The following is a 57,671-nucleotide window of genomic DNA, read 5'->3' on the forward strand; positions in this document are numbered from 1 at the left end:
GACTCCTTGCTCATAAATTCCTCCTAAGAAGATTCTGAAGTATTCTTCAGGAGTCCGCCAGTCTTGGGCCATCGCACAACACTTCAAAAAGTGAAAGCTACCTGTGTTGCATTGGGTCTAAAGGAGACTCAATGGTGAACAACGTGAGCTTAGACTTCTCGATGTGTTTGACCTGACCAGAAATCTTGAGCATCCACAATGATATTACTGCCAAATTTAAAGTAGGGTATCCTGGTCTCTTTTAAGAGTTCCTTGAAATTCTTCTCCGTCATTCCAAAAAGCTGAGCCCAGATCTTACTGCTGTATTTTCCAGTTTGTGGAAAAGCTCCTGGAGACTTGGCAAGGTTAGCCACTAGTTCGAATGCAAATCTATCAGACTCAATGTATGTGCTTGATTCCGTCATGAGATCAAAACCTACCAGTGATTTATCTCGCTTTCTATCAGTTGCAGCAGCGCGTACCTCTGACGCAAACCGTATGCTTCAAAAGAATGAAGGAGCGTTTCCTAAGAGTCAGGAAGGACGCATGATGGATAGAATGACGCGATAAATATTTAGTGACACCTACAGCGGTCACTCCGCGGCTGCCCCCAGGCAGAAATGGAAATGTGGCTAAAAACCACTCCCAGACAACGGAATTGATTGTACCAGGAAACCCTGAACAAATCAATATACAAGTTGTTTTTTTGTTGGCCCCCCGGAAACGAAATATCACAGAATGATGCCTGTTTTATAGCTCTATATTATATTAGAAATTTACAATTCTACCCATCGTGTAAAATCCTGATGAAACATTTATTTTCTGTTATATAATCGGGCGTCTGTACTGACAAATACGAACTTACTGATCAGCTCAGGACTCATGATGGACTTTCAAAATCGTTTAAAAACAGATTTCAATTTCTCACTATCACGTCGCTCTTTCTTGAGCTCAGTTATTGCCAGCACTCTTGGAGTTCAGAACTACAATTCAAGGGCCTCTGAATCTCATGTTACCCCGAAAGCACAAATCGCAATTACCTTTGACCTGGAAATGAGTCGCCAGTATCCGCAACGTGAAATGATGGAATGGGATTTTCAAAAAGGGAACTTGAACCAGGAAACGAAAACCTATTCATTAAAGGCGGCTGAAATAGCATCCGGATTGAATGGAATCATCCATTACTTTTGTGTAGGACGCGTTCTGGAACAGGAAGATGTCAAATGGTTGAAAACGATCTCTGAGTTGGGACACCCGATTGGCAATCACACTTATGATCATGTTAATGTCTGGGCAACGGAGGCTGAGAAAACACAGTTTCGTTTCCAGCGTTCTCCCTGGCTTTTGGGTGGAAAGACAGCTGATCAAGTCATTCGTCAGAATATTCGCCTGACAACGGAGGCAATGAAACAGCGACTGAATATTTCACCTGATGGATTCCGGACCCCGGGAGGATCCACTACAGCATTGAATGATCGCGCAGACTTACAAAATATGCTATTAGCAGAAGGCTTCTCCTGGGTCAGTTCCAAATATCCCAGACACAAATACAGTCCTCCCAAGACGGAACCGGACAACGATATTTATCAGTCTATTCTCTCTGCACAGAAAGAAGCTCAACCTTATATTTATCCATCTGGTCTGGTTGAAATTCCCATGAGCCCCATCAGCGATGTCGGGGCATTTCGTACCAGTTTCTGGAAGTTGGAATATTTTCTGAAGTCGGTCGAACTCTGTATTCAACAGGTGATCGAGCAGGGAGGTGTCTTCGATTTCTTATGTCATCCATCAATCATGTATGTCGAAGACCCACATTTCGAAACCATCAAATTAATCTGCAAACTGGTCGATCAGTCACGCGGCAGGGCAGAGCTGGTTGGTTTAAGTGACATCGCAAAACGAGTGTCTCGGAACCAGTCTTGAGTTCCCTCTGAAAATCAGTCCTGGCAGGCTGAATTTCACCCCAGCTTACGACATCGCTCGTTTCCTGTCTTTTTGCTGGTGACATACGAGTTGAGTGGCGAACCTGTACCAATCTGCTTAGAATTAAAAACCTTCTGAATCCCGCTCGCCGTTCACGAAAGACACTCCCATGTCCGATCATAGCCAACCTGATCTTGAAGAAGAACTGGTACCCGATGAGGTCATACCACATCAGTCTCTACCTCCTCTGAAATATCAGGACCTTCCTCCGGCGATCTCCTGGCGAAAAATGATTGGCCCCAGCATTATGCTGGCAGGTCTCTCACTGGGATCGGGAGAATTCGTGCTCTGGCCTTATATCACCTATAAAACTGGCTTCGTCTTCTTCTGGGCCTGTCTACTGGGTGTACTCACACAATTTTTCATGAATATGGAAATTGAGCGCTGGACGCTGGCAACGGGGGAAAGTGCCATCACCGGATTCTGTCGACTGAATAAACACTGGGCCTGGATCATGCTGCTGTTGAACATCATACCCTGGGCGTGGCCGGGCTGGGCCACCGGTGCAGGTACGATGCTCAGCTGGACTTTTTTCGGGCCTGAGACGATTGCCAGTGTTCAAATCGATCCAACGCCTACTCAGTTTTCCCAGGATCGTCTGCCATCTGAAAAAATTGAGTACTCGACTGAAACTGGAGTTTTGAAATGGCGCGGAAAAATGAGTGCCCAAGAACGCGAGACACTTGGCAATACATTCACACAGAATCAAATTCATAATCATGCGCCGGAACTATATGAAAAAATCAACCAGGGGCAAGATTTGCAGTACGAGGCTAAATACAGCTCTTTCCTGGGAATCGCTGGTCTGCTACTGGTTGGCATTGTATTAACGACTGGACCCGTCGTTTATAACACGGTTGAAAAAATTCAAATCTTTCTGGTAGGCATGATCTTTGTCATTGCAGTGATCCTGGGCATTTATCTGATTGAGCCCTACGCAGTCACTTCCATGATGAAAGGTGCTGTCAATTTCGGTCAGATGCCCGATGAATCGAGTGGCTTGAAAACGATGGCATTACTCGGGGCACTGGCTTTTGCCGGCGCAGGTGGCACGATGAATCTCGGACAGAGTAATTTCATCAAAGACAAAGGTTACGGCATGGGCAAATTTATCGGACGCATAACCAGTCCGATTACCGGGCAGGAAGAAGCAGTCAGCGAAGTTGGCTACCATTTCAAACACACTCCTGAAAATCAGACTCGCTGGAAGCAGTGGTGGCGGGCTGCCAATATTGAGCACTTTTTCAGTTTCTTCCTGACTTGTCTGGCATGCCTGATTTTATTATCTCTGATTTCTTATTCTTTGTTCTATAACGCCGACGGACAATTAAAAGAAGGAGTCTCCCAGTTTGGGACCGGTCTCAATTTCATCTGGGGACAGGCTATCTTGCTGGAAGGACGTCTCGGCGGTACCTTCAAGTTAATGTTTCTTCTGATGGGAGCAGCCATCTTACTGACTACCGAACTGGGTGTGCTGGATGCGACCGCGCGTATTTCAGCTGATATCCTGAAAGTCAATTATCTCAGAAATAATGCAAACTGGTCACTGAGTAAGTTATACTACTGCTTTCTCTGGGGCGAGATTCTGTTGGGTTCTGCAATCCTGCTTTACGGTTCTGTCAATCCACACTTCAAACAACCTCTGTTTCTGATCGAAACATCAGCGGCTATGAACGGAGGCGTGATGTTTTTGTATTCGATGATCCTGTTATATATGAACTCGAAAATTCTCAGTCGCAGTATCAGTACCAGCCCGATTCGATTTATAGCGATGGTTTGGGCCGCAGCATTCTTTGGATACTTCAGTCTGCAGGCTTTTCGCGTGCAGATTATTCCTTATTTTTCTTCTTTCTTCTAAGTTTAATCCTCCACTACCCTACTGCCCTCAGGTAATTTCCAGGCCCATCACATGCACTCCTCAGCTCTCTTCTCTTTATTTAAGCAGCCATCCCTCTCTATACGACTTTATAGTTGCCTGCTAATTGTCTGGCTACTGGCAGGTTCACCAGCTATTTCATCCGCAGATGCTGCAACCTGGTTTGTGAATAATCAGACTGGTAATGATAATCATGATGGAATCACACAAGCGACTGCAGTTGCCACGATCTCCAAAGCGATCTCTTTTGCAGAAACCAGTGATACTCTGGAACTCGCTAACACAGGGATCCCCTACCAGGAAACCATGCTGTTCCGCAATTTGGGAGGGCGGCCTGATCGTCCATTTATCGTCGAAGGGAATGGGGCCGTATTATCTGGATTGAGAACTATCGACGCACCCAAATGGGAAAACGTCTCTGAAAACCTGTATGTGTTCCCACTTGAAAAAACCCCTTATGGGAATCCCTTTCTTGTATCGCGAGGTAAACGCGTACCTCAAGTCAAAAGGCAGGAACTCCTCCAGACAGGTCAGCATTACTGGGACCGCAGTGGAAATAAAATCTATTTTCTTTGCGCTCCCGGAAAGCAACCGGCTGACTATGAACTGGAAGCAACATTACGAGTCAGCGGTTTCACACTCACCAGCGCCAGCTATATCGTCTGTCGCAATCTGTCAGCTGAATTTTTCTCAAATGACGGATTTAATATCCACGGCGACTGTCGCGGCATTCGACTTGAAAATGTGATCGCCCGCCATAACGGTGACGATGGAATTTCGATTCATGAATCAGGTGGATTGATCGTTCAAAATGCTTATGTCCATGATAACTTTTTTGGCATTCAAGACGTGAACGCTTCGCGGTCAGTTTATAACGGCGTACTGGCAGAGCGAAACCAGATTGGAGTCAGCCTGGTAGGAGGCTATCATTCCCTTGTTGATTGCCAGATCAGAGACAGCGTTCAAAAAGAAATCGATATTGCAGGCTCAGTTCCAAGACACTTAATTGGTTCAGAACACAATCCTCTCTGCAAGACAATACTATTTGGACAAAATGTATCGCTATTTGGAAACGGAAATCAGACGGGATTGAGTGTTCGCAATGGCGCAACCGTTATCTTAGAACGTTCGGTCATCTCTGATTCGCAGACTGGCCTGACTATAGATTCTACCAGCTTCTGCCATATGACGCAGACAGCAATTATTGATTGCAAAACCACCCTGAAATCGAATTCAAAGCGTTCCTATTTTGACTACAATTATTATACACCAGGTCAGATCAGCTGGCAGAATACACTTTTTCAGGTCGGGCAGTTTTCAGATTATGTGGCGACATCAAAAGAGGATTCCAACTCCCATGTCGGTCCTCTGAAAGTGGAACCAGAGGGTCTCGTTGTGTTACCATCTGGACGAGAAAATACGACAACGAAATTGAAACTCGGTCCATCAGCTCCCTTCACATCAACATTTCCGGATGTCGAACCATAAAGATATCCACTTCCGCGACGGTTTTGAGTCCTTTCTCAGCCTTTAATACTTCTCAATCGCATCACTTTTTACCGTGAGATCTCTCGTATTTGGATAGCCAGTCCAGATACCCCGGAGCTGCTCCAGTAAACCTGGACACAGTCTAATATCCCTGTTGCGTCGGTCCTAATACCTTCAGATCAGGCTTTCATCAGCTATTTTGTAATGAGTTGGACTTCCATTACTGAGTCTGTCGAAAAGGGATTGCCTCAAATTCCGTGATTTTACATAATACAGGCGATCTGGCGAGGACTGTCAAATCTCAGTCCCGTCACTGTTTACGTGACAAAAATATCTAATGCGGTGCCTGCTCCGCTATTGTAAATCGTCTGGAAGTTCCTCTGATCGAAAGAAATAGACATGTCCATATTCAATGATAATTCTGAAACAATCGGCCGAACTCCGCTGGTTAAAATCAATCACCTGACTGAAGGACTTAAGGCGACGGTACTGGCAAAAATTGAAGGACGAAATCCTGCCTACAGTGTGAAATGCCGGATTGGAGCCAACATGATCTGGGACGCGGAAAAAAGCGGAAAGTTGAAGCCGGGCATGCAGGTCGTTGAGCCAACCAGTGGTAATACAGGAATTGCTCTTGCCTTTGTTTGTGCGGCACGGGGATATCAATTAACACTCACCATGCCAGATTCCATGTCGGTGGAGCGTCGACTGATGCTGAAAGGCTTTGGCGCGAATCTGGTCCTCACTCCTGGCGCAGATGGAATGAAGGGCGCCATCCAAAAAGCAGAGGAACTGGCAGCCAGCCCTGAATTTTTCATGCCACAGCAATTTGAAAATCCAGCCAACCCGGAAATTCACTTCAAGACAACCGGCCCCGAAATTCTGAAAGACACCGAAGGTCAGATTGATTACTTCGTTGCAGGTGTCGGCACGGGGGGAACGATCACAGGCGTCTCCCAATTTCTAAAACAGGAGCAGGGATTGAAAGTAAAATCTATTGCTGTTGAACCTACCAGCAGCCCAGTCCTCTCCGGCGGTGAGCCTGGAAAACATAAAATCCAGGGGATCGGAGCAGGTTTTATTCCCGGTAACTGTGATACATCGCTGATTGATGAAGTCATTCAAGTCACTGATGACGAAGCGTTTGATATGGCCAGTCAACTTGCCCGACGCGAAGGGATCACTTGTGGAATCAGTTGTGGTGCCGCGATGCATGCAGCTCTGGAGATCGCAAAGCGTCCGGAAGCGGAAGGTAAAACCATTGTCGTCATTTTGCCCGACTCTGGTGAACGTTATCTTTCCACATCACTGTTTGATGATGCACGTTGAACGTTTCTGCTGCTACAAGAAATTGAAGAGAATCAGTTCCGGACAGGTTTCCAGCAAAGAACTGCTGTACAAAGATCTTTACATCCAGTTCTCCTGCCGGAACGGTAGCCACCAGCGGTCAGCGGCTGTATTCTTCTTTAAAACAGAAATCACATAGAACCCCCAGACTAGATCGGTGTCTTTCGTCACAGCACGTCAGTCAGCAATAGTTACGGGGATTTTTTCAGATATTCACACAGATTTGGATAGTTAACCATGCGTTTTGAAACCAAGTGCGTACATACCGGAGTTGATAAGGACAGTACTTTTAACAGCTGTACAACGCCAATCTATACCTCATCAACTTTCTACTGGGACAGCCTGGAAAGCCACAAGGGATTTGATTACACCCGAAGTGGCAACCCGACCCGCAGCGCCATGGAAGAGAATATTGCTGCTTTAGAAGGGGGAGTTTCCTGCCGGGCCACAGCGACCGGGATGGCTGCCATTACTCTGGCGATGCATCTGTTTAAGCCTGGCGACCATATCATTGCCGGTGATGATATTTATGGTGGCACCTATCGACTGTTTGCGGATGTTTTCACCAAGTGGGGGATTACATTTTCGTTTGTAAAAATGAGTGACGCGGAAAATGTTCAGTCAGCTATCACGCCAGAAACCAAAGCGATCTGGATTGAGACTCCCAGTAACCCTCTGTTGAACCTGGTTGATATTAAAGCTGTGACTCAGATTGCCGCCAATTCCGATTCAGATATTTTGACTATCGCTGACAATACTTTTTGTTCTCCTTATCTGCAGCGACCTATTGAATTCGGTGTTGATCTCGTTTTGCATTCGACAACAAAATACTTAAATGGTCATTCCGATGTTGTAGGAGGTTGTGTTGTCTCGCGTACTGAAGAACTGGCCGAACGCGTTGCTTATGTATCGAATGCCCTGGGTCTGGGTTGTGCTCCCTTTGATGCCTGGCTGGTATTAAGGGGAATTAAAACCCTGGGACCACGCATGGAAGCACACCAGCGTGGAGCAATGACCTTAGCACGAATGCTGGAATCCCATCCTAAAGTAGAGCGGGTCTATTATCCGGGCCTGGAATCTCATCCTCACCATGAGTTGGCAAAACGACAACAGGATGGGTTTGGAGGCATGCTGAGTTTCGATGTGCAGGACGGCCGCCCTGTTGCTGAAAAAGTCATGCTCAATTCCAAGTTGTTCCTGCTGGCAGAATCACTGGGTGGTGTAGAATCCTTAATTGAATACCCCGAAAGCATGAGCCATGCATCAATGACGCTGGAAGCACGCCGTGCTGCCGGCATCACAGAAAAAACAGTACGAGTTTCAGTGGGGATCGAAAGCCCTGAAGACCTTGTCGCCGATCTGAAACAGGCTTTAGACAGTTGATCTGAGCGTCGCTTGTGACTTCCTGATTACAAAAGCAGTGAAATGAAGTCGAACTTCGTTCCACTGCTGCAGGGAGTCAGTGAATTCTCATAGAAGTAAGCACTGAGCGCGTGCAATATGCGTTTCCATTGTGATATGATGTTCTATTGGGTTAAAAATTTGATTCCAATGAAACTCTACTTCGATCCTGTATCGATCAGACTGTTTTCCGATCAAGATACTTTTTCCACAGTTTAACCTTCAGGAAGCTAAGAAGGCCGAGGTTATGAGTATAGATTCCTACGATCCCTGTCCATGTAACAGTGGTAAAAAATATAAATTCTGCTGTCATTCTGTCGGCGATGAAATCAGTAAGATTTCGCATCTGCATGAAACTCATCAGACAGCAACTGCGTTACAACTACTGGATCGGCTCAAAAAGAATCATCCAGATCAGCCTTTAAGCTTCATCACTGAAGCTCAGATCCTGATGGCAGAACGACGGTTTGAAGACGCGATTGCCCCGTTAACTCAATGCCTTGAGCATGACCCGGATCACCCGGCTGCCCATTCGCTACTGGCAACTTCTTCTTTCCTGGCTTATGGTTATAAGCATTCACAAAAAACGATTTATACCGCGTTTCAGAAATGTGCAGCCGTAGATGTCAGCCTGGCAACTCCATTGGCCATCAGCATTGCCATCGCACTGCAGATGCGAGGATACTACCTGGCTGCTCGCGAACATTTTGCCTTGGCGATGCGAGTTGCCTCTCAGGAATATCAGCAGAACCTGTTCATGAATCTGCTGGAGTTTGACGGAGATGATCAAATTCCCTACCAGTTTCGGGGTGTCCATATTCTGGAACGATGTACTCTGGAAGACACAGAGCAACAAGCCACATTTGAAAAAGCCCAACGCCTGGCGAATTTTGGCTGCTATCGATCTGCGGCAGGGCTTTTTAAACAACTGGCGGAAACTGCTGGACTGGTCACACTCTGGAAAAATACAGCCTTTTGCTATGCCTGGGCTACAGATGAAGTCAAAGCTGCTGAACTGTTTCACCAGGCAGCCAGCCTCGAAACGGATTTTGCTGAAGCGGTTGAACTGGAAACGCTGGCGCAGTTACTCGACCTCAATAATACTGCGGACGTGATCAATTCCATTGAAAATATATTCGAAGTGGAATCCATTTCACGCTTTCTGACTCTGCTGGAACAGCATCCACAAATATTACGCGGCAACGTACCTCCTCCGCAGGAGCAGAATCCGGAAGAAAACAGCCCCATTGCCTACTTCCAGATCACCAACACTCCCGTCGATGCCGAATCGAAGGGGGAAAATATTACACTTGAAAATGTTCCAACGGTCATTGGCGATATTGATGTCTTCGATGCAGATCGACAAATCGGTCAACCAGCGCTGATTCATCTGTATGCGTATGAAGGCGATCAACGGACGCTTGCAGAGAATCTCTTTGACGAAGCGCTAGGCGATCAGGGCAAATCAGACTGTGGTTTAAAAGTCGTAGAACGTGACAGCGAAGAAAACGGGAATCCACTTTCCCCCATCCCGATAGAGCAATGGCCGCTCTTTTTTCGCTGGAGCTTCCCTCAAAAAATGCCGATTATCAAACGGCGAGAACTGGAGGCCCTACAGTGGAAAAAACTTCTTTCTGAAACCTGGCCCCATACAAAACTGGCCGGTCTGAATGGAAAAACTCCCAAAGAAGCTGCCTCCGATGAAGACTTGAAAATGGCTTTGACAGCGGCTGCGTATGTTCTTGATGCACAAACCCTGTCTCTGGGACATTTTCTGGACTTTTCAGAACTCGACCCAGAGCTTGGTCTGACCGAGTTGCCCAGCCTGGAAGTAAATGAGTCTTCCCATTTCAATACCTGCTCTTCGATGACGCAAAACCGGATTCCTCCAAAAGTACTCAGCGATTCACAGTTGATGTATATATTCAATCGCGCTCTGCTGATTCGGCATCCCCGCTTTCTCTATGATGTTTTGATCGAAGTACTCAATCGTGACGAATGCAAAAAAGAAGTGGATCTGGATCGAGTCTACACGACACTGACAGAGATCTGCCATAAAAAAAATCAACGAGGGGAAATGCTGACCTGGATCAAAAAAGGACAGGAGAATTCGCAGTCACAACCCGATAAAGCATTTGAAAATGAAATGCAGTGGAAAATGCGCGAACTTTCCTTCCGACTGGAAGACACCTCTGATCCTGGGCTTTCTGACTTTATGAAAGAAATCTGGGATAAATATGGTAAAAAAACACCTCAAATCAAAGAATACCTCATGGCCTTTGCCCAAGCCTTTGAATTGGATGTTCCATGGATGAAAGAGGCTTCACTGTTAGATACAGGCAAGCCCGGCGGAAATGCCTCTGGTGAGGGGATCTGGTCACCCGGTGATGCTGCTCCCGATACAGACTCCGGACAGAAACTCTGGATCCCGGGGCAATCCTGAGTAGAACCGAGTCCGATTTAAGTTAATCATTTCGAGTACCATTTTTTCAAATCGGTCCCTGCAGGAAAGTATATCAGACTGTGGATCCTATCAGAGTGTTTTCCAGTCCCGAAGACGTCATGCAGCGTGCCTTGGAGCTGGCTCGTCTGGGTGCAGGCTCCGTTGAACCCAACCCTGCTGTTGGATCGGTAATTGTGGATGACAATCTGCGTTTGATTGGTGAAGGATATCATCAAGAGTGTGGAGGCCCCCATGCAGAAATCCACGCACTTAACATGGCTGGCAATCAGTCTCGGGGCAAAACCATTTATGTCACGCTCGAACCCTGTTGTCATCAGGGCAAAACCGGTCCCTGTTCTCAGGCCCTGATCCGGGCGGGGATAAAAAAAGCCGTGATTGCGATGCGCGATCCGGCACCTCACGTTGACGGTGGTGGTATTCAAGAACTGAAACAAGCAGGCATCGAAGTGGATGTTGGTCTGCTGGAACCAGAGGCGCTAGCTCTGGTCCGCCCGTTTGTGAAACGAGTGACGCAAGGCTTGCCCTGGATCCATGCCAAGTGGGCGATGACACTGGATGGGAAAATTGCAACACGGACGGGCCATTCACAGTGGATCTCTAATCAACGCTCACGGGAACGGGTGCATGAATTACGAGGCCGTATGGATGGAATCATTGTCGGCCAAAAAACAGCAGTTGCCGATGATCCACTACTCACAGCCCGACCACCCGGTAAACGAATACCGGCCCGTATTATCATCGATTCGCAGGCCAGCCTTTCGATTCAATCCCGACTGATTCAGACCGTTGCCGAGGCGCCTGTAATTGTTGTCGCGCACCCCTCAGCTTCTCAAGAAAAGATCAACCTACTGGAACAAGCAGGAGTTGAAGTATTGCAGATTCCCGGTTCCGCCAGCGAAATGGAGAGTCAACCAAACCTGCAACAATGCATGCAGGAACTGTCTCGACGGGAAATGACAAATATTCTGGTAGAAGGGGGAGGCAGTTTACTGGGCTCCTGCTTTGATCAAAGACTCATTGATGAAGTCCATGTCTTTATCGCACCGAAGATTATTGGTGGGGCAAAGGCAGTGACCCCCATTGCCGGTAAAGGTCTGGAGATGATTCCTGAACTACATAACATTCGTGAGAATCAGATCCAACAGCTGGATTCAGACCTATATGTGAATGGTCTGCTTGAGTACCCCGCATGAGCGAGTCCAACTGGTTAATGCAGCGAGCGTGAGAGTGTATCGAGCAAAGTGCGCAACTCAGGGCGTTGTCTGATTACTCCTACTAACGCATACTTACTCAGATTGCTGCCATACATCTGGCGATTCAGAGTAGGGCGGACTTCGTGTTTGAAATAGCGGTCCTGGCGCAACCGAATGGCGGCGTAACTGGCGGCCATCGCCACCAGTCCCAATCCCAGATCGATATACCAGCCCCCCCATCCCAGACCAAGCGACTCATGGATCACGACACAGGTCCAGAACCAGGCCAGAATCGAGATCCACACAGGGCGGGCTACCAGTGCGTTCAGACGCTCATTGGCGTGTACGAGATGGCCATAAAATTCGGGACTTGCCATTTCGTCGAGAGGACGCTCCTTCTGAAAATTCTCGCAGATCAGTTCACCGTGATTGCGTGAAACAATCACAGACTCTCCCTCCTCCGGGAGAAAATCAGCTAGATATTCCAATTCCTCAAAGGGTGAACTCATCCCGTGCCCCTTACACTTTTTCCCACCAGCAGTGGAATTTTAATTAATATTTATCTCAACCTGAGCCACAATCTAATGTGTCAGGAAAAAGAATCCAAATTCAGTTTTATTTACCTTCTGTGTATCATCTTAAAATGATCGAATGACATCTATTATTTTATCTAAATCATTTTCAACGACAATAGGTCCGTTGGAAAAAGGAGCTGTATTCACTCCATGGCTCGATAGTTTCTCATCCATATGTTCATCAGTTGCTGAATGATAGGCAACGGTGGCATTCGGGTCTTTCAGCTGATGTCCTGTTAAAACACAGACGACGCGATCACCGGCAGCTATCACACCTTCACTTTTCAGCAGTTTTGCTCCGGCGACGCTGGCTGCACTTGCTGGCTCACATCCGAATCCACCTGCACCCACTTGTGCTTTCGCATCCAGAATCTGTTGATCATCCACTTCTCGAACAACCCCATCACAGACATCCAGAGCACGTAAAGCCTTGGAGAAATTCACAGGCCTGTTAATTTCTATTGCACTGGCTAATGTAGAAGCCCGGCGGTTTTCTGCATCCATCTGTGTAAAAAAATCAGTTGATTGACTAAGGTCATAATTACCACCATTCCAGCGCAGACCGTGTTGTTCATAGAGTTGATATAGAGTATTGGCTCCCTGAGCATTGATAATCGCCAGTCGCGGGATGCGGTCGATCAACCCCAGTTGTTTCAGCTCCATAAATGCTTTGCCGAAGGCACTGGAATTGCCGAGATTTCCACCAGGTACCACGATCCAATCTGGGACTTCCCAATTCAGACTTTCGAGAACACGAAACATGATCGACTTCTGGCCTTCCAGTCGAAATGGATTCACGCTGTTACAGAGGTAAATTCCTTCCTGAGTACAAACTTCACGCACCCGGGCCAGCGCGTCATCAAAGTCTCCCTGAATCTGTACTGTTTTGGCACCATAGTCGAGCGCCTGTGATAATTTTCCAAACGCAATTTTACCACTGCCGACAAATACAACGACTTTGAACTTCTGAGCGACACTGGAATAGATCGCCAGTGAAGCACTGGTATTTCCTGTTGAAGCACATGCGGCAACTTTCGCTCCTACCATGACTGCGTGTGTGGAAGCGGCTGTCATCCCGTTATCTTTAAAGCTGCCTGAGGGATTCAGCCCTTCGTATTGCAGGTATAAGCTATCTTCATTCAGTCCCGCGTAACGTGCGACGGGAGCCGATGCTTTCAGCATGGTCTGGCCTTCGCCGATCGTGATGATCTGGTCGTCCTGTGCGAATGGCAGTAATTCCCGGAATCTCCAGACGCCACTGAAATCAATGGGATTGTTTCGCGTACTCCAGCGTTTCTCAAACTCCCGCAGTGACTGAGGCACCGGAACCTGATCCCAGTGATAGTTCACATCCAGCAATTCGCCACACTTGGGACAGCTGGTTAAGACTTCGTCCAGGGAATAAGTCGCCTCGCAGGCAGGCGAAATGCATTTCTGGTAAGCAAGCTCAGTCGATACAGTGGAAATCGTCTTCTCTCCTCAGTTTCAAGACAGGTTCGATAATTGGTATTAAAACAGACTTTGGTCTGCTGGCGATATTGTCCTGACCACAACTACGATTGGCAACAGAAAGCGTCTCGATTCAAACCGTTTTTCCGGGAAGTTCGCCTGATCATAAAGAATGTACCGTATCTCCCATCTTGAAATAATACTTCTAACGTCTTACATTGATTTGATTAACAACCTTTTCTATTGATCCGTTCATTAAAACCTCATTCAGCAGGCAGTAGATCCATGTTCGAACTTTCTAAGGTACAAGCCGCGTTGGAACAGTTTTCTCTGGATGGCTGGCTGTTATACGATTTTCGCGGAAATAATATTCTGGCCCGCAGAATTCTTGATATCCCCAATGATGCGATGGGGTCACGCCGCTTTTTTTACTTTATTCCCCGTTCTGGTGAACCTGTCAAACTGGTTCATCGTATCGAATCCGAGGCCCTCGATCATTTACCGGGCAAGAAAATTATCTACCTGAAATGGCAGGAGTTGGAAGCGGGAATCAAAACAATACTGAAGGAGACCGAACGGGTCGCAATGGAATACTCGCCACGGAATGCGAATCCGTATATTTCCCGTGTCGACGCAGGTACGGTTGAACTTGTAAGTGAATCGGTTGAGTCCGTTGTTCCCTCAGGTGATCTGGTACAATTATTCGAAGCTGTCTGGGATCAGGAACAGTGGGAACTGCATCAACGAGCGGGAGTCCACACTGACAAAGCGTTCGAAGTTGCCTGGAAATTTATAGCGACCCAAATCCGAGAGCAGGGGAGTGTAGAGGAACAGGCGGTGTGTGATGTCATCATGCAGCATTTTCAAGAGACCGGATTGACGACTTACCACCCTCCCATCGTCGCGCGCGAAGCACACAGTGGCGACCCGCATTACGAAACCGGAACTGGTGAGGAAACATTAATCCGGGAAGATGAATTCGTTCTGATCGACCTATGGGCCAAACTGGATGTGCCACGCGGCGTTTATAGTGATATGACCCGTGTCGGATTCACTGGCACAGAAGTCCCGGAAAAGTACTCGCGAATTTTTCAGATTGTAGCAGCTGCACGCGATGCAGGAATCACACTGGTGGAGCAGTCGTTTCAATCAAACAATCCCCTGCAAGGCTGGGAAGTTGATCAGGCATGCCGAGATGTGATTGAAGCGGCCGGCTACGGAGAATATTTTGTGCATCGAACCGGGCATAGCATCGGGCAGGAAACGCACGGCAATGGGGCGAACATGGACAACCTGGAAACGCATGAAGAGCGACTGGTATTACCTCAAACGTGCTTCTCGATCGAACCGGGAATCTATCTCCCGGAATTTGGTGTGCGCAGTGAAGTCAATGTTTTCATCGATGAGGAACACCTGGTGCATGTAACAGCAGGAAAACGCCAGGCAGAGATCCTGCCGATAATGGCAGAGTTTTAAACTGTGTCCCGTTTTACTGTAGCGTCTCCAATTCTATCCGAACCAGATCTGATAGTGTTGGAGACGCTATTGTCTGCGTGAATGTTCTTTTGACTGGAGTCCCGCGCAACTGGGATTACTCCTGATCGATACGTAGCATCTCATCCAGAATGACGGGGTGCCAGAGATCGTCGCGCTGCGTTACATCAATGTAGTTCTTTCTTGCCCAGGTGCGCAGCCTCATCTCCTCTATAGCATCGACTGATAGTCTGTCTGCTTCTTCTGCTGAAAAAGGAATTGTAGCTGAAATACCCAACGGTCTTCTCCTCACGCTAAAAGTTTTGAGAATGAAACTCGGCGAACCAGCTTCCTGCAGCCGCGCGACCCAATTTGTTAAAGAACTCCCTGAACTCTCTGTGGCTAATTCCGGTTAAGGAATTTGAAGCAGGTGAGAGAGCCGTTTCAGGTCTCCGGTGAAAAAACCACTCCTGATATTAATCACCAGAATTGACAAATATTGTATCTAATACGGTGTAAATTCAAGTCGAAAATAGACCTGTAAAGCGATAAACGACGGAAGAGCAGGGCCTGCTTAGAGTTAGAATTTTGCTCATTTCACCGACCGGAACCGGATATCTGCCAATATCAGCCTTATTTCTCTAGCGTGACATCGACGGTAGCCCCCATAGGGAATTCAGGCCAGAGAGGTCCGGCGGGTTCAACATACACCAGAATAATACTTTCTGTCGAACCAGGTTGTTGAATTGCCTGCTCTGAAATTCTCTGGATGGTTCCTTTCCCTTTCAAATTTCCGGAAAACATGATTTTGACATTTTTCCCTTCGTTAAACAGGGAAATTTTCCGGGAGGGCACTTCCACGACAAGAAACGGGTGCTCTTTATCAAAGAGTTCCACAATCGGAGCACCTTTCTTGACAGGGTCCCCTTTTTCATTGGCAAAGATACCGACGGTTCCATACCTACCGGCTTTCAATTGCAAAGCATCTCGCTGTGATTCCAGTTGTTTCAACTCCTGTCTCACTCGATCCAGGCGGTTTTTAATGACTTCGACTCCCATGGCAACACGAATTTGAGCTGGTAGTTTCCGCTGGATTGACTTCAATTCTTCCATCTGATCTTCACAGAGCTTGACGCGTGCAGCAAATACTTCGGCTGAATTTCGGGCAGATTCCTGTCGCAACATGGCTGTGATTCGATTTTCGTCCGGTAACCTGCTTTCATAGACCAGCGAGCGAAAAACATCCTCATTGGATCCGTTACTCGAAATAGAATCATAGTCTTGTAGAAAGTCCTGCCAGGCCAGATTGGTTATCTGATGTATATACTTTTCTTTAAGATACTGAGATGATTTCAATTTGGCATTAAAGACTTCTGATTCGATTTCTTTATTGCGTAAAGCCAGTTCGACTTCACTCTTCGCTTTAGACTGCTCCAGTTCAGACTCAAGCATCACCAGTTCCTGCTGTTTAGACTTCCAGCTCTTCTCAAGGCTTCGGTCATACAGCGTCAAAATTGTTTCTCCGCTGGAAACCGTTTGACCTTCATGGACATGAACGTCCTGAATGATGGCATCATTTTTCGCTGTGATGATGGTCTTAGGGGCCTGTAATGATCCCACATACGTCTCCACGCGAACGCCACGTATCCACTGGGCACAAAATATTCCCCCTGCTAAGGCTATGAATAATATGACAATCGCCCGAACTCCAAACGTCGACTGGTGCTCGTGAAGATGGTCTTGTACCTGATAGTCATCTAATAATTCAGAAGGCATTTCTGGCTGTCCTACAATCATCCAGTCTCATTCAATCATCCCGCATGCGTGACACAACACGCCTCTTATCGAATCGGATCCTGAACGACCAGAATTTACCTCAAAACCAGCAAAACCCACACGACCGCACAGTTCGCTGTTAAACTTTAACGTTTACGGAGACTGACTCTTTCTACCACCCAAGAAACATGCCCTTGTGTCCACTTATTTATTTTCTACTCTACTCCTCTTCAAGCATTCGCATTTCACATTTTCTTCCGATAGGATGGTACTTAACATGAGCTTCTCAGCCAGCAGATTTCCTTCATGCGGGAAGCATCTAATGTGTGAACATATTGCTGTCCACCGATTTCTATAGTGATAGAAAGTGATACTATTTTCATGAAGCCGATCGTACAAATCTCGTTAGATCTGACTAATATTGAAGAGGCTCTGGAGACAGCGGCAATGGCAATGAGAGCCGGGGTTGACTGGCTGGAAGCAGGCACACCACTGATCCTCGCTGAAGGCTTAAATTGTGTGAAAGAACTACGCAAAAACTTTCCAGAAACGCCAATCGTCGCAGATCTCAAAACAATGGATGGTGGCTATCTGGAAGCGGAAATGATGGCCAAAGCTGGTGCAACGCACGTTGTAGTCATGTCAAGAGCACACGAAGAAACCATCCACTGCGTAGTCCAGGCGGGCAAAGACCATGGCGTCAAAGTCATGGGAGATAACCTGGCTGATGACATGGTTCCCGCTGCAAGAAGATTAGAAGACCTGGGCTGTGATTATGTGATTCACCACGTCGGCTATGATGAACGCCGCGGGATTGCAGCTCGTGGCGAACGGATGCCAAGCCCCCTGGATCAACTGAAAGAAGTTGTGGCAGCCGTCAGCGTTCCTGTGCAGGCGGTGGGGGGACTTTCCCTGGAACAAGCTATCCAGACACCCGAGTACGGTGCCCCACTTGTCGTACTGGGAGCCCCGCTGACCATTGACGCGGATTCATTCAAAACAGCAAGCGGGAACCTGGAAGACTCGCTAAGGCTGATTTGTGAAAAAGTACATGCATATGGTGATGTCGCCATCGGAGGTCAAAAATGAGCCAGGCTGAATTAATACAAACCGCTGTCGTCAACTACGCCCCTGAAGCAAACTCTGTCGAACTACAGGAGATTCCGGTACCGGAAATCGGACCAGACGAAGTGCTGCTGGAAGTGGCAGCGGTCGGCGTCTGCGGTAGCGACCTGCATCAATGGACGGCAGATCATAGCTGGCCCGTGAATTATCCCGTAGTACTCGGACATGAATTTGCCGGCAAGATTTTTCAAACCGGAAATCTCGTTCAGAACTGGTCAGAGGGAGACCGTGTTGTCAGTGAAACGGCAGCCATCATTGATCCTGACAACCCGATGTCACGCGAAGGCCGCTACAATCTCGATCCAACCCGTAAGGGATTCGGTTATGGTGTGAACGGCGCCATGACCAGTTTTGTGCGTGTTCCCGCGCGTTGCCTGCATCGCGTCCCTGACAGTTTACCACTGGAAAAAGCAGCTCTCACTGAACCCTGCTGCGTCGCATTCAATGCCGTTGTGATGAATGGAGAAATCCAACCCGGAGATCGCATCGTAGTCTTCGGGCCGGGACCGATCGGCTTACTCTGTGCTGCTATGGCGCGACTTCAGGGAGCAGAAGTCGCCGTGGTAGGATTGGAACGAGACAAGGGGCGCCTGGAAATTGCTGAACAGTATTATGGGTGTCAGCCGATCATCGCGGGACTTGACGACTGGGCCTACGAAGTTGACGGACTGGGAGTCAATGGAGTCGTGGATGCTGCCGGTGTATCTGTGACATTGAAAAAGTCGCTGGAAATAGTCCGTCCGGGTGGCTGGATCAGCAAGGTCGGCTGGGGACCACAACCATTGGGATTCTCTCTCGACCCTCTCGTACAGAAGAATATTCGACTGCAAGGCAGTTTCAGCCATAACTGGCCGATCTGGGAGCGAGTGATTCGCCTGTTGACCACAGGACAGTTGAATATCGAACCCATTATCGGTGGAACCTGGTCCCTGAGTGAATGGCATACCGCATTTGAAACCATGCACTCAGGTGAGATCGTGAAAGCTGTTTTAACGCCATAAGGTTGGTCTCTGCAGCTGCTGAAGATCATTCTCGATTTAAATATTACTGCAAACTGATGGAACTATTGATGCCAAAGCTCGCCGCATTTCCTAAAGCCTTTATGGATGAACTATGCCTGACCGGAAAGATGACTCTTCGCCAGTGGATTGATCTGGCTGCCACCCTGGATATTGACGGTCTGGAATTTTATGCCGGCTTTCTGGAAATGAAAGACAAGAATTTCTGGCCGGAAGCCAAAAAGATGGCCAGCGATCAAGGGCTGGAAATCCCCATGATGTGCTGCTCACCCGATTTCACACATCCTGACGCTGCATTTCGCAACGAGCAGATCGAACACGAAAAATTCTGGATGGAAATGACGGCAGCCCTTGGAGGAAAATATTGTCGAGTCCTGTCTGGACAACGCAGGCCTGAAGTTTCCCGGGAAGAGGGAATTCAATATGCAGTCTCGTCGATTGAGGCCTGTCTTCCACTGGCGGAAGAACTGGGACTGACACTGATTATCGAAAACCACTACAAAGATAATTACTGGGATTATCCGGAATTCGCGCAGATGGCAGATGTGTTCTGTGATCTTGTGTCTCGAATTGATTCACCCAATTTCGGAGTCAATTATGATCCGAGTAATACAATCCTGGCTGGTGAAGATCCTCTGGAACTTCTGGAACGAATCAAACACCGAGTGGTCACCATGCACGCCAGTGACCGCTACCTGACTGAGGGTACGATTGAAGACTTGCGTATGGAAGAAAACAGTCTGGGTTATGCCAGTCGACTTAGCCATGGAGTGATTGGAAAAGGACTCAATGATTATGACACCATCTTCTCCCAGCTGAAACAGGTCGGCTTCGACAGCTGGATCAGTATCGAAGATGGAGTGAATGGAATGGAAGAGTTACAGGAAAGTGTTGCTTTCCTCAGGGCAAAAATATCTCAGTATTGGCCGTAAATTGGTTAAAACAGCTTAAAACGAAGATCTTTAAAATAGATAAGCTGACTGGTCTTGCAGAGGCAGGAACGCGCAGATAGCATATATACATATGAATGCCACCTGAACCCTGCCAGACTTTTCATGTCTATCTGACCAGATATCAAATTTTGTTTGATCCTGATCGCCTGAGAGAACGTAGAATTTATATCAAGCAGTTACTGTGTCTGTTTGCCTTCAACATTCCAAAAGAGTCGTATTCCCATGCTGGCCAACATTAAAAACAACATTCCGACAATCCTTCTGATTTCTTCAATTTTAATTACATCAGGCTGTGGCGGATCTGATACCAGTCAGCAACGCGCAAATTCTAACCCGTTTACGCCTGCTAATAATAGTGCCGCCCCCGCGCGACCTGCGCCTGTTACCCCACGGTTATCTCAGTCCCGACCGGCGACAGCACCTGCCACTTCATCAGAAAAAAAACCTGTCACATCTGAAATGCGAACGGTAACAGAAACACCAGTCACATTGACACCGGAGACAGACCTGCTGAGCGAAATTCGCAAAAGAACTCTGGACGTAGAACAACCTGGTGTCGCGGTCATTGTGAAAGGGATTAACGGGAACGAAACACAGGCAATCCCGATTCTCCAGAATAATTTGAAGTCTGCTTTTCTGAATTCCTCTGACCAGAAAGATCAAGGCACAGAGATTCCCACAGAAAACGGGAAGGTCGATTTTTTCAGCAAGGACCAGCAACTGGTCCTGGTATTACATCAGGTTCCGAAAGATCTGTTTGCATTTGCCCAGAATCTTAATTGCGGAAAAACAAAAGAGATTGATGTCCAAAACCGGATCATTACGATCGAGGTCCAGCCTGAGGAGTTGAATGCACTCGCACTCCAACAGAAATCGAATTCTCTGACTCCTGATCCTTCAGTAAAAGTTTCTGCAAACTCCAGCTCTCTGAAAAACATGCCCAATTCTACTACTCCCAAACCGGAGATGAAACCGAAAGACACTGCTGACCCGAATAGAAATGATCGGGATTTAAAACCGCGCCCAGATGAAGATACGATCGACTGGGCACTGCGTGTGATATCTGGAACCAGTTCTTTTGCCCATGACACGGCTTGTAAAAAACTGGTCACGATGAAACCGGACACGGAAAATCTTGCCAGAGTATCTACTGTATTGGCAGAGACACTCCCGCAGGCCAAAGAAGGTTTTCGCATGAAAGAACATATCAACGCTATGTCCGTCTGGTATACCGACGAAGCAACACTTGCTTTTGCCACGTTACTGGAAGAAGAAAATTCAGCCCTGGTTCGAGAAGATATCATCCAGTTGATGCCGACGATTCACTCTGCCACAATGGCTGAAATCCTGGTCGGTCGTCTCCCCAATCGGGCAGACATGAAAGATGCGCGCACAGCTCTTAAAATCATGGGAACGATCGCGGAAAAACCGGTTCTGCGATTACTGGATGATCCTGACAAAGATATGAGAATCGAAGCCAGCAATATTTTACAGGCGATCGGAACCCAGGAATCGATTGATGCGTTGAAAAAACGAATCGAAGTAGAAGAATCGAAAGTCGTCAAACGACAGCTGGAAAAAACACAGGAAGAGATCCAAAAGAAGCTGGATGCAGCACAGCAATAATTTGCTCCTTTAGAAGCTCAGACCGTACTCAATATCCGGCTGCAGCACCATGTTTGCGCGTATCGCTGTGTCCCCTCAATCCGTCTGACTGACGTGAAACCGCCTGTGTTGCTGCCAGACTGGAGCTTTTCCTGATCGCATGGCCAAACTGTTTCAGTTGATCTCCAACCTGCTCATACAGTTCCTGTTCCAGCAGCAGGTCTTCTGGTACCCATTGATGGTGAATTCGGGGAGACTCAACCGCCTGTTTCGGCGTCATTCCAAATACGATCATATTCAACAGCACCTGCAGAGTGCTGGAAATGATGCGCGGGCCTCCTGAGGCGCCTGCAGAAAAGACTGCTTTACCCTCTTTGACTGCAATCGTAGGTGACATGCTGGAGAGTGGTTTCTTGCCCGGTTCGATCTCGTTGGCTTTACTCTGAAGCAAGCCGAAGGCATTAGGCTTGCCGGGGATGGCTGCAAAATCATCCATTTCGTTATTCATGACAATCCCGTATTGCGGGATCACGATGTAACTTCCAAATGTCAAATTAATTGTCTCGGTACATGCCACGGCATTTCCCGCCGCATCCATGACAGATAAGTGACTGGTTCCACCGTCTTTTGGAGAAACATACCGTCCATAGTCTTTCAGGTCTTTTGTCTGCTTTGTATCGATGCGAGCCGCCAGGCGCGAGGCGTATTTCGCGTCTGTTAATCGCTCCAGAGGAACAGGCACAAAGTCTGCGTCACCCAGGTATTCTGCCCGGTCTGCAAACGCGTGCTTCATGACCTCTGTCAGGAAGTGGAGTTCCTGAGCTGAATGATATTTCAGTTCAGCAAAAGAGTGCTCCAGGACCTGCTTTTCTAAAGCATTGATCATATTAAAAGATTCAATAATTGCGACACCTCCGCTGGACGGGGGAGGCATCGTCAGAATCTGATATCCATCAAAAGCAGTGGTGAGCGGTTTGCGGATGATCGGCTCTGTATCCTTTAAATCCTGATGTGTTAAAATCCCCCCCCCCTGCTTGCCACATGTCGCAACAATTGCATCAGCCACAGGTCCTTCATAAAATCCGGCACGACCATTTTCTGCGATCAGTTCCAGCGCCTGCAACTGGGGGCTGAAAAAACGCGCATTCTCTTTCCACGGTTCGCCATGATTCAGATATTCATCTATGAGTGGCTGGAATTCTTTCTGGTCCAGCACACCTTTCTTCATTCGAGCCAGCATAGACTTCTGTACGGATCGCATGTGGTCATTAATCGGAACACCACGACGGGCCATCTGAATCGCCGGCTGCATCACCGTCTTCAGATCCAGCTTTCCATACTCTTTGACAGCGTAGCACAGACCGGCGACATTGCAGGGTACCGCCACCGCCAGTGGCCCCTGTCGACTGGCTAGTTGACGTTGTTTCTCAGAACCAGACAAACGCGAATACATATCAGGTGTGGCTGCGGCCGGTGCGCGTTCACGATAATCGATGACCGTAGATTTCTGTTGCTCAGCGTCCCAGATCACCATGAATCCACCGCCTCCCAGACCACAACTGGCGGGTCTCAGAACAGAGAGCGCAAATGAAGTCGCGACAGCCGCATCAACGACATTCCCACCGGCTTTCAGAATGGCAATTCCTGCTGCACTCGCCAGCGGATGATCTGCGGCGACCACAGCGTTAGGATATATTTTAGAATCAATGTTCTCTGAATACTCTGCAGCAGACCCGGGAAGAGCTTTCCCTGACACTGCAATCATCAGAATAAGACTTAACATTTGATTCATAAATGATTTATGATGTATCAGTCGAAACGCCATAACTTTGCTTTCAATCGAAGAGATCTCGTGAAACGCCTATTCCTGTAAACGGATCAGACAATTGGTTTCTGCCGCTCGAAGTCTGGTTTGACTCTGATTATACTATGCGACCTGGCATGATGAATTTCCACATGGAATATAATAAATTCCGGTAAGCCCAGATTTCCGAGCTATTTTCCTGTTTGGCTCGTTAACAATATACAAGATCGCCACTGTGCAGCAGAGACGGTCACAGTACAAAATATCTGTTTAAATACAGCTGCATTATTATGACACTCACCCAACTTCATACTCCCGGTAAAGATAAGACCTGCCAGCTGGTGACACTCGGCTGTAAGGTGAATCAGTACGAAACGCAACTGGTCAAAGAAGCACTTGAGAAGAATGGCTATCGCGAGGCTGGAGAAGCGGAAACAGCTGATCTCTGTGTCGTTAATACCTGCACAGTGACTGCCACGGGTGATTCCAAGGGACGTAAACTGATTCGGAATCTTGCGAAGAATAATCCAGGAACAAAAATTCTGGTAATGGGCTGTTACGCCACTCGCGATCCTAAAACAGTTTCTGAGTTACCTGGTGTATTCGAAGTCGTCACTGACAAACGGGAACTGCCTGACATTCTGGAACGGCATGGCATCGTCGATATGCCCACCGGGATTTCTGAATTTGAAGGACGAAAACGAGCATACGTGAAAGTGCAGGATGGTTGCATCCTGCGATGTACCTACTGCATTATCCCCTCCGTTCGACCAGGCCTGCAGAGTCGTTCCCCGCAGGACATTGAAGCTGAAGTGCGGCGGCTGGTCGACAACGGTTTCAAAGAAATCGTGCTGACAGGAATCCACGTCGGTCATTTTGGGGTCGACACAACACGAGGCAAATCAGGCAAGCCTCCGTTTCGGCTCTGGCATCTGTTTCGCAAACTGGATCAGATCCCAGGTGACTGGAGAATGCGTCTCTCCAGTGTGGAAACGGCAGAGATTAACGACGATTTTATCTCCGCCGCTGCCGATTGCGAACATCTGTGTCCACAGTTCCACCCTTCACTCCAGAGTGGTTCCGATACCGTCCTGCGACGGATGAAACGTCGCTACCATGTCAGCCGTTTTCTCGAAAAACTGCAACGCATGCGTGAACGACTGAATCACCCATCCTTTACAACAGACGTAATCGTCGGATTCCCTGGCGAGACAGATGAAGAATTTGCAGAGACTATGCGGGCCTGTGAAGAAGCAGCCTTTATGAAAATTCATATCTTCCCCTTCAGTGCCCGTAAGAGTACTCCGGCTGCTACATATGAAGATCAGATTTTACCTGAGATTCGTCAGGAACGCTGTGCACAACTGGCAGATCTGGAACGTTCTCTGGCACAAAAGTTCTATCACACTTTAATTGATCGCGATCTCGAAGTGATGATCGAACGTGAATGTGACGATCGCCCCGGCTGGGTTCGTGGCACGGATCGCTGGTATGCCCCAGTAGTCTGTCCGGGAACCAAAGCAGACCTGGGGAAATTCGTCTATGCACGAGGCAGCAGCGCCCACCTCGAATTTCTCGAAGCGGATCGACTTTCTCCTTGAGGGTTGTTGCGAAATCTTACTTTGCACTGCCATCTGTAGACATTTCAAACTGACAATAAAAAACCGTTTTCTAAAAAGAGAGAAATTGAGTGGCAGTCATCATTGCGATTGAAGGGATTGATGGTTCTGGAAAAGGAACACAGGCAGGCAGGTTGCATGCCCGCTGCCAGGCGGACGGAATCAAATCCAGCCTGATCGGTTTTCCCCGTTACGACCAGACATTATTCGGCAAATCGATTGGGGACTTTCTGAATGGTCGCTTTGGAGAGCTGGATGAAGTTAATCCCTTTCTCGCTTCACTGTTGTACGCAGGCGATCGTTTTGAATCTCGATCACATATCCTGAACACGATCGAAAGCAGCGATATTGTGATTTTTGATCGCTATATCTCTTCGAATGTGGCTCACCAGGGAGCTAAATTATCTGGAGCAGAGCGGAGTGAGTTCATCGAATGGATTGAACAGATTGAATACGCGATTTATAAAATGCCCCGCCTCAATCTTGCGATCCTTCTGGATCTTCCCGCAGACCAAGCCCAAAAACTGGTTGCCGAAAAACAGGCACGCTCATATACAGAGAAGGTCGCTGACCTGCAGGAAGCAGATCAGTCTTACCTGGCAAATGTTCGTGAAGTCTATCTGCAACTGGCAGAGGAGAATCAGCATTGGCAGAAAATTGAATGCCTGCAGAATGAAAGCCTCCGGTCAATCGAAGAAATTGGTGACGAAATCTGGTCGCATGTCGGCAAGTTAATCTGAAGACGGACCTGTCTTCAGATCTTTGTTCAGATCCCATTTGAACAGAAGCACTGCCTGGATTAATCTTAATCAAACCTGAATCAAAAATACTCTTGACCCTCTACAGCGATCACCTGTCTAATATCAATATTCTTTGATCTTTGGAAGGGAGACAGGAATCGTGAAACGTGCGCTCAGTCAACTGACATTACGGGAAATGTTCTCAGATTCCGAGCGGCTCACTTCTGAACTGGTAGAGCATCTGGAACTGGGTTTTATTCCCATGAACGAGCAGATGATTCGTCTGGTTCGTGAGCTACCTGACGGCGTCGAAAAACGACGCGTCGAGGATATCAGCGTTCGGAATCAGGCTGCGGAGCTGTTAAAGAGCGATGAGTTCTCTCAGGAACTGTTCAAGAAGCTGGACCAGTATCTCACCGCCATTGACCAGTCAATTAATCGAATCATTGATGGTGAGTAAGTTTTCCAACAGCAGATCCTGGCGGGGCAAATTCCTCTACCAGTTTCTTGGCACTCATTAACCCATCCACGGCTGCAGAAACAATTCCGCCCGCGTAGCCAGCACCTTCTCCGACAGGATACAAACCTCTAAAGCCGGGCGCCTGATAAGTATCTCGTTCCCGATCAATGCGAACCGGAGAACTCCCCCGCATTTCCGGGCCAACCAGCACCGCATTTGCCAGAAAGGCGCCGCGCCATTTCTGATCCATCACAGGCAATCCGTTTTCTATCTGTGAGAGTACGACCGGGGGCAAAACCTGATGTAACTCGGTGGCAACCACGCCCCGTTGATATGTGCCAGCATAAGAAAAACTCGAGTCAGTCTTCTTCTGTTTTAGGAAATCACCCGCGCGCTGGATCGGACAGAGATAATTTTTCTTTCCTAATGCATACGCGATCGCTTCATACTTCCTCTGCAGTTCGACTCCCGCCAAAGGATGTTCGCTGCCAAATTCTTCCGGATAAATCGTCGTCATGACACCACTGTTGGCATAACCGGTATCATGTCGCGAATTACTCATGCCATTGGTACAGAACATTTCGGGTTCGGAAACGCTGGGCATCACAATGCCCCCTGCGCACATGCAAAATGTATATAGATCGCGCTTTCCCTTGGTGATCATGGTATAGTCGGCGGCACCCAGAAGAGAAAGATACTCTTCGCGACCATATTTATGCCGGTTGACCTGTTCCTGAGGTTGTTCAATTCTGAGTCCCAGCTGAAACGCTTTCCGAAACATGGGTACGCCCAGCTCATACAACATCTGATAGGTATCTCGGGCGCTGTGACCAATACCAAGAATCACATGCGACGTCTTAATATAACCTGATGACGTCATGATGCCCTGAACCTGTCCGTCAACGATATCCATACCTTCCAGGCGACATTCGAAGTGAAATTCACCACCTAGTTCATCGATCTTGCGACGAAAGTTGCGACAGATCATGGGAAGTTTATTACTTCCCAGGTGGGGACGATGCTCGTAAACGATACTGGAGCGCGCACCACAATCGACAAAACGGTCCAGAACCCATTGCACGTCTGGACCACTTAAACGACAGGTCAGTTTCCCATCGCTGAAACAGCCTGCTCCCCCTTCCCCGAACAGATAGTTGTTTTCTCTATTGAAATCTTCTCCCCGGTCAAAACGTCTGATTTCCGGAACCCTCTCTTTGACAGGGAAGCCACGCTCAAGTATGAGTGGGCGGTACCCTTTGAGAGCCAGATAATATCCTGCCAGCAGACCAGCGGGGCCAGAGCCGACTACCACTGGTCGCTCTTCAAGGGGCTGCGTACCATTTTCAGGATCGTGGAAAGGTGCCTGCGAATATTCCTGAATAGAGGAATCATCTCGCAGTTTTTTCAATACACCTGCTTCATCAGGGAGAGTCACTTCTGCTGAATAGACGAACCGTAAATCATGTCTTGAACGCGCATCCAGACTTTTACGAAGAATTCGATAGGCTTGGATCTGGTCCGCGTTGATGCCCAGTTGTAGTGCAATTTTTTCTGCTAGTTCTTGTTCGGGAAATTCAACTGGCAGGCGGATATTTGTGACTTTAAGTGACATAGAGCTTAAACCGAAATCAATCGAGCGCAGTGGCAGGATACCTGACCATGCCGAGCAATGCGTCATGTTATACCGCCCGGGTAAGCGAATGCAATTTTGTCACTTCGAAACAATCAGAAAAGCAAAAAATACTTTGCTGTCGATGTTCAGGCAGCTTTACGAAACGGGACTGTTACCTGTTCCTGTACAGGGCCAGACAGAAGCTGCTCAAGTTCTCGTTCCAGTTCTTCCATTTTTTCCTGCACCAGTTCAGTATATTCTCTCATCTCTTCCCGGGAAATATCTTTCGGGACGTGAATGGGATTCCCCACGAGATAATAAACTGTCGCAAAGGGCTTGGGGATCCAGATACTGGTCCAGCTACCCTGAAATTTCCAGCAACGCGAAGAGGCGAACGCATTGGGAACAATACTTCGTCCCGAATGGGATGCCAGAAACACAATACCCGACTTCATTTTGTGATGCGGTCCCCGTGGTCCATCAGGGGTGATCACCACATGCTTACCTTCTGCTGAATTCATTAGTTTTTTCATGGCACTCGCACCGCCACGCGTAGTTGAACCGCGAATAGCTCCCATGCCAGCTGCCTTTAACATCGCTTCAATGGTATCTGCATCCCGGTGCTGACTGATCAGTGCCACACTGTTATGTTCCACATTACAGAAGAGTGGTGGGATTACTGAATCATGCCATACACTATACAGAAAACGATCCGAACCCGTATCTGCAAAGGGACACCGATCAAGACTGTCACCAATGAACTCCAAGCGTGTTGTCTTAAAAATCATGCGGATTACAAAGACAATCAGGGAATTCAGAATACCCAGTAAAGCTCGACTCTTAATTTTCAACCGACTACTCCTGCAGGAAACGATATCTGATAACTCAAGTGAGGATGCAGAATTGTACTCATGTTGGCATCTGCGCAAATCCCAATTCTCAAATTCCTGATTTGGTACCAATCTCCGCTAAAAACATATCACCAGGCGACGTAAATCACCCAGTTTCACAATATTTTGCACAGATTAAGTCTCATCAAAGCTGATATGAAGCGCTTCCATCCTCCGGTATAACTTGGCACGGGTCAGCCCCAACATGCGTGCAGCTTCGGTCCGGTTATTTCTGGACTGTTCTAATGCGAGCAGAATCTGTTCTTTCTCCACCAGGGCGAGAGATTCCTCCAGAGTGCGTAGTGGAGCTGGCACTGAAGGACCCAGCGAACGGGCATCAATTCCGGTTTTAAACCGCAGAGGGAGCGATTCACGTGTGATGACCGGCTCAGTAGTCGCTTCAAACGCCCCCTGAATCACCCGGGTCAGCTCATCCAGATTGGCGGGCCAGTAGTAATCCTGAAATAACGACAAAACCCCGGGTGCAAAACCACTGACCTGTTTCTGCTGATAACGGTTTTCATTTTCCAGAAAATGCTGCGCTAACAGCTCCAGATCTTCCCTTCTTTCCCGTAACGCCGGAACCTGAATTTGCATCGTTGTTATAAAATAAAAAAATTCAGAGAGAATCGCTTCTTGATCCAACAAATCCTGAAGAGGCATCGGGCTGGAAGTCATTAACCTGACATGCACGCTGGCCGCTTTCACCTGCAGATGTTCCAGAATCAATTCCTGAATGTCACGAGGCAGACTTTGAATTTCAGTCAGAAATAAGACTCCTGGTTCCAGAGGAATCGATTCATCGTAATCCCGCTCAAAGATTTTTTTCACAGTCTGCTTAAGTTCCCGGGGAGGAAGTTTTTCGCAATTGAGTGGAATAAATATTTTACGTCTCTGCTCGCTTTCAAAATGAATCGCACGCGCCAGATGCTCTTTTCCCGCCCCCGCTTCACCTTGAAAGTGGACCGGTTGTGTAGTTCGAATCGCCAGCTCCAGTTGTCGCAGGACACGCTGCATGCCCGGACTTCGTGCAATGAGCGTCGAAAAACGAAACCGGTTCCGCAGTGACAACCGCAAAGCAGCCAGCTCAGCATGTAGCTGCTGAGAAGCAGAAGCCGATGGAAGTGCCTGGGGGTTCTGAATTCGCTCAATGAACCCCAGAACCAGTTTTGTCCTTTGCTGATCATCTGCCAGAGGGCTATATCGAATGAGGCAGGGAATCGTTTTCCCACTGCGCGAGAGCAGGAAGCGGGGGACTTCCAGGCGAGTCCCCTGAAAGACTTCCGCCGGGGGGCAGAGTAAATTACAAACAGATTCACATTCTTCCGTGTCGGTATCGATCGCATAGTCACAAGTCTGACCCAGAATTTCCTCGGCCGACCATTCCAGAAGTTGCTCACACCCCTGATTAAAAAATAATATCGTCCGTAAATTATCAAGAGCAAATACAGGCGTACTGAGAGCATTTAAACGGGTCTCAAGCCGGGTACGGCGTCCTGATCCTCGTTGCATGCTTTCCTCTACCCTTTCCTGGATTTCAGTAACTCATCCCATGTTCCATCGGGCTTGAACTGCGTGCTGGAATGTAAAAACGACTACCTTGATACAGTCCGGTTATTGAGATCATCCACTCACCCATTATACACCAAATATTCTTGAACGAGCTGATTCGTAAACGGAATTTAATCAACGCTGCACGCGCCCTGATCCCGCACCGTTCATCAACGCTTCGATCTCTTTGCGAGTTGAATAATTGAAATCACCCTGAATACTATGTTTCAGGCAGCTGGCTGCGACGGCGTAGCGGATGGCCGTCTCGGGAGCAGCCAGTTCCGGTGTATTCAAAGCAAAGATCAACGCGCCGGCAAAGGAATCCCCGGCACCAACCCGATCGACAATATTGTGAATTTGATAACTGGAATAATTGCCGTCGCTATCGCATGGCGCAAAGACAGCCTGCTGCTGATTCTGAGTATACAACATGGCTCCCCAGTTGTTGTGACTGGCGGAAATACTTTCCCGTAATGTAATCACCACCTGTTTGACATTGGGAAACTGCTGTGTGATCTGTTCCGCCACTGCAATGTAGCCTTGAACATTCAACTCACCCGCATCCACATTGGATTCAGGAGCACGGATCCCTAATGACAGATCGGCATCTTCTTCATTGGCAATCACCACGTCCACATAGGGAACCAGCGAGCGCATCGTTTCTTTTGCCAGTTCAACCGGTTTGCTACCGCTTTTCCAGTTCCACAATTTTTTACGGAAGTTCAAATCGCAGGAAACCATTACGTTTCTCTCCTGGGCCTCCTGTACTGCCTTCAGGGCAAGTTCTGCCCCTGATTCACTGATCGCTGGAGTAATCCCTGTAATATGAAACCAGGTTGCACCTGCGAAAACCTGATCCCAGTCAAACTCATCCGGAGTCGCCAGAGCAATGGAACTGAACTCACGATCATAAGTCACTGTACCTCCGCGCTGGTTTGCTCCTGTCTCTACAAAATAAATACCAAAACGTCCACGGGAACTACGATGGATCAGACTGGAATCAACGCCTGTTTTTTTAACTTCTTGTATAAGTGAGTCCGTTATGGCATTATCTGGTGAAGCCGTGACAAAAGCGGAGGCGCCTCCCTGCAGAGAAATGGAAACAGCCACGTTAAGTTCTCCTCCACCAAACGTCGATTCGAGTATACCTGGTAACGACTGGCTGATTCTCAAATGATTCTGAGGGGCCAGCCTTAACATAACTTCACCAAATGTGACTACTCTCACGAGACACCTGCAATATATTGAATGAGAAAATGACGTTGATTGAACAGTTCCTCAGCTTACACTGGCGGGATGAATCATTCCAGCGACCGGGATTTTTCAGAGCGGTTTTGAGCCGAGAGAACCTGGATTTTTAAGGGAACTTATGACTCTATTTCCAGCAGAACAATACACACTGACACTTCCGGATTCTTAAATTTTTTCGACTAATCCTTCAGGGTATGCCAGACAGTTGTCATACCCCTGTCCTAAAATTTGGTTCAGTTGTCTGGAGCCATAGAAATTTGTTTAATAGAGATACAGGTGGCGGCAGTTTCGTCTAGCCCGTTCAGGGACAGAGATGGAGATGGACGGGGTTGCCTGCATGGAACTGCCGCCCCGCTGTTTTTCAGAGAACAATTTTGAGTGCCTGTTCACTTATTGTGTACCGCTGTCTAAATACAAAACTTAATTAACAGGAGGACTTTACCCGTAAAATTTTTTCTTTCACTTCAGGTACACGAATCCGTTTTGACTCCAAAACTGAACCCGAATAGAGTGCGGCATTGCCGATGTTCCCTGAATTAGGAAAACGCTATTATGCAGCAAAATGAAATCGAAGTATTCTGCCCGTCCTGCGAGCAAAGAATCATACCGCAATTCGGAATCCATGCACCAGGTCAGAAAACATCACTGGAATTTCAATCTCGAAGACTGGGATGTTCTGTGGAATGTCCGCACTGTGGCAATGTATTCATCCATAAAATCTATCCGGATGATAAAAAGATCTCTTAAATACCTGCCCAAGTTCCAGGAGCTTCAAAATCTTACCATGCTCTGAAGACTGAACAACAAGGCACCAATCAAACATCCATAACAGATCAGCGCCACTCCCCAGTGAGGCTTTTGCCGATATCGCGTGAGTGGCTTTGCGAAACAGATCTGTAAAATCAGTTTTGCACAGGTGAAAGCAACCATGGTCGAAGAGATGATCAGTACAATACTGAGTCCCAGGTAGCCTGTGTGCACAATCGCCATCGTCCCCTTTGCAGCCTCTTGATGAATTTCGAAGAGACTAAGGACTGCCTGCCAGTTCATGAGAAAGACTGCTGACCCGGGAACCCCCATCAGTAGTGCGAGTAACATAACAGCAGCACTGCCCAGTAAACGCTGATCATTGAAAATACCCTGTAGCTGGTCCGGGTAGACGAGTACAGTCCGATGTCGTCTGACGCTATCCAGAAAACAGGCCAGCCCAAAAATCGCCAGCCAGATAAATAACAGTTCTGGAGTAAAACCACGCATTACCTGCTGAATGGAGGTTGGTTCATTAGCAACCATTTCGTGTCGCCACTTCCAGCAGACGGCAGAAAACAGTGCCAGAAAAACACCCGCACTTTGAATGACGATGAGATACAGGATCCCTTTCCATTCTTTCTCAACTAACAAGAGACCCGCTGAACTTGCAAGAATGATCAGTGACAGAAAGAACAACAGATGCTCCACTGATGACAAATTGACGACCATAACCTGGCTGACAACCAGCACCAGAAAAAACAAGCCAGCAGCGACCGGAAGCAGAATCGCCATCACTGCCTGTAAATGGGAAGTTTCCTTCAAGAGCAGTCGATTCTGAAAATGAACAGGCAGAAGTCCCACACGAAAGACCGCACCCGAGATAATCAATATCAACCCCAGCATCACTGAATAATCATTTACTAACGATGCCTGTTTCTGTTCTGAAATCTGCAGATTATTTTGAATGACCTCCAAGTCCATTGAGTTGGCGGCGGTCGACAGCAACACCACACCTGTCAACAGAATTACTGTTAAAGGCAGGGTTGATTTGAGCTGTTGCAGAAATGCAGCCTGCCTCTCCTCTCCGTGTAATCCCCAGATCAAAAGCATGGAATTCAGGGAGAGTATCAGTTCAAAACAGATCACCAGGAAAAAAAGATCGTTCGCCATGCGATATTCCGTTTCAGCAATCATGACTCGGACACAAAACTCGACTCAGAATCATGGCACTCTTCAGGAAAGCTGAATCAGAACCTTTCCGGATTTCCCAGTCCGTTCCGCTTCAGTCACTGCCTCTACGACCCTTTCCAGGGGAAAGACTTCACCAATCTCAGTTGCCAGAACTCCATTGCGAATGAAGCTGGTTAACTTTGAAACCAGTCTCAACTTGGCAGGCAGTGACAGAGATTCCATATAGCGTGCCAGCCAGAATCCTTCGAGAGTGGCGCCATTGCGAATGAGATCGCGTGACATGAAATCGAGTGGAGTTTGATCTAAAGATCCATATACAATCATCCGGGCTCGCTCTTCCAGAATTCTGACAATTGTCGAAGCGGTCTTGCCTCCCACGGCATCGATGGCAAACTTCACCGATTCGCTGCCCAGATGTTTTCTGATCTGATCAACCAATACCCGCTCATTGTCATGCTCTGCATTAAACACCACGACATGACTGGCACCGGCGTTCTTCAACTGCTCTGCCTGATCATGACGTCTGACAATATTCAGAGTCTGAAATCCATAATGATTTCCCAAACGCACTACCATTTTCCCCACAGCCGAAGCGGCTGCCGTCTGCAGCAGCCATTCCCCGCGTGGAACATCTAACAGCGATTTAATCAGCACGTAGGCGGTCGCGGGATTGACAAAAAATGTCGCCGCCTCCTCCAGCGTGAGACGGGACGAAACTGGTATTACATACTCACTGGGCACAACTACTTTTTCTGACCAGTTACCAGTCCGTCGATTCAACACCACCACTCGTTTACCTTTAAAGAGAGCGCCTCGTAAACCTCCACCACTCGCTTCGACAACACCCACACCTTCGAATCCCGGCGTAGCAGGCAGTGATGGTCGTGAAGAATAACCGCCTCGAATATTCAGCAGATCGGAAGGATTTACTGGACTGGCCAGCATACGGACCAGCACCTCTCCCGCTTTGGCAACTGGTTCTTCTGCTTCACAGACTTTGAGAACTTCTGTCGGTTCTCCGAATTGCTCAAAGCGAATCATGCGCATAGACTGAATCTTTCACTGTTCCGGGGCTCTACTGAAATGTGAGTTTAGCAGGTTGAACTCTCTTCCGGCAAGCAGACATCAGCTCCAACACCGCGAAAAGCACGAACCCGAACGTGAAGCAGCCCTTGCCACCGTGCTGGTTGCAAGGACTGTTTCCATCTTCAAAATGGATTCTGCTTTCTCTTCTATTATCCTACAGAATTTCACTGTAACTAATCTGTATTTCCCGGTCTGAAGCACCTGTGACTGGTTGCTCGATATGTGAAATCAAAAAAGCAGCAGTGAATCCTGGACCCCGGTTAGTTCTTTGTGCGAGAACTGAAATTGGAAGCACCGGACGCAGTCTGAGTCGGACGAGCCGGTGCCTGCTGAGCGGTACCTTGAGGCTCTGGAGTGGAAGAACGTTTCCAGTTATCCGTCGACCAGTGAGGATAATACTGCACTACGCTGCTGCCCAGATCACTCAGAATTTCATGAAACTTTTTCGTCGTAATCCGCTGATTGGGAATCACACGCTGCAAGACAAACCGACGGTTGCTGGAAATGTAAGCGAAAAACTTACCGTTGCCCATCCGGTCATTGTCAGACAGCAGGCGTAACATCGCAGTCCGTGGAACATCTGCAGCACTGCGGGGCAGGGGGTCCAGCCATGCCATGACCCACACCCATTCGCCGTTTTCACTCAGAACGGCAGACATGGAAAGTTCCCACTCTTCTTTGTTCTGGTTGGCTTTGAACTGAAAGTCGTACCGTTTTTTAGTTTTAGTTGCAGATAAACCCATTGCTTTCAACAGGTTTCCCAACTGCTCTTCTGAGAGCTGGCCTGGCAGTTCCGGATTAGTGGTCACTGCTGGTTTTGTGGTAGCGGGCTGTTGTGCATGAACGCCAGCACCCAATACAGCCATCGCTGATAATACGGCCAACAGACAACCTACAACAATCCATCCGCGAAATGTGATTTTCATTTTGAAGACACTCCTTTGTCACTTCATTTCTCATGTGTTGACATTTGTCGATTTTTTTCTGCTCTCATTCCCTGATTGAGCAGACAGGCTGGTTGCAGGACTGCATACCAGCCTGTTCATGAATCTGTATGTCGATTTCTCTGGCTCACCGATTCCACCGGCAAATTCTGCCGACTTGAGTTAAGATAGTTCAAATAGCCCTTTCAGGCAGATTTGAGACCAGGTTTCGAACTGATCTAACTCTTGTAACAGTTTTTCCGGTGAGTCAAACCCTGTCTCTATAATCGACTCTTCACGGGGTAGAACTTTGGGCAACTCCAGGTCAAATATGTGAACTATTCCCAAATGGACCTTCCCCACCTCAGTTTCGTCGTCATTTATCAGCCCGACACAGGCTTCTGAATAGTTTGTATCCATTACAACTTCTTCCTGGATTTCGCGCTGCATCCCCTCGCGATACGTCGAGCCTTCCTTCTCGTCATCCTCCAGGGAGATGTGTCCGCCAATCCCGATTGAACGTTTACTATGCAATCGCTGCTCTCCCCCTTTGGAGCCCCTGGTGTAGTAGAATATGTTTCCTTCATGACGGAAAATACAATAGGGAATCAGTTGCTTGAAGCTGGGGTCTTCCTCAACCGTATCACGAGGCCGGAAACTGATGTAGTTCGGATCAAACAGCGTTTTCAGGTAAGGTGCCACCTGATCGTTAAATCCCTGAAAGTAACCCACTTCGTGAAAAAGAAGTGTGGGCACAACCATAACATGTTCCACTTGCTGCTCCGTATCTGACATCGCTGATCCTTCTCTGCTCTGTTGAGAGGTTGATTGATTAAAGTTTACTCAGTCGGCTGAGACGAAAGCCCCAGCAGTTCTCGTGCTTTTTCTCCCATATCCGAGGAACGCATCAGGGTCTCACCCACCAGGATGCCTCGGACACCTGATTCCTGCAGCTTCAACACATCGCTCCGGTCCCGGATGCCACTCTCACTAATCAACAGGCACTCCGCGGGCACTTGTGCCCCCAGCTGTATGGAATGCTCGAGGCTGGTGACAAATGTCTTCAGGTTTCGATTATTAATTCCCAGTAACGGAGGTGACAACTTTAAGACGCGCTCCCGATTGTCAGGCTCATAGATTTCGACCAGAGCCGACATCCCCAGTTCCAGCGCATAGCCATAGAGATCTTCCAGTTGCCCATCGTCCAGACATTCAGCGATTAACAGGACGCAGTCCGCACCAGCGACTCTCGCTTCTAAAATCTGATAGCGATCTATAATGAAGTCTTTCCGCAATACCGGAATCGTCACGTTCTGGCGGACCGCTTTCAGAAAATCCAAATGTCCCTGGAAATATTGTTCGTCTGTCAGCACACTCAGGCAGGCAGCTCCTGCAGCTTCATAAATCCTGGCAATCTCCACAGGATGAAAGTCTTCCCGGATCACACCAGCAGAAGGAGATGCTTTCTTGACTTCTGCAATCATCGCCACTGGACCATGTGACTGCATCGAGGCAACGAAGTCCCGGACAGGCAAAGCATCCACTAAACCCTCTGCCAGGCGTTCGAAAGGAATCTTCGATTTCGCCTCACTGACCTCTACCAGTTTGCTGGCCACAATCTCTTCAAGAATGTTACTCACGACTTCTCGCATACACCTGAATCTGGAATAAAAAACGTAAATCTGCTTCAACGTAGCATAACTCCCCACGACACGAAGTACCACAGAGTCAGCAAATCCTCCTGCAATTCGACTTGTAATTCCGGTTTCGGATGACGACGATGGCACATTCATGCTGTTTTTCGATACTCCCTTCATCAGGAGGCCATTGAATTGGTCCCTTCGGCACTGCATCTGATACTATTACTCCTGACCCTACTGAGCATTCGCTACTGGTTGCAGCTGATGACAACCAGACAGATTACGTCCGTGTTCCCGCTCAATTCTGAGCGGTACCAGCTGGAATTTTCGTTCCCTGTACTACTGGCAATCCTCTGGATTGCGATTCAGTTCGCAAGTTCTCTGGAGCGGGAATGGAGTGAATGGCATCAGACTTTAGCCCCTTCAAAACCAGTCACCGTAGTACACATCATGCAGTCGTCACTGATCACTTTCTGCTTCGGTGCGATTCTGATCCTCATACTGACGCTGTCACATCTCTCTGCAATTCAGAAGCTGGGGTTTCGCCTGAATGAAATTCGCAGGCAAATGCACGAGGGAGCCGTCGGCTTTCTTCTCGCTCTGTTACCCGTGATGGCTCTGCTGTTGCTGACTTACCCATTCCGATCAGAAGAGAGCCTGCATCCTTTTTTTCTCCTCTTAAAAGCCGAGCCACACTTTTCAACGATCAGCTGGATTTTTATTTCCGCAGTCCTGATTGCACCACTCTTTGAAGAACTGATTTATCGCGTCCTCTTTCAAGGCTGGCTGGAAAGGCTCATGCCTCCCTTCGCTGCCATCCTGATCAGCTCGCTGGTTTTCAGCATCGTTCACGGATTTCCCGATTGTATCCCCCTGTTTCCACTGGCATTCATATTGGGTACCCTCTTCTATTATCGGCGCAGCTATGTCGCCATCGTCGTAACCCATGCTTTGTTTAATGCCGTCAATCTCGCTTTGGCTCTGGCAAATCACCAGAATCCAGCTTGAGAAAAACAGACCTTACAATATTCATACGACCACCAGTTCAAATTGGGGTTCACCCGCTTTTGAAAATACAGTACCCTTCCCGCCTCTCTCAATCCCTCCTCTCAAGTAGTTTCTCATCTGGTGTTTCAGTCTCATCAGACTTCGACACCTCTTATCCAATCTGAACTCAGCCCTTCGGAGACCTCCGAAATGAATGCGACCCCCATTCGCCATTGGGTACTGCTCTCGCTTTGCGCCTGCATCTGTCTCTCCTGCCAGACAATGAGATCCAAAATGGATCTCATCTACACCGGAAAAGTAACCGGGGCATTATCACAGCAACTGGTCCAATCTTACGCCGATTCTCTCAAAGACCCCATTGCTGCAGAACAATCTGAAGAAGGAACAGACTGGAAAATTCTTTACGCTACCAATCGCCTGCAGCAGCAAAACCCATCGGGTGAAACTGGTTATACAAATGAGTTTGGATCGGAAGTGGCGTACGGTTCCAGCCACGTGCATATCTCTAAAATAAATCACAGCGACTTGAAATCGAAAGTGATCCAGACACTCTGGCAGGGTTCTCCCGACCCGGAAGGGCAGGTGGAAATCACTTCGTTAACCCCTGCAGAAGAAGAGCCTTTCTTTGCTGACCTGAACCTGCTGCTGCAACGGGCACCACAGAAAGATGTACTGGTCTTCGTGCATGGCTTCAATGTGAATTTCCCCAGCGCTGTCACTCGGGCTGCACAGATCGCCAACGATCTCCCCTTCAACGGGGCCGTCGTCTGCTACAGCTGGCCTTCCCAGGGAGGGGTTGAGAAATATCTGCTCGACGGTCAGGTCGCCAGTTCCAGCGTCGAACCGATGGCCCATTTTCTGGAAACACTGGTGAATTCCGTTCCACCCGGAACAAAAATCAACATCATGGTACACAGCATGGGCAATCGCGTCGTGATGCGAGCCCTCAATCGACTGCCACAACACTTTGAAAAAACAAAACCGTTCCAGAATATCATTCTGGCAGCTCCCGATGTCGGCGTCTCGGAGTTTAAAACCCTGGCACCTTCCATCATCGCGCAAGCCCATCGCGTCACACTCTACTCCGGATCAGGAGACGTCGCCCTTGTCGCTTCCAAAGCCGTTAACCAGGAGCGCCGTGCCGGCGATTCCCGGGAACCATTGATCCTGGAAGGTGTTGAAACCATCGATGTCTCTGCCGTCGATACCAGCTTCATGAGTCATTCCTATTATGGAAGTAACCGCGCCGTCCTCAGTGATCTGTTTGCCCTCATTAAACAGAACAGTCCAGCCGCGGAAAGAAACTGGCTCCTGCACAGAGACTTTGCCGGTCAGAACTACTGGGCCTTTGATAAAGAACCACCCGAAATCAAAAAAGTCAGGGCAACCAGTCTCTAATTGAGACAACTCACAATATATAATGTCTGCCTGAAGCAGGCTCATGCTTACTATAAACCGCGAATGTATTTCCAGATCAGGGCCCCTGCGATGAATAACTCCACATCCCGTTTCTCAGATCGCGTGGACAACTACATTAAATATCGCCCCGGATACCCGGTTGAGGTCCTTGATCTTCTGAAAACCAGTTGCGGCTTAACTTCAGATTCACTGATCGCTGATATCGGTTCGGGAACGGGTATCTCCAGCAAACTGTTTCTTGATCATCACAATACCGTGTACGGAGTTGAACCCAATCAGGAAATGCGACACGCTGCCGAAAAGTTCCTGGAAAAGTACACGCACTTTCACAGCATCGACGCGACCGCGGAAAAAACACATCTCCCTGCCGACTCCTTTGATTTCATTATTGCGGGACAGGCATTTCACTGGTTTGACCGCGAACAGACCAGGCAGGAGTTTCAAAGAATCATCAAACCGGCCGGCTGGGTTGTCCTGATCTGGAATGAACGGCAGACCGATACAACGCCCTTTCTGGTCGATTACGAACAAATGCTCCTCGATTTCGCGACCGACTACACTCAGGTGAATCATACGAATATTTCAACTGAAGACTTCGACCGGTTCTTTCATCCCCACCTTGTACAAACCGCGTCACTCCCCAGTCATCAATCCTTCGATCTGGAATCTCTCACCGGGCGACTGCTCTCTTCTTCTTATGCCCCCAACGTCGGCCAGCCTGGATACGCAGATATTTTGTCACGACTACAGAAGATTTTTCAGCAGCATCAGGTAGACGGTAAGGTCGAGTTTAAATACGACACCAACCTCTATTATGGTCACATCAGATAAGTGACTACCCTGAGAATATTGCGATCATTGAAAGTCAGCTGACACTGCAATCCGCGCATAAAGAAAGCCCTTAAGAAGGCGGTGAATTGTGGACGGATAAAGCGTAGTTTATTTCACTTCACAGAAACTGAAGAGCGTGCTGGGTCAGAACTCGCAAATCAGGGGGACCTTCTGGATAATGTTCCGTCCAGACCAGATTCCTTCTTAAGGGCCAGGCTGGGTCAGAAAGCTGATTAAAACCAGGGACTCATTTAAGAGTCAGTAACTCCGTTTCCTGATTCCTCTCAACTCTCTGCCAAAGGTATATGCATTGATCGTGCCAACTCCACTCTATTTTTCCCTTAAGCAAGATATTTTTCAATCCCGAACCCGCCATCACTACCGTTTACCTATTTTAAAGTGATTTCGACGATTCTCCCTTCATTTTATACAATTGTATCCTGACGGTCTTCGCTGATTTCGACACGATCACTTGAATTTTCGGCGCCGAAATGCTCTATTGTTGAGGTCGACACCTCATCGGCGCCGTATTTTCGGCGCTAAACGAATGTTCGACGCATCAATATTGATTGATTTCAAATGTGTCTGGCAAGACGAGGGGATCTTGAATTATGAAAAAACAAGGGATCAGAGAACGCGCGATTCTCTTCACCTGTGGAATTCTCGCCATCGTTTATAGTGTGATCGTGCTCGGCTTTGTCACCACCAGTCCCGATCTCCGCATTCGTGCCATGCTGGATAGTGTAGAAGCACTTCCCCAGACAGATGGCCCCAGTGTGGCAGGAATCGAAATCAAAGCGACCCCCGATATCAAAACTGCGGGCGCCTTTTCTGCTCCCAAAAACGGAGACGTGCTCACAAAGATCGGCGAATATCCGATTCGTACATTTCTCGATTTTTCACAGGTCCTCAGTAAACTACGCAACATGGATCTGCCTCCCGGCGGACAACTGCAACCTAAAGCCGATCCGACCGAACATGATGTCCCCTCCATGGTGGAAATCCAGAACAGCGGTCGTTTCATTAAGATCGAATATTACAGCAGGGATACGAGCGAAACTAGTTCGGTTTCATACACGATGAAAACCGCCTGGATTCAGATCCAGTCCATCCCTTCCGGAGATGTGGCGATCTCACTCCTCTGGTTCTCACTGGAACTGGTGATCCTCGCCATCGGTGCTTTCGCCTACTGGATGCGCCCCTTCGACCGGACCACTCGCATTTTCTTCATTATGGGTATTATCACTCTGGTCGCCTTTATCGGCGGATATAACTGGTGGATCATTGCGGGCTCGCTGATGCTGAACATCCCATTCGTAATCGCTGCCGTCCTCATTCCGGCCATTACACTGCACTTCTTCATCACTTACCCGCGGGCGATTCCCCCACTGGTTCAATATCCGGTCGGACTGTTGCGAGTCGTGTATTCGATCCCCGTCGCCACTACGCTGTTAATTCTGGCCTGCCTGACATACCTTCGGGTGACCTCACATATTGGTGAAGATCCCCGTGAACTCGCCGAACTCGAATATGCGCCGCTCGTTTTTCAAGCCATCTATGTGTTGCGCTGGACTGTTTATGCTTATATCACAGTCGCCGGCCTGTACTATCTCGCGACACTCGTCGCCCTGTTTTATGGTTACTTCAAAAGTCAAAATCCCTACGAACGCAATCAACTGAAATGGATCGCGCTGGCCGGGCTCATCTCAACGATCCCCGTCGGCTACTCCCTCTACCTCGCCGAATTCGACCGTACCCAGTTCGCACTCGGCGGTGCCGGGATTCCCATGTTCCTCGCCAGTGTCTCCTTTATGGCGGCTTTCGTCGTCGGGATCATCCGCTACCGTCTGATGCTCATCGATCAGATCATCAGCCGCGGCATGCTGTTTTACGTCGTCAGTGCTGGCATCTCAATTCTCTATGCCACTGTCATTTCGCTCGGCTCTCTGCTGGGGACCCAGCTAAACCGCGCTCCCAGTACCAATCAGGCGGTCTCTGTCTTCCTGGTGATGCTGTTTGCCATCTCGCTGCTCCTCTGGTCACGCGACCGCATCCAGCGACTCATCGATCGTCGTTTCTTCCGCCAGAAATACCAGCTCGATAAAGCCCTCAAACGTATGAACCGGGCCGTCGGCCGCCTGGGTGACCAACGTTCCATCGCCGATCGCATGCTCACTTCCTGCCGCGAAGTGCTTCAGGTCAAGAGCGCCGCCATCTATCTGCTCAACCCTGATCGCAGTCAGTTTGATCTGCTCACTGGATTTCACATTGAAAATGCCCCCTCCGCCGTTCCCTGTGGCCCGGAACTTCTGGAAGTCCTCGAAGGTGAACTCGCATTCCAACGCGTCGCCACAGGTCTCCTGAAAGAAGCTTCTCCCGCGCAACAACTGCTGCGTTTGCTCGGCTTCGACTTCATCTACAACCTCGAACTCGATGGGGAATTCGCCGGCTTCGTCGCTCTCGGACAACGCTCCGCAGGGAGCGCCTACTCCGCCGAAGACCTGACGTTCCTGAATGCCATGGGCCAGATTACCAGCATCGCCTTGCACAGTACCAAAATCCATCAGGACCTCCGCCGCCTCAATGAAGAAATGCGGATCAAGGTTGAAAAAATCGACGACCAGCGCCGACTCGTCTCCGTCCTGCAGTCCGAACTCACCAACTCGCAGGAAATTGCCGAACGCTCCACTCCCGCTCTCGATGTCCAGCGAGGTATGATCAAAGGGAACAGCCCTGCGATCCGCCTGGTAATGGAAACCGTCCGCAAAGTCGCCAACTCCGAATCCACCGTGCTCGTTCGTGGTGAAAGTGGAACCGGGAAAGAACTCCTGGCCCAGGCCGTCCATGAAAACAGTTCCCGTCACGAAAAACCGCTGGTCCGCGTCAACTGCGCCGCCCTCTCTCCCAGTCTGCTCGAAAGCGAGCTCTTCGGTCACGTCAAAGGCGCCTTCACCGGTGCCCACGAAGACCGTGTCGGGCGGTTCGAACTGGCGAACGGAGGCACACTGTTTCTTGATGAGATCGGTGACATCTCGCTCGACACCCAGGTCAAACTTCTGCGGGTGCTGCAGGAACGTGCGTTCGAACGTGTAGGCGGATCGGAAACCCTGCACGTCGATGTGCGACTCATCACCGCGACTCACCAGAATCTCGAACAGCGCATTACCGAAGGCCTGTTCCGCGAAGACTTGTATTACCGTCTCAACGTTATCAGCATCACATTGCCCCCGTTGCGCGAACGACGTGAAGATATTTTCGAACTCGCTTTCTACTTCCTTAAACGCACCGCACACCGATTGGGCAAACGCATTTCTCACATCGACCCCGATGCCATCGAAGCCCTCGAACGTGCTCCCTGGCCTGGTAACATCCGCCAACTCGAAAACGTGATCGAACGCGCGGTTGTTCTTGCTGAATCCCAGGTCATCACACTCAAAGACCTGCCCACAGATCTGCTGGAAGAAAAGAAACGACTGCCGGCCCGCGTCTTCGAAACCAAACCCGTTCGCTCTGACGCCGTGCGTCGCATCCCACTCTCCGATGTCGAAGTCATCACCTTTCCCGGCTCGCAGAACCACGTCGATCAGCGACTCTCCGAGCCCGAACAGCTCAAGCTGGCACTCGCGGAATGCGATGGCAATAAAGCCCAGGCCGCCCGACTGCTCGGCATGCCCCGCAGTACCTACTACAGCAAGCTCAAAAAATACGACATCACTTAATTTGTTTTTCCGCTCAGTCCTCGGGGTATCAACGGAATCTCTCTCACTGACTGGTGAATAGAATTGCCCTTGACCCCGCTGCGCCGATCGCGATTCTACGTACCTGTGTCGCGCGCGTGTCCACTTTACATTCACTGCTCTTCTTACTCCTGTGATAAGATCAGCACTATCAAACCCGCTCGTTTCAGACACATTTTGAAAATGCCTGACCAAAATGTGACTTTTTTCGCTGCGGGTCGACACACAACAACACAGGACCACAACCAACCGCCGCAGGATCGTCCTGGTATCGGTTCTGTTTGGAAACAGATCGCCATACAGGTACCGCATTACCACCTGGTGCACTGCTGCACGATCTGTTGACAAAGTCAGAAACAAATTGCCTTTCGTTATGAACCCCATGACCAAACCTCCCTGTTAATAGAATTCTGCTAACTAGACTGTGTCCAGTTTTACTGTAGCGTCTCCAGGTCCATTTGAACCGAGTATAATAGATCGAGTGACGCTATGGTTAAATGTGATGCGCTCTAGAATCCCACCATCATACGCGCCGGTCATCGGCACGCGCAGCTAAACATATCCCACCCGGTTATGATCGTTCTGCAGCAGAAACCTCAAAAAAACAAACTTAAATAATTCAATTTGATTTTTCACTGCCCCCACAGACAGCTAAGATGAATCAAACGTGAACGAATCTCTCTGAACTAAAATACTGTCCCACCCCAAGGAACCTCCTCTGTGAACCATCCCCGTCTGCTCAATCGTCGTTCCCTGCTCCTGCTGGTAGCGGTCCTGCCTCTGTTTGTCTGTTCTTTTTCACAGGCCGCCGAACCCAAACAGAAAACGATCCTGATGCGCTCCGGCTGGCAGACCGTCAATATCGGCGACATCGGCCACACCCCCGGCACACTGCGTTACCTCGAAGAATATCTGCCCGATGTCAAAGTCTATCTCTGGTTGCATAGAACCACAGACGAAGTCACAGCGATGCTCCAACAGCGGTTCCCCAAAGTTCAGATCGTGCAGGGCAAACTCAACGCCCGCGGCAAAGCCAACAACCCGGAATTTCAGCAAGCCTTCGACGAAGCCGACCTCTTTCTCTACAACTCGGGCATGCACTTCAACCAGTTCTGGCCACCACCAAACTACATCATCGAAGCCTGTACTGTCACAAAGAAACCTCTCGTCCTTTACGGCCAATCCTTCGACGGCTTTGCTCCGGAAGACGAAGCGAAAATGAGCGAACTGCTCTCCCGCGCCGCCGCCATCTATACCCGCGATGTCGAATCTTTCTACTACCTGCGCAAGATCGGCGTCACTGCGCCGTCCCTCGCCTTCGGTCCTGACGGCTGTTTCGGCATTGATGTCCGCGATGATGCCAAAGCCAACGCCTGGCTCAAAGCCCATGACCTGAAACCCAAAGAATTCATCACCATCACGCTCCGCAGCAACACACCGAAAATAGGTGCAAAAAAGAGCACGTCGATGAATCCCGCTAACCCCAGCAAAGAAGACCTCGCCCAGAACGAACTCTGGACGAAAAAACTCCGCGAAGTCATCACCGACTGGGTCCGCAAGACCGGCAAAAAAGTCCTGCTGGCCCCCGAAGTCGACAAAGAAATCGTGCACGCGCAGAAAATGATCCTCGACAAACTGCCTGAAGACGTGAAACCCTACGTCGTCAATCGCGATCCTTTCTGGAACGTCGACGAAGCCGCCTCCACTTACGCCCAGGCCATCGCCGTCGTCTCGATGGAACCCCACTCCTGTATTATCTCCCTGGCGATGGGCACACCCACCATGCACCTGGCCAGCCCGCGTCACGGCCTCAAACGCTGGATGTTCCGCGACATCGGCCTGTCCGAATGGCTGTTCGACATCGACGCCGACCCCGCCGACCAGTTCACCCGCGCCCTGTTAAAAATCGACGCCAAACCCGAACTGGCCCAATCCAAAGTCAACCGCGCCATGCACACCGTCAATACAAGATCCAAAGAAATGATGGGCGAAATCAAAGAGATCCTCGACCAGCAGAAATCCGCGGATTAGCTCTTAAACTGACAGCCGTGATAAAGTGAGTGGCACAACGGAATGGTTCAGAACATTTTTTTGAACCACGAAAATCACGAACCGGCACGAAAGCATCGTGTAGGTGAGAAATAACAACCTGGGGTGGCCCCGAATGCAATTCGGGGTTGTCGCAGACAACAGGAACTGTCAGTGCAAGGGTGCGAATGTCTGGCGAGTCTCCAATTCTGGTTTTTATAGAGTGCGAACACATGGGTTCACCCCTACCCGAGCTGACTGCTTACTCTGTCAGTTTCCTGCTCGCTGCGCTCGGCCCGGATCTACATCCGGGCCTACCCATTGTGTTTCATTTTCGTGTGGTTTCGTGTTTTTCGTGGTAGTAATAAATTAACTTCAACCGCAGCTAATTTTAGACTGTGTCCAGTTTTACTGAAACGGTCACCTGGTGACCATAAACTGCTTCCTACGGCCGGACGTGCCGGTCCATGGCACACGGGACGTCTTATGTGGTTTTGTGATCTCCAGTCAGCTCAGACGCCCGACAGTGAAAAATCACTGCTGATACCGTTCTAAACATGAGGGAACGAAAACAACCAGGGCGTATTTTCCGAGCCAGATCAAACACAACCTCCCCGTTCTTCCAGAAATTTCACAATCCTCAACTTCTCACTCTGACGGGCATAGAACAACGGCGTCATTCCCTGGTCATCCCGGGCATTCAGATCGGCTCCCTGCTGGAGCAGTAACTCGATCACTTTGACTCCATTATTACGATCAGCTGCCAGATGCAAAACCGTTCGACCGTCGGCAATCCGGGCATCCACATCTGCGCGGCGGTCCAATAACCACGCGGTCGCCTGCACATCCTCGTGCCGGGCCTGCCCCTGTAACAGATTCAGTCCTTCCACATACTCGTCGTTCACATTGACTCCGTGCGCCAGCAGCAGATCGCCGATGCGGGAGAACTCATCGTCCTGGCGCTTCATCGACCGCAGAACATCAAACAGCAGTCGCGCATCTCCGGCATCGGCACCACGGTCAAGCAGGTAATCTGCCAGCTCCACATTCCCGCCCACGGTCGCGACCACTGCAAACGGCGTACTGTGCAGAGGAAACGGGTACGCGGCATCAATCTCCGCACCTGCCTCCAGCAGCAGACCCGCGATAGTCACCAGCTTGTCCCGCATCGCATCGTCATCAATCCAGAGCCGCGAACCGGCGCAGTAATGCAGGGCCGTTTTTCCCACTGCATCCACTTTTCCCGCCAGCCTCGGGTTACGGCGTAAACGACTACGCACCCCAGCGATATCCCCGGTCGCCGCCGTCGTAAAGATGTCCGCTTTCGCTCCATACTCTCTAAGCTTTTCGACATAAGCACGAGTATTCTTCGTCGCAGCCAGGCAGAGCAGGGGACCATACTCACAACAGGCGTCTGGCTCCGCACCCGCAGAGAGCAAAAGATCGCAGACCTCCAGCAGCCGCGCTGCTTTTCGTAGTCCATGCGACTCAATGGCCAGTGACAGCAGCGAAGTCACTTGCTGTGTAGACAGCTGAGGCAGATACTTCCGTACGACCTGTAAATCACCTTTTTTCGTCGCTGCGATGAGTTGTGCCCGAAAAGAATCCGGTTTCTCCTGGCCACGTTTTGCAGCGCTTCGCCGCGCCGCATTCACACATGCCCGGCAGCAGGTCGCCAGCCCGTCCGGACTCGCAGCGCTGCCGTTAAAATGCGAAGTCGCTTTCGTCTCCCCGCACTTGTTGCATGTCTTCATTTCTATCATGACTCTCTCAGATCACATCGCTGTTATCACAACAAAGTCCAACTGTTAAAAGAAACCATTTATAGCATGATCTTCTTCTATCAGCCCGGGAATGGCCTCACGTATATCTTCATTCCCTGCCGGTGTCACCTGGGACCCTTCCAGAACCAGTGATTTCAATCTGGTCAGATTCTTCAAGTGAAATAACCCCGCATCACTCACTTGGGTTCGTGCAAGGTTCAGCCCCTGTAGTTTCTTCAAATGTTGAAGATGTTGCAGCCCTGGATCACTAATCTGGCAGTCATTCAATATAAGCCATTCGAGATTGGGCAGCGACTGAAGATAAGCTAAACCATCATTAGTAATCAGGGTATCAGAGAGATAAAGTTCTTCCAGACTTTCGAGTCCTTTAAGATGAACCAGTCCTGCATCACTGATTCGACAGCCATTCAATACGAGCCATTTCAGACTGGGCAACGACTGAAGATGCACCAAACCGTCATTAGTAATCAAGGTACCAGAGAGATCAAGTCCTTGCAGACTATTGAGTTCTTCGAGATAAACCAGACCTGCATCACTCACTTCTGTTTTTCCCAGTCTGAGATGTTCCAGCTTTGACAAAATTTTTAGATTAGCCAGTCCCGCATTATGTACCCGGGTATCGTTGAGATACAGAGTCTTCAGGCTCTTCAATCCCTGTAACGGAATCAGTCCCTCATCACTGACTTCTGTAAAAGAGAGCTCTAAATAATTCAGTTTCGTAAGCGTTTTCAGGTGAATCACCCCCTCGTCACTGATGGATGTTCCTTCGAGATAAAGTTTCTCCAGGCCATGAAGTCCTCCCAAATGGGAAAGTCCTTCATCGCTAATTTGCGTATGACTCAAGTTGATGAATTCCAGATTGGTCAACGCTTTGCAGTGAACCAAAGCGTCATCACTGATATCACAATCAGACAGGCGAAGCTTTTTCAAATTCTTCAACGTTTTCAAATGAACCATTCCCGCATCAGTCACCATTGTCTTCTCGAAACTCAGGGACTGCAGATTCTGAAATCGACTGAGTCGGGCTAAATCCATGTCGCCAAATTCCTCATAACCATACATAGCGGTAACAGTTTCAAAAGCAGAGAACACTTCTAACCCCACGAGTTGATAAATTGAGTCTTGCCAGGAAATGGGTATAGAACTTAGCAGTAAACCAGGCTCAGTCGTAACCCCTCCATTCGATCTCAGTCTATTAATCGTCCACCCGTTCTGGATAATAGAGCCCGTGAACACAATCAACCCCAGCAAGGCCACGAACAAGATCGATCGCCACACCCAGCGCAAACGGCTCACTAGTTTCAGATTTGGTTCGGGTTGCTTCAATATTTAAAGTCCTCAGGAAAATGCATGCTGCCTTCTAATTATCGTCGTTTGATCTCCATCTTCAATATTCCTCTGATTCGAGAATGCCACCCTGCCAGTTGGATAACTGCTCAATCAACCGCGATTTACCCTCAGGCGTGACCTGCGTCTCTTCCAGACTAACCCACATGAGATAATGCAATTTTTTCAGTTGCATGATTCCGTCATCGGTCAAAGTATTGCCTGCAAGATACAAATCTAACATTGCCGTTAATCCCGTCAGATGCACCAGTCCTGCATCGGTGATTTTTGTGTGCTCCAGATTGAGCGTAGTGAGCTTTTCTAATTGTTTGAGCTGTGCGAGCCCAGTATCTTTTACCTGTGTATGAGACAGCGTCAGAACGTTCACCCTGGTAAAATTTTTGATGAACTGCAATCCTTCTTCACCGGCCCGGGTCTCATCCAGAAAAAGCCATTCTATTTGCGTGAGCCCCTGCAAGTGTTTCAATCCTGCATCAGTGACCTGTGTTTTCTGCAGGTTCAACTGCTTCAACTTCTTCAATCCTGACAGATATTTCAGCCCAGCATCGGTCACACGTGTCTCACTCAAATAGAGCGCCTGCAGATTCGTCAGCCCTGCCAGAACACGCAGACTTGCATCGCCTACTTGCGTGTTGTAAAGATAAAGCGCTTCCAGTTTTTTCAAATCCTGCAAAAGCATCACTCCCGCATCACCAACTTGCGTATCCGTCAGTTGCAGTATCTCTAAATCTTTGAACGATTTCAGAGAAGCCATTCCCGCATCCGTCACTTGCGTTTTTTCTAATGAGAGCCTTTTCAACTTGTTGAGATTCTTCAAGCAGGCCAGCCCGACATCACTGACATGTGTCTGTTCCAGGTCCAGTGACTCCAGATCCTTCAGTTTCTGCAGAGACTTCATCCCTGCATCCCCCACCCTGGTCTTTGAGAGCGTCAGAATTTTTAAGTTGGTCATCTCTTTCAGATGTATTAAACCAGCATCGCTGATCTGCGTTTTCATAAGATCCAGTTCTTCCAGTCTGGTCAGCCCCTGCAAATGAACCAGGCCCGCATCACCGATTTTTGTCTCTCTCAGGCTAAGCTCTTTCAGCGAGTCAAAACCATTCAACAGAGAAAGCTGTTGATCGGTGATGGGCGACTGGAAACAGTCAACAACAGTAATTCGCTGAAATAGCAGCAGTCGTTCCTGTCCCAGCCTGTCTGCTACCCAGTTCTGCCAGGACCGAGGTAGAGCACCCAGCAGCGCATCCGGCTCAGTAGTCAGCTCCACATTTTGAATGGCCTTGAGTTGATGAATTGCCAAGCCGTACTGCACTGAGGTTAACACGAACCAGACCAGCCCCAAAACGACCAGCAGCCCAATACCTCGCCAGACCCACCGCAAGCGGCTCACGCGTTTCTGATTTGGTTCGGGTTGAGTCATTTCATTTTCCGGTTCTAAAAAACGGTTCCGTCAAAACAGCCACTGCTGTCCCTTACCTGTAACAGGCGGTTTGAACTGTTCGTAATTCAAGACCGGTAAGCGTCGATCCAGGTCCAGTTTACCACAGAAGACCTTGAACAGGCTGCCGATCTGCTCGGCGATTTCCCCGGTGCCCCGCTGGCGGCTGCCGAATTCCGAGTTGTTCAGCTTGCCGTCCCGCGTCTGGCGGATGCGGCTCAGCACCCGTTCCTTACGCGCGGGCTGTGTCCGTTCCAGCCATTCCTCAAACACCGGTTTCACCGTCAAAGGCAGACGCAGCAGAATGTAACTGGCTGACATCGCACCCGCCTCTTTCGCTGCTTTCAGAATCTCCGGTACTTCATGATCGTTCAACCCTGGAATGATGGGCGAGACCATCGCCTTTGTTGGCACACCCGCCGCCGACAGTTCGCGAACCGCCCGCAGTCGCGCCGCCGGGATACTCGTCCGCGGCTCCATTTCACGCGCCAGTTGCGGGTCGAGCGTGGTGATCGACAGACTCACGTGCACCAGCGACCGCCGGGCCATCGAAGTCAACAGCTCCAGATCCCGCACAACCAGCGCATTTTTCGTGACGATGCCGATCGGCTGATTGGCTTCGGATGCCACTTCCAGACACTGTCGCGTCAACTGGAATTCGCGTTCGGCGGGTTGATAGCAATCGGTGATGCCGGAAAACGCGATCAGTTCCGGCTGCCAGTCGCTGCGGCTCAGAAAGTCGCGAAACAGTTTTGCAGCGTCATGCTTGACCATGATTTTCGTTTCAAAGTCGAGGCCGGCATTATATCCCAGATATTCATGAAAGGGCCGCGCATAACAGTAACTGCAGCCATGTGCACAACCCCGATAGGGATTCACACTATAGCGAAAATTGAGGTCGGGGGAATCGTTCTCGGTCACGATCGATTTGGAATTGTCGTCGATGTACTCAATCCGCCGAGGCTGGGAGAGATATTCGTCATCCCATTCCAACTGCTCCAAATCCGGTTCCGAGTACGTCGACTCGAAACGATTGGGCGGATTGAGATTCGAACCGTGCCGCATGGCTTGCCTGACTCAAAAAAAGAATACGAACACATCTGACACTTTGTTTATAGGCAATTCCCAGGCGACAGGGAAGGATCTTTTCACCTCACAGGGAAAAATGAAAGCGGTTCCTGTGAACTTCTGCAATGACTGTGTGTCTAAGAGACAGTCGTCACCTCGCTTGAACGGTCCTCGTCCGAATCACTTAACTCAAACAGCTCAATATTTGATTCCCGGATCAGGAGTAGTACTACATGATCGATCTGTTATGGAATGCCCCGGTCAGTGAAGCCCGCATGTCCGAGATTCTTGATGTGCTGAAACTACAAGCAGGACAGCCGGTACTTGATATCGGCTGTGGCAGTGGTGAAATTCTGATGCGCCTCTATGAACGTTATCAGATTGTTGGTACAGGAATCGATCTCTCTCCCGAACAGATTGCCGAAGCACGGCGCCGCATGCAGGGCCGCATACCAGGTTCTCCGGTCAAGTTCATCGAAGCCGATGCGAGATCATTTCAATTCGAACAGGTCGCAGTTGCTCTGGCGATGTGCCTGGGTGCGACACACGCCTTCGCATCTGGCAACGATGCTTATCGTATTGCGATCGAACGAATGATTCCACTGGTTGAGTCGGGCGGACTGTTACTGATCGCCGATGGTTATCTGAAACAGCCAGCGACTCCGGAATATCGCGCGATGCTGGGTGAATCCATTCCCGATGAAATGACGCACGGCGCAAATGTCGCCACGGGACAACAGCTGGGGCTGGTTCCGCTGTCAGCCTGGACCAGCAGCGAACAGGAATGGGATCATTTCGAATGGGCCTATCAGCGAATCATCGAACGAAAAGCCCGGGAGCAACCAGACCGTCAAGAGCTGAGAGAAAAACTCCTGCGTCGTCGCGACTGGATTCAGGCCTACCTGAAGTGGGGACGCAACACGCTGGGCTACGGCGTGTACCTGTTTCAAAAACCGTAAGATCAACTCGTCTACTGCAAACTGTGGCGCGTGGGTAAAAGCAGATGAAAACAGGCACCTCGCTCCGAATTGGAACGGTAAAAAATTCGTCCACCGGCTGCTTCTACCAGAGAGCGACTTAAAGACAGGCCGATGCCCAGTCCATCCTTCTTGTTGGTGGTGAATGGCGTAAACAGATGGTCGACGAAATCTGCTGCTACCCCATTTCCGGTATCCGCAATCGCAACCAGGATCATGGACTCTTCCGCAGGCGACACATTGATGGTTAACGTTCTGGGAAAAGGGGCTTCTGTCATTGCTTCAAGAGCATTGATAAATAAATTGGCCAGTACCTGTTCGATCTGGACGCGATCAGCATAGACTACCATAAATTTTGTCTGGCTGTCGATCTTCACTTCGATCTGCCGATGTCGCAGTTCGTATTGAATCAATTCCAGCGCACTTCGAATACTTTCCTGAACATTGAACTGGATCGCCTCCTGCTTACGTTTTTCGGCCAGCGATTTCAATTTGCGCACAATCTCACCAGAACGAAGAGACAGGTCCTGGATTTTATCAACAAGGTGTGTCACATCGCGATTCTGCTCTAAATATTGCTTCATGGCAGCCGTGTAATTTGCAATTGCGGTCAGTGGTTGATTAAGCTCATGGGAAATGCCAGCCGTCAGTTCTCCCATCACAGCCAGGCGGGACGCATGTGCCAGGATATCCCGGTATTCCTGTGCCTTTCTAATGGCTTCGTACCGTTCCGTCATATCCTGTACGGTCCCATGCATAAACAACACTTCACCCACATCATTCTTTTTCAGCACAGCGCGTTCATGCACATGGCGGATTTCCCCATCAGGCCGCAGGATGCGATGTTCGGTGCTGTAGGGTAAATCATATTTCAATGTTTGAGCAATCATTTGCTCTACCAGTTGGCGATCATCGGGATGAATGGTCTGCAGAAAGAATTCATTCTGCAGAATTGAACTTGACTTGGACACACCAAAGATCCGATAGACTTCATCCGACCACCAGAGTGTGTCGTCCTGAATATTCCATTCCCAGCTCCCGATATGTGCCAGCCGCTGGGCTTCCGAGAGTTTTTCATGCAGGACCTTTAATTCCATTTCCGCGATTTTTTGATCGTTAATCTGTTCAATCATCATCAGAATTTCATCTGACAGGTAAGGCAGTACACGGGCACGATACCAGTATTCCTTCCCCCGGTTCACTCGACTGTAATCGAGCGTTTCAATCTGCCGGGTATCATAGACCTGGTTGATGAGTAACTTGATCTGGCGACCCACGTCGACAGGCAGCACATCTCCAATTTTGCTGCCACGACGCGAATCGGGAGACAGGAATAAATCCATCTTGCAGCGGCTGTTAAAATTAATTATTTCCCCATTGCGACTGAGCACGAGTACAACATCGGGGATCGCAATAAACATGGCCTTTAATTGTGCAGTCCGCCTGGCAAGTTCTTCCGTTCGTTCCTCGACACATCGCTCCAGTTTCAGGCTCGCTTCATTAGCCGCATCCTCCTCCTGCTTGCGTTTGGTAATGTCTTTCCCAATACCGACGATGCGGGTTACCCGATTGTTTTCATCGCAAACAGAAAAGGCGCGCGCCTGCATCCAGCGCACACTGCCATCACAGTGAATGACCCTGAACCGGGGAAAATCAGGGTCGGACAAACCATTGCTGGATTTTTTCTTAGTCTCGCGTTTAACGGATTCACGATCATCCGGGTGGATTGAATCCAGACAGGACCGGGAATCCTCATACAGACTCTGGCAGGAGCGTCCCCAGATCACCTCATACATATGATTCACATAGTAGATTTCTCTCCAGTCGGGGCTGCAGACCCAGAACAGTTCATTAATATTCTCTGAGATCTGGCGAAACATCTGATCGTTTTCGCGCAGCAGCTGTTCTGTCGCCCTCCGCGCGGTAACATCCACACCCACGCTCAAAGTCCCGATGATGCGGTCCGAACCATCTCTCAGTACTGAATTGTGCCACGCAATCGACTTCAATTTTCCACGCGCTGTCTGAATTTCATTCTCAAAGTACTCCACCGGCATGAGATCGCCCTGGACCAGCTTCCTGAACAGAGCGCGTACTTCCTCACGATCCGCGTCCGGAAGAAAATGATCAAACCAGTTCTTGCCGATGATCTGTGATTCCTCTGCCTCCAGCAGCAGACTGCCTTGCTGGTTGATCAGCGAGATTGTCTCGTCCGTATCGATCGCAATAATCATCTCACCAGCCAGATTAAAATACTGATGTGCCAGATCATTGACCTTATTCGGTTTTGCATCCGCCTGCTGCTGTTCCAACTCAGCGACACGTAGACGGAGAGATTTCACTTCTTCGAGGAGTTCAGGTGTGGTTAATTCATGCATGGCTTTGATTGTTGTTGATTTGAAATACAGAATTCATGATTCGCTTTTACCAACTGTACCTGAGGACTCGTTTTCCGGTTCCTCTTTCAAACCTCTGCGTTCCAGTGTTCGTTCCAGCAGCAGATCGTATATCGGGCGACTTCCCAGTGACTGGGCTACAATACTGGCGGTCATGCAGGTCACAATCATCGCCGGCAGCAGTTCGAAACTGTCCGTCATTTCAGCAACCAGCACGATCCCCGTCAGAGGTGCCCGCACAGTCGCTGCAAACAGGGCCCCCATCGCAGCAACTGCAAATGTCGCCGCCTGCAGATCTGCCTGTGGCGTGAGCTCATGCACCACGTATCCGAAGCTCGTGCCAATCAATGCGCCCAATGCCAGCATCGGTGCAAAAATTCCGCCGGGCACACCCATCGAATAACTCAAAAACGTCAGCGCTGCTCGTACGACGAGTAACCCCAGTAAAAAGCCGAGCAGGGGGGACTCCACGAATATTTCTTTTACCAGCGCTTCACCGCCACCCACATATTCCGGCGCGATGATCATCAGTGCCCCGACCACGGCCCCCACCGACGCTGCAATGATCAGCATAAAGCGGCTATTCAAGCCATCAGAGATCCGCAGACACTTTAACATTACCGAATTAAAACCCGCCCCCAGTACGCCAATCAACGCGCCCAGCAGCAGGTTCAATGACAGTGTCAGCAGCAGATTGCTCGTCGGCTGAAAAGTGGGTAAAGAGGCCTGCAACTGGACGGGCAACTGAGGCAGCGTGCCAAACACCTGGTCGTTGATCAGGTTCGCCGTAATACTGGCAATGATCACCGCATGCAGTGCGACAAAGCTGTATCGAAATCGAGGCCTGACTTCTTCGATCATAAACAGGATCGCGCCCAGCGGGGCACTGAAGGCCACACTCAGTCCCGCGGTAGCGCCCGCAGCCAGAAATGTATTTAAAGTATGCTTATCCGCCCGCGCTTTTTCGCCCACGATCTGTCCGACACAACCGCCCAGGTGAATCGTTGGTCCTTCACGTCCAAGTACCAGACCTGCCCCCATGGACAGCACCCCTCCAATAAATTTCACAGGCAGCACACTTCGCCAGCGGAGCGTCATCAGTTCGCCCATCACGCCTTCAATTTCCTGAATGCCGCTCCCCGCGGTCTCCGGCGCATATTTTCGGACCAAAACGGCTGCTGCAGACACCATCGCTGCTCCCACAACCGACGCTACCAGTATCGTCAGTAAGTCAAATCCGGAAAACAGCGCGGCAATGGAGGCATAGCTACCGATCACTTTATCAAGACAGTAATGAAAGGCCGACCCCAGCGTGCCGACCCCCACGCCAATTACCAGCGCCATCAGATAGATCCACATCGCCGTCTTCAACTCGATACGATGACTCTCGCCGCCTTCTTCCATTCCTGCATCCTGTATCCGGTCAGTAGGACGTGTTCCAGAACAACCTTGTTCACAGAGAAAGCACGATAACAGGAATCGGGAAAAAATGGTACCTTTTTAAAGCACGTTCAAAAAAGCCATTCCAAAGGGATCCCCACCCAGAGAACAACGTAGCCCAGCGTAAAGAAAAAGCAGACCAGAATCCCGGCCAACAGTCCACTCAGCGGGTAGCGCAAAGCAGTACCCCCAGCCGTCAGAAAGATACAGGCGGCAATCCCTTTCCCAAACGCCTGGCGGATGTGATCCTGCGACAGAGACAGTTCGATCACACTGACATAAAGATAAACCAGGGCGACGGCGATCAGCATCACCAGGGTCAGCACACTCAACTTCGCGATTTTCATCTGTCCGGCTGTCATGCGGTTTCATTCCTGTGACGAATACTGAGCTGATCTTTTACCAAGTGATCAAGTCTGCTCAAATGCCGCCTGTCAACATAAGCCACAAACCTGCCAGATTCAACATCAATGTCACCAACATGACAGAGTAGCTGCAAATCACAACGGACCAGTTAATCCGAGAACCTGCCTGGGATTGATCAACAAGTGAAAGCGTCATCGTAATGCCGACGATCAGGGTGATCCCGCCTTGCAGAATCACAGTGATGTAGACTTCCAGATCCGGTAGCCACAGGCAGGAGAGTCCATTCAACAGACTGTAGACCGTCACCAGGGTCAACAGTGTTCCGCCGACTTGTGCCGTCGTCACATCGTTCTTCTGGCTCGTGCCTCGAAACCTCAAGGACCAGAGCAACAACCAGAATACCAGTAATCCTGCCAGGCACCAGACGGCTCTAAACCATTTTGGATCATTGCTCACAAACAGAAAATACAGACTCAGGTTGAATATGACAATCAGGAAAATATTGCTCGACAGCAACAATGTGTCAACTCTGACGAGCTTCAAGCGTTGAGAAACTGATTGCATCAGACCACCAGATTACAGAGCGATGATTTTCATTACAGTCCCTGT

General features: G+C 49.2%; 44 protein-coding genes (1 of these 44 running past the window's edge). 21 read left to right on the forward strand and 23 right to left on the reverse strand.

Annotated elements, in window-relative coordinates; all coding sequences use genetic code 11:
* Window positions 1-1,032: 1,032 nt before the first annotated feature.
* The 7 genes from ACN0YH_RS11745 (at window position 1,033) to ribD (ending at window position 11,731) form a co-directional block, all read left to right on the forward strand.
* Window positions 1,033-1,902, forward strand: a complete 870-nt coding sequence (locus tag ACN0YH_RS11745; protein ID WP_417379753.1) for a polysaccharide deacetylase family protein — start codon at window positions 1,033-1,035, stop codon at window positions 1,900-1,902.
* 169 nt (window positions 1,903-2,071) lie between these two features.
* Complete coding sequence (locus tag ACN0YH_RS11750; RefSeq protein WP_417379754.1) at window positions 2,072-3,820, forward strand: Nramp family divalent metal transporter; 1,749 nt, start codon at window positions 2,072-2,074, stop codon at window positions 3,818-3,820.
* 183 nt (window positions 3,821-4,003) lie between these two features.
* Entirely contained in the window at window positions 4,004-5,326 is a 1,323-nt protein-coding gene (locus ACN0YH_RS11755) for a hypothetical protein (protein ID WP_417379755.1), read from the forward strand.
* Between the two features lie 399 nt (window positions 5,327-5,725).
* Window positions 5,726-6,655 (forward strand): cysteine synthase A, encoded by a 930-nt coding sequence (gene cysK, locus ACN0YH_RS11760; protein WP_417379756.1) that lies wholly within the window; start codon window positions 5,726-5,728, stop codon window positions 6,653-6,655.
* Between the two features lie 255 nt (window positions 6,656-6,910).
* Window positions 6,911-8,056 carry a trans-sulfuration enzyme family protein gene (locus tag ACN0YH_RS11765; protein WP_417379757.1) on the forward strand — a complete coding sequence of 382 codons (1,146 nt, stop codon included), beginning with the start codon at window positions 6,911-6,913 and terminating at the stop codon, window positions 8,054-8,056.
* Window positions 8,057-8,321: 265 nt separating this feature from the next.
* On the forward strand, window positions 8,322-10,517 hold the full coding sequence (locus tag ACN0YH_RS11770) for a tetratricopeptide repeat protein (protein WP_417379758.1): 2,196 nt from the start codon (window positions 8,322-8,324) through the stop codon (window positions 10,515-10,517).
* Between the two features lie 80 nt (window positions 10,518-10,597).
* Window positions 10,598-11,731 (forward strand): bifunctional diaminohydroxyphosphoribosylaminopyrimidine deaminase/5-amino-6-(5-phosphoribosylamino)uracil reductase RibD, encoded by a 1,134-nt coding sequence (gene ribD / locus ACN0YH_RS11775; RefSeq protein ID WP_417379759.1) that lies wholly within the window; start codon window positions 10,598-10,600, stop codon window positions 11,729-11,731.
* Between the two features lie 14 nt (window positions 11,732-11,745).
* Here the strand turns inward: ribD and ACN0YH_RS11780 are convergent, their stop codons facing one another.
* Entirely contained in the window at window positions 11,746-12,240 is a 495-nt protein-coding gene (locus ACN0YH_RS11780; RefSeq protein WP_417379760.1) for a hypothetical protein, read from the reverse strand.
* Window positions 12,241-12,369: 129 nt separating this feature from the next.
* Window positions 12,370-13,773 carry a threonine synthase gene (thrC, locus tag ACN0YH_RS11785; protein WP_417380082.1) on the reverse strand — a complete coding sequence of 468 codons (1,404 nt, stop codon included), beginning with the start codon at window positions 13,771-13,773 and terminating at the stop codon, window positions 12,370-12,372.
* Between the two features lie 267 nt (window positions 13,774-14,040).
* On the opposite strand from thrC, the gene ACN0YH_RS11790 reads away from it, so the two are divergent.
* Window positions 14,041-15,231, forward strand: coding sequence for a M24 family metallopeptidase (locus ACN0YH_RS11790; RefSeq protein WP_417379761.1), 1,191 nt, complete (start codon window positions 14,041-14,043; stop codon window positions 15,229-15,231).
* Window positions 15,232-15,346: 115 nt separating this feature from the next.
* On the opposite strand, the gene ACN0YH_RS11795 is transcribed toward ACN0YH_RS11790, so the two are convergent.
* Window positions 15,347-15,526, reverse strand: coding sequence for a hypothetical protein (locus ACN0YH_RS11795; RefSeq protein ID WP_417379762.1), 180 nt, complete (start codon window positions 15,524-15,526; stop codon window positions 15,347-15,349).
* Between the two features lie 335 nt (window positions 15,527-15,861).
* On the reverse strand, window positions 15,862-17,004 hold the full coding sequence (locus ACN0YH_RS11800) for an HlyD family secretion protein (protein WP_417379763.1): 1,143 nt from the start codon (window positions 17,002-17,004) through the stop codon (window positions 15,862-15,864).
* 381 nt (window positions 17,005-17,385) lie between these two features.
* Here ACN0YH_RS11800 and ACN0YH_RS11805 point away from each other — a divergent pair, with 381 nt between their 5' ends.
* The 4 genes from ACN0YH_RS11805 (at window position 17,386) to ACN0YH_RS11820 (ending at window position 21,727) form a co-directional block, all read left to right on the forward strand.
* Window positions 17,386-18,093: an orotidine 5'-phosphate decarboxylase / HUMPS family protein gene (locus tag ACN0YH_RS11805; protein WP_417379764.1), complete on the forward strand. Its 708-nt coding sequence runs from the start codon at window positions 17,386-17,388 to the stop codon at window positions 18,091-18,093.
* Window positions 18,090-19,130 (forward strand): zinc-binding dehydrogenase, encoded by a 1,041-nt coding sequence (locus ACN0YH_RS11810; protein ID WP_417379765.1) that lies wholly within the window; start codon window positions 18,090-18,092, stop codon window positions 19,128-19,130. Before ACN0YH_RS11805 ends, ACN0YH_RS11810 begins: the two co-directional genes overlap by 4 nt.
* Before the next feature lie 68 nt (window positions 19,131-19,198).
* Window positions 19,199-20,080, forward strand: a complete 882-nt coding sequence (locus tag ACN0YH_RS11815; RefSeq protein WP_417379766.1) for a sugar phosphate isomerase/epimerase family protein — start codon at window positions 19,199-19,201, stop codon at window positions 20,078-20,080.
* A gap of 243 nt (window positions 20,081-20,323) precedes the next feature.
* On the forward strand, window positions 20,324-21,727 hold the full coding sequence (locus ACN0YH_RS11820; RefSeq protein WP_417379767.1) for a HEAT repeat domain-containing protein: 1,404 nt from the start codon (window positions 20,324-20,326) through the stop codon (window positions 21,725-21,727).
* 28 nt (window positions 21,728-21,755) lie between these two features.
* On the opposite strand, the gene ggt is transcribed toward ACN0YH_RS11820, so the two are convergent.
* Window positions 21,756-23,471, reverse strand: coding sequence for a gamma-glutamyltransferase (gene ggt, locus ACN0YH_RS11825; RefSeq protein ID WP_417380083.1), 1,716 nt, complete (start codon window positions 23,469-23,471; stop codon window positions 21,756-21,758).
* A gap of 329 nt (window positions 23,472-23,800) precedes the next feature.
* Between ggt and mtaB the strand changes: the two genes are divergently transcribed.
* From mtaB to ACN0YH_RS11840, 3 genes are all read left to right on the forward strand, one after another.
* A complete protein-coding gene (gene mtaB, locus ACN0YH_RS11830) occupies window positions 23,801-25,111 on the forward strand; it encodes a tRNA (N(6)-L-threonylcarbamoyladenosine(37)-C(2))-methylthiotransferase MtaB (protein ID WP_417379768.1) in 1,311 nt (436 codons plus the stop codon).
* Between the two features lie 89 nt (window positions 25,112-25,200).
* Complete coding sequence (locus ACN0YH_RS11835) at window positions 25,201-25,869, forward strand: thymidylate kinase (RefSeq protein ID WP_417379769.1); 669 nt, start codon at window positions 25,201-25,203, stop codon at window positions 25,867-25,869.
* A gap of 160 nt (window positions 25,870-26,029) precedes the next feature.
* Window positions 26,030-26,329, forward strand: coding sequence for a hypothetical protein (locus ACN0YH_RS11840; RefSeq protein ID WP_417379770.1), 300 nt, complete (start codon window positions 26,030-26,032; stop codon window positions 26,327-26,329).
* Here ACN0YH_RS11840 and ACN0YH_RS11845 read toward each other — a convergent pair.
* The 9 genes from ACN0YH_RS11845 to trpC all read right to left on the reverse strand — a co-directional run bounded on the left by ACN0YH_RS11845 (window position 26,313) and on the right by trpC (window position 37,223).
* Entirely contained in the window at window positions 26,313-28,007 is a 1,695-nt protein-coding gene (locus ACN0YH_RS11845) for an NAD(P)/FAD-dependent oxidoreductase (protein ID WP_417379771.1), read from the reverse strand. The two genes, ACN0YH_RS11840 and ACN0YH_RS11845, sit on opposite strands and share 17 nt — an antisense overlap.
* Window positions 28,008-28,087: 80 nt before the next feature.
* Window positions 28,088-28,792 carry a lysophospholipid acyltransferase family protein gene (locus ACN0YH_RS11850; protein ID WP_417379772.1) on the reverse strand — a complete coding sequence of 235 codons (705 nt, stop codon included), beginning with the start codon at window positions 28,790-28,792 and terminating at the stop codon, window positions 28,088-28,090.
* A 174-nt stretch (window positions 28,793-28,966) separates the two neighbouring features.
* Window positions 28,967-30,343, reverse strand: coding sequence for a sigma 54-interacting transcriptional regulator (locus tag ACN0YH_RS11855; protein WP_417379773.1), 1,377 nt, complete (start codon window positions 30,341-30,343; stop codon window positions 28,967-28,969).
* Between the two features lie 174 nt (window positions 30,344-30,517).
* Window positions 30,518-31,609 carry a PfkB family carbohydrate kinase gene (locus ACN0YH_RS11860; RefSeq protein ID WP_417379774.1) on the reverse strand — a complete coding sequence of 364 codons (1,092 nt, stop codon included), beginning with the start codon at window positions 31,607-31,609 and terminating at the stop codon, window positions 30,518-30,520.
* A 795-nt stretch (window positions 31,610-32,404) separates the two neighbouring features.
* On the reverse strand, window positions 32,405-33,553 hold the full coding sequence (locus ACN0YH_RS11865) for a hypothetical protein (RefSeq protein ID WP_417379775.1): 1,149 nt from the start codon (window positions 33,551-33,553) through the stop codon (window positions 32,405-32,407).
* 63 nt (window positions 33,554-33,616) lie between these two features.
* Window positions 33,617-34,621, reverse strand: a complete 1,005-nt coding sequence (locus tag ACN0YH_RS11870) for a zinc-dependent alcohol dehydrogenase family protein (protein ID WP_417379776.1) — start codon at window positions 34,619-34,621, stop codon at window positions 33,617-33,619.
* Between the two features lie 299 nt (window positions 34,622-34,920).
* Window positions 34,921-35,586, reverse strand: a complete 666-nt coding sequence (locus tag ACN0YH_RS11875) for a hypothetical protein (protein WP_417379777.1) — start codon at window positions 35,584-35,586, stop codon at window positions 34,921-34,923.
* 180 nt (window positions 35,587-35,766) lie between these two features.
* Window positions 35,767-36,378 carry a phosphoesterase gene (locus tag ACN0YH_RS11880; protein ID WP_417379778.1) on the reverse strand — a complete coding sequence of 204 codons (612 nt, stop codon included), beginning with the start codon at window positions 36,376-36,378 and terminating at the stop codon, window positions 35,767-35,769.
* Window positions 36,379-36,422: 44 nt separating this feature from the next.
* Window positions 36,423-37,223: an indole-3-glycerol phosphate synthase TrpC gene (gene trpC / locus ACN0YH_RS11885; protein WP_417379779.1), complete on the reverse strand. Its 801-nt coding sequence runs from the start codon at window positions 37,221-37,223 to the stop codon at window positions 36,423-36,425.
* Between the two features lie 264 nt (window positions 37,224-37,487).
* On the opposite strand from trpC, the gene ACN0YH_RS11890 reads away from it, so the two are divergent.
* The 5 genes from ACN0YH_RS11890 (at window position 37,488) to ACN0YH_RS11910 (ending at window position 46,249) form a co-directional block, all read left to right on the forward strand.
* Entirely contained in the window at window positions 37,488-38,231 is a 744-nt protein-coding gene (locus ACN0YH_RS11890; RefSeq protein WP_417379780.1) for a CPBP family intramembrane glutamic endopeptidase, read from the forward strand.
* 273 nt (window positions 38,232-38,504) lie between these two features.
* Window positions 38,505-39,629, forward strand: a complete 1,125-nt coding sequence (locus tag ACN0YH_RS11895) for an alpha/beta hydrolase (RefSeq protein WP_417379781.1) — start codon at window positions 38,505-38,507, stop codon at window positions 39,627-39,629.
* 90 nt (window positions 39,630-39,719) lie between these two features.
* A complete protein-coding gene (locus ACN0YH_RS11900; protein WP_417379782.1) occupies window positions 39,720-40,481 on the forward strand; it encodes a class I SAM-dependent methyltransferase in 762 nt (253 codons plus the stop codon).
* 611 nt (window positions 40,482-41,092) lie between these two features.
* A complete protein-coding gene (locus ACN0YH_RS11905; protein WP_417379783.1) occupies window positions 41,093-44,200 on the forward strand; it encodes a sigma 54-interacting transcriptional regulator in 3,108 nt (1,035 codons plus the stop codon).
* A 738-nt stretch (window positions 44,201-44,938) separates the two neighbouring features.
* Entirely contained in the window at window positions 44,939-46,249 is a 1,311-nt protein-coding gene (locus ACN0YH_RS11910) for a polysaccharide pyruvyl transferase family protein (RefSeq protein WP_417379784.1), read from the forward strand.
* Between the two features lie 596 nt (window positions 46,250-46,845).
* Here ACN0YH_RS11910 and ACN0YH_RS11915 read toward each other — a convergent pair.
* The 4 genes from ACN0YH_RS11915 to ACN0YH_RS11930 form a co-directional block, all read right to left on the reverse strand.
* Window positions 46,846-48,000, reverse strand: a complete 1,155-nt coding sequence (locus tag ACN0YH_RS11915; RefSeq protein ID WP_417379785.1) for an ankyrin repeat domain-containing protein — start codon at window positions 47,998-48,000, stop codon at window positions 46,846-46,848.
* A 54-nt stretch (window positions 48,001-48,054) separates the two neighbouring features.
* Entirely contained in the window at window positions 48,055-49,065 is a 1,011-nt protein-coding gene (locus ACN0YH_RS11920; protein ID WP_417379786.1) for a leucine-rich repeat domain-containing protein, read from the reverse strand.
* A 352-nt stretch (window positions 49,066-49,417) separates the two neighbouring features.
* Entirely contained in the window at window positions 49,418-50,797 is a 1,380-nt protein-coding gene (locus ACN0YH_RS11925; protein WP_417379787.1) for a leucine-rich repeat domain-containing protein, read from the reverse strand.
* Between the two features lie 30 nt (window positions 50,798-50,827).
* Window positions 50,828-51,880 carry a PA0069 family radical SAM protein gene (locus tag ACN0YH_RS11930; protein WP_417379788.1) on the reverse strand — a complete coding sequence of 351 codons (1,053 nt, stop codon included), beginning with the start codon at window positions 51,878-51,880 and terminating at the stop codon, window positions 50,828-50,830.
* A 236-nt stretch (window positions 51,881-52,116) separates the two neighbouring features.
* Here ACN0YH_RS11930 and ACN0YH_RS11935 point away from each other — a divergent pair, with 236 nt between their 5' ends.
* A complete protein-coding gene (locus ACN0YH_RS11935; protein WP_417379789.1) occupies window positions 52,117-52,842 on the forward strand; it encodes an SAM-dependent methyltransferase in 726 nt (241 codons plus the stop codon).
* Between the two features lie 11 nt (window positions 52,843-52,853).
* Here the strand turns inward: ACN0YH_RS11935 and ACN0YH_RS11940 are convergent, their stop codons facing one another.
* The 5 genes from ACN0YH_RS11940 to ACN0YH_RS11960 form a co-directional block, all read right to left on the reverse strand.
* Window positions 52,854-55,238 carry a PAS domain-containing sensor histidine kinase gene (locus tag ACN0YH_RS11940; RefSeq protein ID WP_417379790.1) on the reverse strand — a complete coding sequence of 795 codons (2,385 nt, stop codon included), beginning with the start codon at window positions 55,236-55,238 and terminating at the stop codon, window positions 52,854-52,856.
* A gap of 33 nt (window positions 55,239-55,271) precedes the next feature.
* Window positions 55,272-56,660 (reverse strand): H(+)/Cl(-) exchange transporter ClcA, encoded by a 1,389-nt coding sequence (clcA, locus tag ACN0YH_RS11945; protein ID WP_417379791.1) that lies wholly within the window; start codon window positions 56,658-56,660, stop codon window positions 55,272-55,274.
* A 107-nt stretch (window positions 56,661-56,767) separates the two neighbouring features.
* Window positions 56,768-57,058 (reverse strand): hypothetical protein, encoded by a 291-nt coding sequence (locus ACN0YH_RS11950; protein ID WP_417379792.1) that lies wholly within the window; start codon window positions 57,056-57,058, stop codon window positions 56,768-56,770.
* Between the two features lie 58 nt (window positions 57,059-57,116).
* Entirely contained in the window at window positions 57,117-57,626 is a 510-nt protein-coding gene (locus tag ACN0YH_RS11955) for a hypothetical protein (protein WP_417379793.1), read from the reverse strand.
* Window positions 57,627-57,658: 32 nt separating this feature from the next.
* Window positions 57,659-57,671 carry the 3' end of a hypothetical protein gene (locus tag ACN0YH_RS11960; protein WP_417379794.1) on the reverse strand. Its footprint extends 3,812 nt past the window's final position, so only the last 13 of its 3,825 coding nucleotides appear in the window; its start codon lies off the right edge, out of view — the gene reads right to left on this strand; its stop codon occupies window positions 57,659-57,661.

The sequence above is a fragment of the Gimesia sp. genome (assembly GCF_048262075.1).
GTDB lineage: Bacteria > Planctomycetota > Planctomycetia > Planctomycetales > Planctomycetaceae > Gimesia.

Coding starts and splice junctions, on each gene's coding strand:
- clcA (WP_417379791.1), bottom strand. CDS start 56,660: ATGGAAGAAGGCGGCGAGAGTCATCGTATCGAGTTGAAGACGGCGATG.
- ACN0YH_RS11820 (WP_417379767.1), top strand. CDS start 20,324: ATGCTGGCCAACATTAAAAACAACATTCCGACAATCCTTCTGATTTCT.
- ACN0YH_RS11770 (WP_417379758.1), top strand. CDS start 8,322: ATGAGTATAGATTCCTACGATCCCTGTCCATGTAACAGTGGTAAAAAA.
- mtaB (WP_417379768.1), top strand. CDS start 23,801: ATGACACTCACCCAACTTCATACTCCCGGTAAAGATAAGACCTGCCAG.
- ACN0YH_RS11765 (WP_417379757.1), top strand. CDS start 6,911: ATGCGTTTTGAAACCAAGTGCGTACATACCGGAGTTGATAAGGACAGT.
- ACN0YH_RS11905 (WP_417379783.1), top strand. CDS start 41,093: ATGAAAAAACAAGGGATCAGAGAACGCGCGATTCTCTTCACCTGTGGA.
- ACN0YH_RS11845 (WP_417379771.1), bottom strand. CDS start 28,007: ATGACGCATTGCTCGGCATGGTCAGGTATCCTGCCACTGCGCTCGATT.
- cysK (WP_417379756.1), top strand. CDS start 5,726: ATGTCCATATTCAATGATAATTCTGAAACAATCGGCCGAACTCCGCTG.
- ACN0YH_RS11815 (WP_417379766.1), top strand. CDS start 19,199: ATGCCAAAGCTCGCCGCATTTCCTAAAGCCTTTATGGATGAACTATGC.
- ACN0YH_RS11810 (WP_417379765.1), top strand. CDS start 18,090: ATGAGCCAGGCTGAATTAATACAAACCGCTGTCGTCAACTACGCCCCT.
- ACN0YH_RS11900 (WP_417379782.1), top strand. CDS start 39,720: ATGAATAACTCCACATCCCGTTTCTCAGATCGCGTGGACAACTACATT.
- ACN0YH_RS11935 (WP_417379789.1), top strand. CDS start 52,117: ATGATCGATCTGTTATGGAATGCCCCGGTCAGTGAAGCCCGCATGTCC.
- ACN0YH_RS11865 (WP_417379775.1), bottom strand. CDS start 33,553: ATGGCGAACGATCTTTTTTTCCTGGTGATCTGTTTTGAACTGATACTC.
- ACN0YH_RS11875 (WP_417379777.1), bottom strand. CDS start 35,586: ATGAAAATCACATTTCGCGGATGGATTGTTGTAGGTTGTCTGTTGGCC.
- ACN0YH_RS11805 (WP_417379764.1), top strand. CDS start 17,386: ATGAAGCCGATCGTACAAATCTCGTTAGATCTGACTAATATTGAAGAG.
- ggt (WP_417380083.1), bottom strand. CDS start 23,471: ATGATTGCAGTGTCAGGGAAAGCTCTTCCCGGGTCTGCTGCAGAGTAT.
- ACN0YH_RS11950 (WP_417379792.1), bottom strand. CDS start 57,058: ATGACAGCCGGACAGATGAAAATCGCGAAGTTGAGTGTGCTGACCCTG.
- ACN0YH_RS11800 (WP_417379763.1), bottom strand. CDS start 17,004: ATGCCTTCTGAATTATTAGATGACTATCAGGTACAAGACCATCTTCAC.
- ACN0YH_RS11915 (WP_417379785.1), bottom strand. CDS start 48,000: ATGAAGACATGCAACAAGTGCGGGGAGACGAAAGCGACTTCGCATTTT.
- ACN0YH_RS11940 (WP_417379790.1), bottom strand. CDS start 55,238: ATGCATGAATTAACCACACCTGAACTCCTCGAAGAAGTGAAATCTCTC.
- ACN0YH_RS11925 (WP_417379787.1), bottom strand. CDS start 50,797: ATGACTCAACCCGAACCAAATCAGAAACGCGTGAGCCGCTTGCGGTGG.
- ACN0YH_RS11750 (WP_417379754.1), top strand. CDS start 2,072: ATGTCCGATCATAGCCAACCTGATCTTGAAGAAGAACTGGTACCCGAT.
- ACN0YH_RS11890 (WP_417379780.1), top strand. CDS start 37,488: ATGACAACCAGACAGATTACGTCCGTGTTCCCGCTCAATTCTGAGCGG.
- ACN0YH_RS11920 (WP_417379786.1), bottom strand. CDS start 49,065: ATGGATTTAGCCCGACTCAGTCGATTTCAGAATCTGCAGTCCCTGAGT.
- ACN0YH_RS11790 (WP_417379761.1), top strand. CDS start 14,041: ATGTTCGAACTTTCTAAGGTACAAGCCGCGTTGGAACAGTTTTCTCTG.
- ACN0YH_RS11895 (WP_417379781.1), top strand. CDS start 38,505: ATGGATCTCATCTACACCGGAAAAGTAACCGGGGCATTATCACAGCAA.
- ACN0YH_RS11870 (WP_417379776.1), bottom strand. CDS start 34,621: ATGCGCATGATTCGCTTTGAGCAATTCGGAGAACCGACAGAAGTTCTC.
- ACN0YH_RS11745 (WP_417379753.1), top strand. CDS start 1,033: ATGAGTCGCCAGTATCCGCAACGTGAAATGATGGAATGGGATTTTCAA.
- ACN0YH_RS11880 (WP_417379778.1), bottom strand. CDS start 36,378: ATGTCAGATACGGAGCAGCAAGTGGAACATGTTATGGTTGTGCCCACA.
- ACN0YH_RS11780 (WP_417379760.1), bottom strand. CDS start 12,240: ATGAGTTCACCCTTTGAGGAATTGGAATATCTAGCTGATTTTCTCCCG.
- ACN0YH_RS11930 (WP_417379788.1), bottom strand. CDS start 51,880: ATGCGGCACGGTTCGAATCTCAATCCGCCCAATCGTTTCGAGTCGACG.
- ACN0YH_RS11855 (WP_417379773.1), bottom strand. CDS start 30,343: ATGCAACGAGGATCAGGACGCCGTACCCGGCTTGAGACCCGTTTAAAT.
- ACN0YH_RS11955 (WP_417379793.1), bottom strand. CDS start 57,626: ATGCAATCAGTTTCTCAACGCTTGAAGCTCGTCAGAGTTGACACATTG.